Origin of the sequence: Catellatospora sichuanensis, assembly GCF_007483665.1 — a bacterium.
Lineage (GTDB): Bacteria > Actinomycetota > Actinomycetes > Mycobacteriales > Micromonosporaceae > Catellatospora > Catellatospora sichuanensis.
On record NZ_VIQO01000010.1, the window covers coordinates 113,022 to 170,692 of the forward strand.

At 72.0% G+C, this 57,671-nt stretch carries 48 protein-coding genes (2 of these 48 cut by a window edge); 25 read left to right on the forward strand and 23 right to left on the reverse strand.

The annotated features are described in order from the left end of the window. On the forward strand, positions 1-167 hold the final stretch of the coding sequence (locus tag FLL47_RS20545; RefSeq protein ID WP_144122163.1) for a thymidine phosphorylase. 1,111 nt of this gene lie to the left of the window's left edge; only the last 167 of its 1,278 coding nucleotides appear in the window; its start codon lies off the left edge, out of view; the stop codon is at positions 165-167. A gap of 4 nt (positions 168-171) precedes the next feature. Then, a complete protein-coding gene (locus FLL47_RS20550; RefSeq protein ID WP_144122164.1) occupies positions 172-849 on the forward strand; it encodes a DUF4272 domain-containing protein in 678 nt (225 codons plus the stop codon). A gap of 123 nt (positions 850-972) precedes the next feature. Here the strand turns inward: FLL47_RS20550 and FLL47_RS20555 are convergent, their stop codons facing one another. Then, positions 973-1,896: a putative RNA methyltransferase gene (locus FLL47_RS20555; RefSeq protein ID WP_144122370.1), complete on the reverse strand. Its 924-nt coding sequence runs from the start codon at positions 1,894-1,896 to the stop codon at positions 973-975. A gap of 34 nt (positions 1,897-1,930) precedes the next feature. Here FLL47_RS20555 and FLL47_RS20560 point away from each other — a divergent pair, with 34 nt between their 5' ends. Then, positions 1,931-2,998, forward strand: coding sequence for an adenosine deaminase (locus FLL47_RS20560; RefSeq protein ID WP_144122165.1), 1,068 nt, complete (start codon positions 1,931-1,933; stop codon positions 2,996-2,998). Here the strand turns inward: FLL47_RS20560 and FLL47_RS20565 are convergent. Continuing rightward, on the reverse strand, positions 2,970-3,767 hold the full coding sequence (locus tag FLL47_RS20565; protein WP_342780342.1) for a uridine kinase family protein: 798 nt from the start codon (positions 3,765-3,767) through the stop codon (positions 2,970-2,972). The genes FLL47_RS20560 and FLL47_RS20565 overlap by 29 nt on opposite strands. A gap of 48 nt (positions 3,768-3,815) precedes the next feature. On the opposite strand from FLL47_RS20565, the gene FLL47_RS20570 reads away from it, so the two are divergent. The 4 genes from FLL47_RS20570 to FLL47_RS20585 are packed head-to-tail and all read left to right on the forward strand — an operon-like array spanning position 3,816 to position 8,571. Further along, positions 3,816-7,136: a sensor histidine kinase gene (locus tag FLL47_RS20570; protein WP_144122167.1), complete on the forward strand. Its 3,321-nt coding sequence runs from the start codon at positions 3,816-3,818 to the stop codon at positions 7,134-7,136. After that, positions 7,133-7,537 carry a roadblock/LC7 domain-containing protein gene (locus FLL47_RS20575; RefSeq protein ID WP_144122168.1) on the forward strand — a complete coding sequence of 135 codons (405 nt, stop codon included), beginning with the start codon at positions 7,133-7,135 and terminating at the stop codon, positions 7,535-7,537. Before FLL47_RS20570 ends, FLL47_RS20575 begins: the two co-directional genes overlap by 4 nt. 58 nt (positions 7,538-7,595) lie before the next feature. After that, positions 7,596-7,973, forward strand: a complete 378-nt coding sequence (locus FLL47_RS20580) for a DUF742 domain-containing protein (RefSeq protein ID WP_144122169.1) — start codon at positions 7,596-7,598, stop codon at positions 7,971-7,973. Between the two features lies 1 nt (position 7,974). Beyond that, positions 7,975-8,571 (forward strand): GTP-binding protein, encoded by a 597-nt coding sequence (locus FLL47_RS20585; protein ID WP_144122170.1) that lies wholly within the window; start codon positions 7,975-7,977, stop codon positions 8,569-8,571. A gap of 195 nt (positions 8,572-8,766) precedes the next feature. On the opposite strand, the gene FLL47_RS20590 is transcribed toward FLL47_RS20585, so the two are convergent. The 11 genes from FLL47_RS20590 to deoC all read right to left on the reverse strand — a co-directional run bounded on the left by FLL47_RS20590 (position 8,767) and on the right by deoC (position 24,733). Then, a complete protein-coding gene (locus FLL47_RS20590) occupies positions 8,767-9,969 on the reverse strand; it encodes an ABC transporter substrate-binding protein (protein WP_144122171.1) in 1,203 nt (400 codons plus the stop codon). A 212-nt stretch (positions 9,970-10,181) separates the two neighbouring features. Next, positions 10,182-12,878 carry a transposase gene (locus FLL47_RS20595; RefSeq protein ID WP_144122172.1) on the reverse strand — a complete coding sequence of 899 codons (2,697 nt, stop codon included), beginning with the start codon at positions 12,876-12,878 and terminating at the stop codon, positions 10,182-10,184. A 59-nt stretch (positions 12,879-12,937) separates the two neighbouring features. Beyond that, positions 12,938-13,771, reverse strand: a complete 834-nt coding sequence (locus FLL47_RS20600) for a DNA primase (protein ID WP_144122173.1) — start codon at positions 13,769-13,771, stop codon at positions 12,938-12,940. A gap of 71 nt (positions 13,772-13,842) precedes the next feature. Beyond that, positions 13,843-15,636, reverse strand: coding sequence for an amino acid ABC transporter ATP-binding/permease protein (locus FLL47_RS20605; RefSeq protein ID WP_144122174.1), 1,794 nt, complete (start codon positions 15,634-15,636; stop codon positions 13,843-13,845). Positions 15,637-15,760: 124 nt separating this feature from the next. Beyond that, positions 15,761-17,410 carry a thiol reductant ABC exporter subunit CydD gene (gene cydD / locus FLL47_RS20610; RefSeq protein ID WP_425457738.1) on the reverse strand — a complete coding sequence of 550 codons (1,650 nt, stop codon included), beginning with the start codon at positions 17,408-17,410 and terminating at the stop codon, positions 15,761-15,763. Positions 17,411-17,437: 27 nt separating this feature from the next. After that, complete coding sequence (locus tag FLL47_RS45000) at positions 17,438-18,883, reverse strand: SigE family RNA polymerase sigma factor (RefSeq protein ID WP_222106124.1); 1,446 nt, start codon at positions 18,881-18,883, stop codon at positions 17,438-17,440. A 178-nt stretch (positions 18,884-19,061) separates the two neighbouring features. Further along, the gene (locus tag FLL47_RS20620; protein ID WP_144122176.1) at positions 19,062-20,069 is read right to left on the reverse strand and encodes an acyl-CoA dehydrogenase family protein; all 1,008 of its coding nucleotides are present in this window, start codon (positions 20,067-20,069) and stop codon (positions 19,062-19,064) included. A 138-nt stretch (positions 20,070-20,207) separates the two neighbouring features. Further along, the gene (locus tag FLL47_RS20625) at positions 20,208-21,338 is read right to left on the reverse strand and encodes a hypothetical protein (protein ID WP_144122177.1); all 1,131 of its coding nucleotides are present in this window, start codon (positions 21,336-21,338) and stop codon (positions 20,208-20,210) included. A gap of 128 nt (positions 21,339-21,466) precedes the next feature. Next, positions 21,467-22,294, reverse strand: a complete 828-nt coding sequence (locus tag FLL47_RS20630; RefSeq protein ID WP_222106134.1) for an aldehyde dehydrogenase family protein — start codon at positions 22,292-22,294, stop codon at positions 21,467-21,469. Between the two features lie 58 nt (positions 22,295-22,352). Then, positions 22,353-23,783 (reverse strand): aldehyde dehydrogenase family protein, encoded by a 1,431-nt coding sequence (locus FLL47_RS20635; protein WP_144122179.1) that lies wholly within the window; start codon positions 23,781-23,783, stop codon positions 22,353-22,355. 2 nt (positions 23,784-23,785) lie between these two features. Continuing rightward, complete coding sequence (gene deoC / locus FLL47_RS20640) at positions 23,786-24,733, reverse strand: deoxyribose-phosphate aldolase (RefSeq protein WP_120318047.1); 948 nt, start codon at positions 24,731-24,733, stop codon at positions 23,786-23,788. 147 nt (positions 24,734-24,880) lie between these two features. Between deoC and FLL47_RS20645 the strand changes: the two genes are divergently transcribed. Together FLL47_RS20645 and upp are read left to right on the forward strand one after the other, a co-directional pair. After that, positions 24,881-26,230: a glycosyltransferase gene (locus FLL47_RS20645; RefSeq protein ID WP_144122180.1), complete on the forward strand. Its 1,350-nt coding sequence runs from the start codon at positions 24,881-24,883 to the stop codon at positions 26,228-26,230. 79 nt (positions 26,231-26,309) lie between these two features. Beyond that, on the forward strand, positions 26,310-26,942 hold the full coding sequence (upp, locus tag FLL47_RS20650; RefSeq protein ID WP_144122181.1) for a uracil phosphoribosyltransferase: 633 nt from the start codon (positions 26,310-26,312) through the stop codon (positions 26,940-26,942). 216 nt (positions 26,943-27,158) lie between these two features. On the opposite strand, the gene FLL47_RS20655 is transcribed toward upp, so the two are convergent. Beyond that, positions 27,159-27,890, reverse strand: coding sequence for a class I SAM-dependent methyltransferase (locus tag FLL47_RS20655; protein ID WP_144122182.1), 732 nt, complete (start codon positions 27,888-27,890; stop codon positions 27,159-27,161). A 204-nt stretch (positions 27,891-28,094) separates the two neighbouring features. Between FLL47_RS20655 and FLL47_RS20660 the strand changes: the two genes are divergently transcribed. Then, on the forward strand, positions 28,095-29,819 hold the full coding sequence (locus FLL47_RS20660) for a hypothetical protein (protein WP_144122183.1): 1,725 nt from the start codon (positions 28,095-28,097) through the stop codon (positions 29,817-29,819). Between the two features lie 111 nt (positions 29,820-29,930). On the opposite strand, the gene FLL47_RS20665 is transcribed toward FLL47_RS20660, so the two are convergent. Both FLL47_RS20665 and FLL47_RS20670 read right to left on the reverse strand, forming a co-directional pair. Further along, positions 29,931-31,604, reverse strand: a complete 1,674-nt coding sequence (locus FLL47_RS20665) for a phospho-sugar mutase (protein WP_144122184.1) — start codon at positions 31,602-31,604, stop codon at positions 29,931-29,933. A gap of 125 nt (positions 31,605-31,729) precedes the next feature. Further along, a complete protein-coding gene (locus tag FLL47_RS20670; protein WP_144122185.1) occupies positions 31,730-33,532 on the reverse strand; it encodes a serine/threonine-protein kinase in 1,803 nt (600 codons plus the stop codon). Positions 33,533-33,741: 209 nt separating this feature from the next. Here FLL47_RS20670 and FLL47_RS20675 point away from each other — a divergent pair, with 209 nt between their 5' ends. Both FLL47_RS20675 and FLL47_RS20680 read left to right on the forward strand, forming a co-directional pair. After that, positions 33,742-35,307 (forward strand): acyl-CoA mutase large subunit family protein, encoded by a 1,566-nt coding sequence (locus FLL47_RS20675; protein WP_144122186.1) that lies wholly within the window; start codon positions 33,742-33,744, stop codon positions 35,305-35,307. Between the two features lie 408 nt (positions 35,308-35,715). After that, a complete protein-coding gene (locus FLL47_RS20680; protein WP_186315810.1) occupies positions 35,716-36,978 on the forward strand; it encodes an amidohydrolase in 1,263 nt (420 codons plus the stop codon). Positions 36,979-37,074: 96 nt separating this feature from the next. On the opposite strand, the gene FLL47_RS20685 is transcribed toward FLL47_RS20680, so the two are convergent. Continuing rightward, positions 37,075-38,049, reverse strand: coding sequence for a DUF4349 domain-containing protein (locus FLL47_RS20685; protein WP_144122187.1), 975 nt, complete (start codon positions 38,047-38,049; stop codon positions 37,075-37,077). Positions 38,050-38,132: 83 nt separating this feature from the next. Between FLL47_RS20685 and FLL47_RS20690 the strand changes: the two genes are divergently transcribed. Then, the gene (locus tag FLL47_RS20690; RefSeq protein WP_144122188.1) at positions 38,133-38,771 is read left to right on the forward strand and encodes an MBL fold metallo-hydrolase; all 639 of its coding nucleotides are present in this window, start codon (positions 38,133-38,135) and stop codon (positions 38,769-38,771) included. Here the strand turns inward: FLL47_RS20690 and FLL47_RS20695 are convergent. Next, positions 38,768-39,337, reverse strand: a complete 570-nt coding sequence (locus FLL47_RS20695; protein ID WP_222106125.1) for a 3'-5' exonuclease family protein — start codon at positions 39,335-39,337, stop codon at positions 38,768-38,770. The genes FLL47_RS20690 and FLL47_RS20695 overlap by 4 nt on opposite strands. Before the next feature lie 147 nt (positions 39,338-39,484). On the opposite strand from FLL47_RS20695, the gene FLL47_RS20700 reads away from it, so the two are divergent. Then, positions 39,485-40,222, forward strand: coding sequence for an SCO6745 family protein (locus FLL47_RS20700; RefSeq protein ID WP_144122373.1), 738 nt, complete (start codon positions 39,485-39,487; stop codon positions 40,220-40,222). 153 nt (positions 40,223-40,375) lie between these two features. Next, positions 40,376-41,305 carry a GNAT family N-acetyltransferase gene (locus tag FLL47_RS20705; RefSeq protein WP_246158303.1) on the forward strand — a complete coding sequence of 310 codons (930 nt, stop codon included), beginning with the start codon at positions 40,376-40,378 and terminating at the stop codon, positions 41,303-41,305. Here the strand turns inward: FLL47_RS20705 and FLL47_RS20710 are convergent. Continuing rightward, positions 41,302-41,757, reverse strand: coding sequence for a gamma-glutamylcyclotransferase family protein (locus FLL47_RS20710; RefSeq protein ID WP_120318058.1), 456 nt, complete (start codon positions 41,755-41,757; stop codon positions 41,302-41,304). The genes FLL47_RS20705 and FLL47_RS20710 overlap by 4 nt on opposite strands. A gap of 146 nt (positions 41,758-41,903) precedes the next feature. On the opposite strand from FLL47_RS20710, the gene FLL47_RS20715 reads away from it, so the two are divergent. The 6 genes from FLL47_RS20715 to FLL47_RS20740 all read left to right on the forward strand — a co-directional run bounded on the left by FLL47_RS20715 (position 41,904) and on the right by FLL47_RS20740 (position 49,506). Further along, positions 41,904-43,307: an NAD(P)H-quinone dehydrogenase gene (locus FLL47_RS20715; protein WP_144122190.1), complete on the forward strand. Its 1,404-nt coding sequence runs from the start codon at positions 41,904-41,906 to the stop codon at positions 43,305-43,307. 146 nt (positions 43,308-43,453) lie between these two features. Further along, positions 43,454-45,043, forward strand: a complete 1,590-nt coding sequence (locus FLL47_RS20720; RefSeq protein WP_144122191.1) for a circularly permuted type 2 ATP-grasp protein — start codon at positions 43,454-43,456, stop codon at positions 45,041-45,043. Continuing rightward, a complete protein-coding gene (locus FLL47_RS20725) occupies positions 45,037-45,993 on the forward strand; it encodes an alpha-E domain-containing protein (protein ID WP_144122192.1) in 957 nt (318 codons plus the stop codon). Before FLL47_RS20720 ends, FLL47_RS20725 begins: the two co-directional genes overlap by 7 nt. Positions 45,994-46,021: 28 nt before the next feature. Continuing rightward, complete coding sequence (locus FLL47_RS20730; RefSeq protein ID WP_144122193.1) at positions 46,022-46,882, forward strand: transglutaminase family protein; 861 nt, start codon at positions 46,022-46,024, stop codon at positions 46,880-46,882. 80 nt (positions 46,883-46,962) lie between these two features. Further along, positions 46,963-48,009, forward strand: coding sequence for a Fic family protein (locus FLL47_RS20735; RefSeq protein ID WP_144122194.1), 1,047 nt, complete (start codon positions 46,963-46,965; stop codon positions 48,007-48,009). Positions 48,010-48,066: 57 nt separating this feature from the next. After that, positions 48,067-49,506 carry a GuaB1 family IMP dehydrogenase-related protein gene (locus FLL47_RS20740; protein ID WP_144122195.1) on the forward strand — a complete coding sequence of 480 codons (1,440 nt, stop codon included), beginning with the start codon at positions 48,067-48,069 and terminating at the stop codon, positions 49,504-49,506. 234 nt (positions 49,507-49,740) lie between these two features. Here the strand turns inward: FLL47_RS20740 and FLL47_RS20745 are convergent, their stop codons facing one another. Continuing rightward, complete coding sequence (locus FLL47_RS20745) at positions 49,741-51,489, reverse strand: acetyl/propionyl/methylcrotonyl-CoA carboxylase subunit alpha (protein ID WP_144122374.1); 1,749 nt, start codon at positions 51,487-51,489, stop codon at positions 49,741-49,743. A 169-nt stretch (positions 51,490-51,658) separates the two neighbouring features. Here FLL47_RS20745 and FLL47_RS20750 point away from each other — a divergent pair, with 169 nt between their 5' ends. From FLL47_RS20750 to FLL47_RS20765, 4 genes are all read left to right on the forward strand, one after another. Further along, the gene (locus FLL47_RS20750; RefSeq protein WP_246158304.1) at positions 51,659-52,273 is read left to right on the forward strand and encodes a PadR family transcriptional regulator; all 615 of its coding nucleotides are present in this window, start codon (positions 51,659-51,661) and stop codon (positions 52,271-52,273) included. Positions 52,274-52,341: 68 nt separating this feature from the next. Further along, complete coding sequence (locus FLL47_RS20755; RefSeq protein ID WP_144122376.1) at positions 52,342-53,292, forward strand: ATP-binding cassette domain-containing protein; 951 nt, start codon at positions 52,342-52,344, stop codon at positions 53,290-53,292. A gap of 3 nt (positions 53,293-53,295) precedes the next feature. Beyond that, positions 53,296-54,057 (forward strand): ABC transporter permease, encoded by a 762-nt coding sequence (locus FLL47_RS20760; RefSeq protein ID WP_144122196.1) that lies wholly within the window; start codon positions 53,296-53,298, stop codon positions 54,055-54,057. 98 nt (positions 54,058-54,155) lie between these two features. After that, positions 54,156-55,439 carry an MFS transporter gene (locus FLL47_RS20765; protein ID WP_144122197.1) on the forward strand — a complete coding sequence of 428 codons (1,284 nt, stop codon included), beginning with the start codon at positions 54,156-54,158 and terminating at the stop codon, positions 55,437-55,439. Positions 55,440-55,544: 105 nt separating this feature from the next. Here FLL47_RS20765 and FLL47_RS20770 read toward each other — a convergent pair whose 3' ends face one another. The 3 genes from FLL47_RS20770 to FLL47_RS20780 all read right to left on the reverse strand — a co-directional run. Continuing rightward, the gene (locus FLL47_RS20770; RefSeq protein ID WP_144122198.1) at positions 55,545-56,204 is read right to left on the reverse strand and encodes an O-methyltransferase; all 660 of its coding nucleotides are present in this window, start codon (positions 56,202-56,204) and stop codon (positions 55,545-55,547) included. 79 nt (positions 56,205-56,283) lie between these two features. Further along, positions 56,284-56,907, reverse strand: coding sequence for a Maf family protein (locus tag FLL47_RS20775; RefSeq protein WP_144122199.1), 624 nt, complete (start codon positions 56,905-56,907; stop codon positions 56,284-56,286). Positions 56,908-57,070: 163 nt separating this feature from the next. Continuing rightward, positions 57,071-57,671: the 3' portion of a S8 family peptidase gene (locus FLL47_RS20780; RefSeq protein WP_144122200.1), read on the reverse strand. Its footprint extends 548 nt past the window's final position; 601 of the gene's 1,149 nt are visible here — the last part of the coding sequence; the start codon falls outside the window, past its right edge; its stop codon occupies positions 57,071-57,073.

The following is a 57,671-nucleotide window of genomic DNA, read 5'->3' on the forward strand; positions in this document are numbered from 1 at the left end:
TGCACAAGCGCCCCGGAGACCGGGTCAACGCCGGCGACGTGCTGTACGAGCTGCGTACCGACGACCCGTCCCGGCTGCCGGTGGCCCGGGTCGACGCCGCGTCGGCCGTCGTCGTCGGAGACGGGCCCGCACCCTCCCGCCCGCTGATCATCGATCGGATCGGCTGATTCCGTGGCACTGCCCGCACCGGACCCCCTCGCCGTGCGCGCCGCCAGCTTCCAGGAGCTGACGCGGCTGGGCGTCCCGCTGCCACCGGACTCCTACCCGTTGGTATGGGAACCGGGGGACACCGTCGAGCTGCGTCCCACGGGCGAGCTGGAGGCCCGCGCGGCGATCCTGCATGTGGCGATGGAGCGCGTCTTCGGCATGCCACCCGCGGAGGCCGAGAAGTGGCTCGACGCCAACGCCCTCATCCCCGACGTGACCGAGCCGGAGTGGGCCTGGATCGTCGACGAACTCGGCGACCGGCAGTCCTTCGTGCTGCACCTGGACGCGCTCGCGGGCATCTGCTGGGTGCTCGGCGTCATCAAGACCCTCGACCCGCTGCTGGTGCCGCCGCGGCTCATGGAGTCCCTGCCCGACCTGCACGCGGGCGAGACCTTCACCGCCTGGCAGGCCCGCATCCTGGCCGCGCCGCGTGACCCCACGGTCGTCGCGGCCGCGCTCGACCTGCACTACTGCCTCGACTGGTCGTTCCAGGAGCTGGAACGCCAGGGGCTGCCCGTGCCCGGCGAGCTGAACGCCAACGCGATCGGCCAGCGCCGCTGGGCGCTGGAGTGGTCGTCGGTGTTCCTCGGCGAGTTCCACGACCCGCCGGGCGGCTGGGAAGAGGTCGACCTGTCGGTCTGACCGGCCGGGACCTCTCGCAAGATCGCCGTTTCGTGTCGGAAGGTGGGGTTGGGCCGCAGGTTCTGCCACGAAACCGCGATCATGCCGGGTGGCGATCGCGGAGCGACAGGTCCGCGGCGGCGGTCAGCGCGGGCGGTAGGTTCCGATGCGGACCGCGGCCGTGCAGGTCGCCGGGGCCGTGGCACGGGCATGGTCGTGGAAGGCGTTGGGTCCCATCGCGATCAGGTCCTCGGCCTGGGCGGCGGTCAGGTCGAGTCGCCACTCCAGCACCTGCTCGCCGATCGGGGTGAAATCACGCAGCTCCTGGGCGAGGCGTTCGGCTTTGGACGGGTGCACCGACAGCAGGCCGAGCTGTTCGCGCAGCTCCGTGAGATGCCGTTCGGTCGGAGTGACCACCACCAGCAGGCCGCCCGGTTTGAGCACGCGGCGCATCTGCGCGCCGTGCCGCGGGGCGAACACGTTGAGCAGCAGGTCGACACTGGCGTCCGCGAGCGGAAGGGTGCCCCAGGTGTCGGCCAGCACCGCCCCGGCCCGCGGGTGGGCCTTCGCCGCGCGCCGCAGCGCCGCCCTGCTCACATCGAACGCCAGCCCTTCGGCCGCCGGCCAGGCATCGAGCACCGCGGCCAGGTAATACCCCGTTCCCGCCCCCAGGTCCACCACCAGCGGTCGCCCGGTGGCCCGCGCCTGCCCGCCCGATCCTCCCGTGTCCTGGCCCCACTCGGCCCGGGCCCGGTCCCGGCTCTCCGCCGCCTCGCGTTGGTGATCACGGGCGTGCGGTGGCGACACGCCGTCCACCACGTCCCTAAGTTCATGATCGACCAGGTGGGTGAGGGCGGTGGCGAGGGGGAGGTAGTGGTGGGCGGCGAGGAAGGCGGTGCGGGCGGCGACCATGGCGGGGGTGTCGCCTTCGGGGAGCTTGCGGCCGGTGGCGAGGTGGACGTAGCCGTACTTGTTGAGGTCGAAGCTGTGGTGGCGGGGGCAGCGCAGGGTGGCGTCGGCGCGCGCCAGGGGGGCGGCGCAGACGGGGCAGCGCAGCGCGTCAGTCATCTCGGCGGTGAGCACACCGAATATCTTGGTGCATGTGACTCCGACCTATGACGAGATCGTGAAGGCGCCCAAGGCACTGCTGCACGACCACCTCGACGGCGGCCTGCGCCCGGCCACCATCGTCGAGCTGGCCGCCGAGATCGGGCATGAGCTGCCCGCCACCGATCCGCGGGAGCTCGGCGAGTGGTTCGTCTCCGCCGCCGACAGCGGATCGCTGGAGCGTTACCTGGAGACGTTCTCGCACACGGTGGCGGTCATGCAGACCGCGCCGGCGCTGCGCCGGGTGGCCCGCGAGTGCGCGCTCGACCTGGCCGCCGACGGCGTGGTGTACGCCGAGGTGCGGTTCGCGCCGGAGCAGCACCTCACCGCCGGGCTGACGCTGCCGGAGGTGGTCGAGGCGGTGCTGGACGGGTTCACCGAGGGCAGCGCCGCGGCGGCCGCGGCGGGCACCCCGATCCGGATCGGCACGCTGCTCACCGCGATGCGGCACGCCGCGCGCTCGATGGAGATCGCGGAGCTGTCCACGGCGTACCGCGACGCGGGCGTGGTCGGCTTCGACATCGCCGGGGCGGAGGCCGGTTACCCGCCCACCCGCCACCTGGACGCGTTCGAGTATCTCCAGCGGGAGAACTTCCACTTCACCATCCACGCGGGCGAGGCGTTCGGGCTGCCCTCGATCTGGCAGGCGCTGCAGTGGTGCGGCGCCGACCGGCTGGGTCACGGCGTGCGCATCGTCGACGACATCGAGCCGGGTACCGGCACGCTGGGCCGGCTGGCCGGGTACGTGCGGGACAAGCGCGTGCCGCTGGAGCTGTGCCCCTCGTCGAACGTGCAGACCGGCGCGGCCGCCTCGATCGCGGAGCACCCGATCGGGCTACTGCGCGACCTGCGCTTCCGGGTGACGGTGAACACCGACAACCGGCTGATGAGCGGCACCTCGATGTCGCGGGAGATGGCGCTGCTGGTGGAGGCGTTCGGCTGGGGCTGGGCGGAGCTGCAGTGGTTCACCATCAACGCGATGAAGAGCGCGTTCATCCCGTTCGACGAGCGGCTCTCGATCATCAATGAGGTGATCAAACCGGCTTACGCGAAGCTGCTCTGACCAGCAGCCGCGCGCGGCGCTGCACTGCCGCGGCGGTGGTGGGCCGGCAGCCCAGCTCGCACTGCCGGCCCAGGGTCAGCGGATCCTCCCGCCACAGGCGCAGCCCGCGGCGCACCAGGACCATGGGCGGCTTGCGGTGCTCGGCCAGGTCGCGCACCAGCCGCCGGGCGAAGGTGACGGTGCGCGGGCGGTGCAGCGCCAGCGCGTCGGCCAGCACCCCGGCCTGCGCGCATGCCCCGACGAGTTCGGCGGCGAAGATGCCCTCGGCGATGAACAGGGGTGCGCCCTCCAGCCGGAACGGCCGATCGCCGATTCGGGCACTGAGGCTGATGTCGTACACGGGCACCTGAGTGTGACCGGTCTGCGCCAATTGTGTGACCGCAGTCATAGCCGCGTCCAGGTCCCAGGAAAAAGGGGACTCCCAGTCGACCATCTCGTTCACTCGGGGGAGTGTCGGGTCGGTTCCTTCCTTGTAAAAATCATCAAGGCACAGAACCGGGAGACCGGTTTGACGAGCTACGTACGATTTGCCCGATCCAGACGGACCGGCAAGAAGGATAACTCGGGCGCTTTGGACACTCACCGTGCGTGACTCCAAGGAAACTGCGGGCTGAACTGTGCGGTTGGCCTGCAAGAGCATCCCATCCGGTGTCGGATTCCGGGCAGCCTGGGCTTTCCTCTTTTCACCGGGCGTGATGGAATCTCGGGGGTCCGTCCCTAGCTCGCCGGGATGGGCTGTGTACGGTGCCCGGCGCGACCCCCGCGCCATCCGCACTTTCGCGGATCTCGATGGTGGTACCGACAGGAGGGCGGTGACGTGAGCAAGCGGCCAGGAACGCAGAACAACGCGGTCCTTTCGCGTCTCCGACGGCCAGTGAGCCGGCTCCGGGACATGCCGATCTGGTCCAAGCTGGGCCTGATCATGATCGTTCCGACTCTGGCCACGATCGTCGTTGGCACCAACGGTCTGTTGGACAACCTCGACACAGCGACCGGCGCCGACCGCACGCGGATTCTCTCCGTGCTGGTGAAGGAGTCAGGCGCACTCGTCGACGACCTCCAGAACGAGCGTGCCGCAGCGGTCATGCTGCTCGGCACGCCCAACACCCCGCCGGCGTCCTACGAGAACGCCGGCAAGCTGGTCGAGGAAGCCAAGAAGCCGTACGCGCAGCAGCGCGGCGCGCTGGTGGACGTCGACGACAGCCTCCGGGACCTGCTCGTGCAGATCGACTCGGGCCTTTCCAGCCTGCCCTCCGTGCGGGAGCAGGTGAAGGACCGCAAGATCAAGCAGTCTGACGCGGCGATGCGCTACCAGGTGATCATCGATTACCTGCTGCAGATCCGTGACAGCGCCGCCCAGATCGCCGGTGGCGGCGACCTCGGTGACGGCCTGCGCGCGGCGAGTGCGATCGCCACATACAAGGAGTTCCTCTCCCAGGAACGTGTCATCGTGCACCGGGCATACATGCTCGGTGGCCTGAACACGGGTCTGCGCAAGGACTTCATCGCCACGCTGACCGGCCAGGAGCAGGCGCGCGACGCCTTCGAATCGGTCGCCGGCGACGCGGACATGGACCTGTTCAACAGCCAGGTGACCGGCCCGACGCTGCGCAAGTCGTCGAAGTTCCAGGCCGACATCGAGGCGCTGCTGGGCGAGTCGCTCAGCTCGCTGAACTTCTCCGCGGCCGAGTGGGACCAGAGCATGCGCGACCACGGCGGCGTGCTCCGCAAGGTCGAGATCCAGCTGGACTCCGACGTCGAGGTCACCGCGAGCGACCTGCGTGACGAGGTCACGCAGCAGGTTCTCGTGCAGACCGGTCTGCTGCTGGGCATGCTGCTGCTGGCGATCCTCTTCGCCTGGCTGGTGGCCCGCTCGATGGCCCGGTCGCTGCGCGAACTGCGTCACGGCGCGCTCAGCATCGCCCAGTACGGTCTGCCGCAGGCGGTCGCCCGACTGCGCGACCCGGCGCTGTCCTCACAGCTGTCGCCGGTGCAGGTGGCCAACCAGATCGCCGAGCCGCTGCCGGTGCGCAGCAAGGACGAGTTCGGGCAGGTGACCGAGGCGTTCAACGCGGTCCACCTGGAGGCGGTCCGCACCGCCGCCGAGCAGGCCGCACTGCGGTCGTCCGTCGCGACGATGTTCGTCAACCTCGCCCGTCGTTCGCAGATCCTGGTCGACCGGCTCATCGGTCACCTGGACCGCCTCGAGCGCGGTGAGGAGGACCCGGACCGGCTGGCCGAGCTCTTCCAGCTGGACCACCTGGCCACCCGAATGCGCCGGAACGACGAGAACCTTCTGGTGCTCGCCGGTGCCGACTCCACCCGTGTGCAGCGCGAGCCCGCGGCCCTGCTGGACGTGCTCCGTGCCGCCCAGTCCGAGGTCGAGCACTACACCCGGATCGAGTTCGGGGTCATCGACCGTGACATCGAGGTCGCCGCGCACGCGGTCAACGACCTGGTGCACCTCATCGCCGAGCTCTTCGACAACGCGACCGCGTTCTCCCCGCCGGACTCGACCGTCATGGTCGAGGCACGCCGGGTGGGCGACCGCGCCGTGCTGTACGTCGAGGACCACGGCATCGGCATCTCGCCGGACATGCTCAACGAGATCAACGAGAAGCTGGCCAGTCCGCCGCAGGTGGACGTGGCGGTCTCCCGGATGATGGGCCTGGTCGTGGTCGCGCGGCTCGCCGCGCGGCACGGGGTCAAGACGGAGCTGCGGCTCTCGGCCGACCGGGGCATCATCGCCGACGTCACGCTGCCGACCGCGGTGCTCGTGCCGCGGGCGCTGGCGGGTCGCGGCGCGGGCGCTCCGTCGCGGGAACTGCCCGGGTTCGCCCCGGCCCCCAACATGCGCCAGCAGGCTCCGGCGGCCCCGCCGCAGCGCTCGTCCTCCTTCGCGCCGCTGGCGCTGGAGTCGGGCTCTGGGGCGAGTGCACCGGCCGGGGCAGGCCGTGGATTCAACGGCGGCAGCGGCGGGCGGCTCTTCGACGCGCCACCCGCTCCGCCCGCACCGGAACTGCCCGTCAGCGCGCCGCCCTCGCGGGCCGGCATGCCGGCGTGGTCGGACCTGACCGGCGTCAACGGCTCCGACGCGTCGCGCTCCGGCGCCGGCTTCGGCGAGGCGTTGCCGCAGCGCCGGGTGGAACGCCCGGTGGACACGGACCGGCCGGAGTCGTTCGGTGGGCCGCAGATCCCGCGGCAGCCGTCGTCGCCGCAGGAGGAGCGGGCGAACCCGTCCTGGAACCAGCAGAGCTGGGCCGGGCCGGTGGCACCCACTTCGTCGCCGCAGGCGCCGAGCAGCCCGTACACGAACCCCGGTATGCCGATCTCGGCCGTCCCGGTCTCCGCGGTGCCCGTCTCGGCCGCGCCCGTCTCGGCAGCCCCGATCGACGTTCCCGCGTCCGCCGTGCCGCCGACCTGGCCGCCGGTGAGCCGCGAGGACAACCCGTCGGTGACGCCGGACATGACGGCCGAGATGCCGCGCATTCCGGACGAGTACCCGGTCGTGGACACGCGTATCCCGTTCGCCGACGAGACCATGGAGCTGCCGATCTTCCGGGAGCTCGAGTCGGCCTGGTTCAGCACACGGCGTACGGCAGTCGATGCGCCAGCTCAGGACGAGAAAACTGCCCCTCCCGCGAACGTCCCCCCAGACACTACGATCACCGCACAGTTCCCCGCCGTTGAACGTAACGGGCACGGGAGCAACGGTGCACCGAAGGTCAGCAGCACAGCGGCGGGAGCTTCCGACCTGCCGAGCAGGGACGTGAGCATGGGGAGTACGCAGTCTGGCCGAGAGGCCGCCGGCTACGAAGTTCCGGCGCCCTACCGGCCGAGCTGGCAGACGGCCGCCGACGACGGATGGGCGGCCGCCACGGCGATCGCCAACAACACGACACCCTCGGAATCGACGGCCGCGGGGCTGCCCAAGCGCACCCCGATGGCACAGCTGGTTCCCGGCGGTGTGGAGAAGGGCGCTACCACCGTGCAGCGCCGCACGCCGGAGGGCGTCCGCGGACTGCTCTCCGCCTACCACCGCGGGGTGCAGCGCGGCCGCACTCAGCACAAGGACGATGATGTGATTCCGGGCTCCACCGAGACCGGAAGCCAGTCTGGCAAGGAGCAGGAGGCATGACCACTACGCAGGATCTTGGTTGGCTGTTGGCCAACTTCGCCGACCGGGTGCCGGGCGTCGCCCATGCGGTCGCGGTGTCCGCGGACGGCCTTTTGCTCGCGTCTTCCCGGGACCTTCCCCGGGACCGGGCCGACCAGCTGGCCGCCATCTCATCCGGTCTGGTGAGCCTCACACAAGGTGCCGCCCGCTGTTTCGAGGGTGGCGCGGTGTTGCAGACTGTCGTGGAGATGGACAACGGGTTCCTTTTCCTGATGTCCATCTCCGATGGCTCCTCGTTCGCGGTGCTCGCTTCGCGAAGCTGTGACGTGGGCCAGGTCGGGTACGAGATGGCGCTCCTCGTGGACCGGGTGGGCGACGCGCTCACCCCGGCCCCGCGTAGCGCCGCAGGCGTGCTGGGCTGAGGCAAAACCGTCCCGGAGGGTCCGGGGACGGCACTGGGGAAGGGGGTGAACGGCGACGATGCCCGACAGAGAAGAACCGACCGGTGCATTGGTACGGCCGTACGCCGTGACCCGTGGCCGCACCCGGCCGCGATTGGAGATCGCGATCGAGGCGCTGGTGGAGACGACCGTACGTGGTCGCTCCGCTGGCACCTCCGGTCGCGGCGGCCACGGGAAGGAACATCAACACATCGCGTCCCTCTGCGACGGCAAGGTGCAGTCGCTTGCGGAGATCGCGGCACGGATGCGGCTGCCGCTCGGTGTCGCCCGTGTCCTCATCGCGGACATGGCGGCAGACGGCCTGGTCGCGGTATACGAGCCGACGTCGTTTGAGAGTAACGACGCGGTAGGCACTGAACTGCTGGAGAGGGTACTCAGTGGACTTCGGAGGCTCTGACATGTCACACCGCCCGGCGCAACAGCCTGGCGGTCGTGTGACATCGGCGAAGATTGTCATCGCCGGCGGCTTCGGCGTCGGTAAGACGACGCTCGTTGGGTCCGTTTCGGAGATCACGCCGCTGACCACTGAAGCGATTATGACTTCGGCCGGTGTCGGCGTGGATGACACGCGCTCGGTCCCCAACAAGACCACCACCACGGTGGCCATGGACTTCGGCCGTATCTCCATCGATCGCGACCTGATCCTGTACCTGTTCGGCACGCCTGGCCAGACGCGTTTCTGGTTCATGTGGGACGAGCTGGTGCGGGGCGCGATCGGCGCGGTGGTCATGGTGGACACACGCAGGTTGGCAGACTGCTTCGCGGCGATCGACTTCTTCGAACACCGCAAGCTGCCCTACCTGATCGCGATCAACCAGTTCGACGGGCAGCAGTACCACAACGCCCAGGACGTACGGGACGCGCTGGCGATCTCGTCGGACGTGCCGGTGGTCAGCTGCGACGCGCGTAACCGCGAGTCGACCAAGCAGGTGCTGATCTCCCTGGTGGAGTACGTGCTCTCGATGCGGCGTACCCGCACCGGAGCCTCGGCCTGACATAGCAAGCACGCACAGGCCCGCCGTCCCCAAGACAGCGGGCCTGAAGTGCTGTCCCCCGGGACCAGCCGACCGCCCGCCCACGCCCCCCCTTCCCCCAACTATAAAACACTCGCCCCCTCAAACACTGTTTGAGGGCGCGAGTCTTTAAGACAGGAGGCAGGCCGGGCCCAGGAGCCCGGCGGGCCGGGGAGGTCAGCTGAGGCGGACCCAGGCGCCCTGGCGGACGATGAAGGGGGTGAGGGCGTCGGCTTCGATGCCGCCGTGGGAGATGGGCTGGAAGGCGTACGCCCCGCTGATGCCCTCGATCGGACCGCCCTCGAGCCGTCCCCGCAGGCGCTGCGGGTCGGTGCTGACGGCCCGCCGTGCGGCGGTGGCCATCAGCGTCAGCGCGTCCGCGCCGTACGGGGCGAAGCCGGTGAACGAGCCGTACTGCTGGATGTAGCGGTAGATGAAGGTGCGCTGGGCGCGTCCGGAGGGCGTGGTGGCCACCGTGGGGGCCCCGGCGAGCACGGCGGGGTGCACGACGTAGGCACCCTCCATCGCGCGGCTGTTGGGGCCGTTGAGGGTCTCGTCCGCACCGGCGCCCGCGTCGAGGAACACCTTGCCGGCGTAGTCGGCGTTGCGCAGCGCGGCGACCGCGGCGGCGCTCACCGGGGCCTGCGCCCAGATGATGACCGCGTCCGGCTCGGCGTCGGCGACCCGTGCGGCCGCGCTGCCGTAGGCCCGGCCGGACTTGGGCAGGCGCACGGTGTCGACGATCTCGCGCCCGCTGGCGAGCATGGCCCGGGGCAGTGCGCGCACTCCCGCGTCGCCGTGCCCGTCCGCGGTCGCCAGGATGGCCACCTTCTTCAGGCCGAGCTTGCGGATCTCGCGGCCCATGATCGCTGCTACGTCCGAGGCGTTCGGGCCGAGCTGGTAGACGAACTTCCGGTTGGGCAGCGGCACGGTCATGTCGTCACCGCTGTTGAGGCAGAGGAACGGGACCTTGCCCGGCTCGGCCACCGAGATGATCGCGCGGGCCGTCTCGACGGTCGCGCCGCCGATGATCGCGCTGACCTTGTCCTGTTCGATGAGGTCCTTGGCCTGCTGCATCGCGGTCGCCGCGTTGCCGCCGTTGTCCTTGAAGATCAGCCGGAGGTAGAGGCGGCCCTCGCCGTACGGGATGCCGACCGAGTTGATCTCGTCCGCGCCGACTCTCAGCGCCTGCTCCTGCAGCTTGCCGAAGGTCGAACCGGGGCCGGTGAGCTCCAGGTTGATGCCGAGCACGAGTTCCCCGGTGGCGCCCGCGGCGCTTGCGTCGGGCTCGGCGCAGGCGGCCAGCAGCGCTGCGGCGGCCAATCCGAGTCCGCCGGTGAGGGCGCTGCGTCGGGTCAGTCCACCTGTGGCGCTGTTCATGAACGTGCCTTTCCGCGGTGCAAGGGGTGCATGGGCGGTGGCGCGAGCCACTGCCGCACACGTATCGTGCTGGCCCGCCGGAGCGGGGGTCAAGCTCAGGGACTATGGCCTGAGACACACGGTCATGCTCGTGCGCCTCGCTCGGTGCCATCCTCCGTTTCGCTGGGGACGGCACCGCGCGACCGCTGTCGCAGGCGACGCGAAGCCGCAGCTCAGCGGTAGTTGGCCGCCCGGTAGTTGTAGTCGTCCCGGTCGTCGCGCGCGTCCTGCTCGCGGCTGAAGTCCCAGCCGTTGGCCGACTCCCGGCCCGGACGGCCGCCGACGGCGAAGCCGCCCTGGCCGGGGCCGCCGCCGAGTTCCTGGTTGCCGCGGCGCCAGCCACGGAAGTAGTTGCTGGTGTGCGCGGCGATGCCGGCGGCGTCGCGGACTATGCGCAGCGGGCGCTCCTCGCGCTCCGGCGTCGAGCCGGGCACCAGGTTGGCCGCCGGCACGCGACGGGGCAGGCCCGCGGTGGTGTCGTTGCCGACCTGCGGACGGGCCGCCTGCTCGGCGGCGCGCCAGCCGCTGTCCATGGTCGAGTTCCAGGTGGTCTCGGCGCTGGTTTCCGGACCGCTGAACCAGGCCGAGGAGACCGACGCGAAGATCAGCAGGTCGTCGTCCTCGCCGGAGGCCGGGCTGGACGCCCGCTCGCTGCGGCGCGGCTTGGGCCGCGCGCCGGTCAGCGCGCTGTCGTCGACCAGGCGCAGTGGGGGCTCTTCGCGCCCGCCGCGGCCGTTGCGTCGGGCCGACTCGTCGACCAGCCGCAGCGACGGGGACTCGGGCAGCACCAGGTCGTCGTCGAGCCACGGCGGGGTGATCCGCCCGTCGGCGGGGCGCGCGGGCTCCTCCGGCTCCGGGTTGAGCGGCCAGTTGGCGCGCGAACCGGCGGGGGCCGCGGGCTGCTGCGGTGCCATGCCCAGCGGGTCGGCCGGCATCCGGGTGATGTCGATCGGCACGTCGGTCGCGGACGGCGCGTTGAAGCGCGGGCGCTCCCCGGTGTCGCGGAGGCTGTCCTGCTGGAAGCCGCTGCGGGCACGCTCGGCGAGTTCGTTGGCCAGCCGCTCGGCGGCCGACGGCTGGTAGCCGCGCTGGGCGCGGTCGTCCAGGTCGCCCGCCCGGTCCACGGCGGGCTGCTGGTAACCGCCGCGGGGGCCGCGGTCGTTCGCGGGCTCGACAGGCTGCTGGTAACCGCCGCGGTGGCCGCGGTCGTTCATGGGCTCGGCGGGCTGCTGGTAACCACCACGCGGGGCGCGGTCGTTCGCGGGCTCGGCGGGCTGCTGGTAACCGCCGCGGGGGGCGCGGTCGGCCCGGTCGCTCGGCAGGTCGGCAGCGAGCTGCTGGTATCCGCGCGGCGCGTCGTCCACGGGCTCGGCGGGCTGCTGGTAGCCGCGCGGCGCCTGCTCGGCGAGGTCGGCGGCGGGCTGCTGGTAGCCGAGATGTCCCTGCTCGACGGTCTCGTCGGGCAGGTCCGCGGACGGGGCCTGGTTGAACCCGCGCGCTGCGCGCTCGCCGCTGATGACGGCGTTGGTCAGGGTCGGCACGAACGGCTTGCCCGCGTCGGCCGGCGGCCGCGAGGTGCGCTGCGCCGGGATGGGGGCCTGCCGCGGCGGGATCGGGGTGGGCATCTGCCGGGTGGGCGCGGCAGGGGCCTCCTGGCGCGCCGCCACGGGCATGGCGACCATCGGGGTACCCGCGATCGGGGTCGGCTCGAAACCGGGCGGCACGGGCGGCGTGGAGGGCGCCCACGCGGGGCGGTCCACCGGCGGCGGCGCGAGCGGCGTGCTCGACACCGGCTCGGGCGCGGTCGGCGGGGCCTGCACCGGGCGCGGCTGCGCCGGGGCGGCGTTCACGGCGGTCGGCTGCACGCGGCGGCGGGCGCCGGTCGCGGCGGCCATCGCGGGCGGTGCCGAGGTGACCGGGACACCGGTCCGCCGAGCGGCGGGCTGGGCGGGCGCGGCGACCGGCGGCGGGGCCATCCGGTCGGCGAGCGTGTCGATGAGGGCGGCGCCGGCGGCGTCGGAGGAGCGCACGGCGGCCACGCTGTGGCGCACGGAGTCGGCCACGGCGGCGGTCAGCTGCTTGCCGATGCCGTTGCGGCGGGGGGTCTCCGCGATGGCGACGCGCAGCGCGGTGACCGCCTCCAGGGCGGTGCCGCTGTCGCAGACGCCGTCGGCGACGAGCCGGGCGGCGACGGTCTCGGCGGTCGCGCCGTTGTCACGGTTGCGGGAGCCGGACTGCCCGGCGAGCATGCCCGGCTCGGGCAGCGCCTCGAGCACGGCCAGGGCGACCGGGGCGGCGGGGTCGGGGTAGGCGCGCAGCGCGGCGGGATACAGCTCGCGCAGCACTTCGCGCAGGGCCACCGCGGCGGCGTGCCGGCCGACGGCCAGCGCCGCGTGCGCGGCCAGCACCGGCTTGAAGGCGACGAACTCGCGGGGCGCGGGACCGACCACTGCGGACAGCGCACCGGCCTGCAGCGCGCGGGCGAGCCCGACGGCACGGCGTTCGTCGGGGGAGGAGTTGGCCTCGTCGAGAGACTCGTCGTCGGCGAACCGGTCGGCGAAGTCGTCGGCGGACTCGTCATCGGTGTACGCGATCGCCCGGCCTGCCGCGGCGAGCAGCGAGATGACCTGCTGGTCGTCGCTGTCCGCGGCCACCGTGACCATCGTCGAGCCGCCGAACCTCTCCGCCAGCAGCGACGTCACCAGCGCGTAGCCGGCAGGATCGTCGTTGATGACGCAGAACTCCAGCAGCCTGCCGGAGTCGTCGACAACGGCGACGGTCAGCCGGTTCACGGCCGCCGCAAGGTTGTCCCCCGCGTCGACCTCCGGAGCTGTCGACGCGATACCGCAGTACACCCGCACGAGCGCCACGGACTCGTCCTCCTCCCGGACCCCTCGTGTGCCAAAGACTGATGTTCCCTGGTTAGGGGTCAGTCGCGCCAGTCCACAGCGCCAGAGATCTTGCCAATAATCGAGCGCCAGCCGATGGATGCCTGCTCTGCCCCGATTTTCTTCAGCTTTCGCTTGGCGAAGAAAGCGCCGACGCCGCCCTCTTCCGACGCGCGCAGCGCATCGTCGAGGTCGTCGAGCGGGGAGCCGGGGGAGAGCGCCACCATGACGGGCTTGAGGCGAAGAGCGTAGCTCACGTCCCTGGCAAACTCCCCGGCGCGCAGCACCAGCTCGGCATCCCAGGCGTCCGGCCCGCCGCGCAGGTTCTCCACGACGAGGTCCAGTTCGTACGCGTCGTCCTCGCCCGCCACCACGTCGGTGGCCTTGACCGACTTCGCCAGCTTCGACCAGCCTTCGAGCTGCTTCATGTCGTGCGGTGCACCGGAGCGCACAAAGTCCGCCAGGCCCTTGGCCGACAGGAACAGCAGCAGGCGGCCCTTGTGTGAGAGGAAGACGGGCACCTCCTCGTCGGAGACGACGGCGGCGTCCTCGTCGTCCTCCTCGTCGGCAGCCTCATCGGCCTCGGCGGTCTCCACGGCGCGCTCGGCGATCTCGTCCTCGGCGGGTGCCGCGGCGACCTCGTCCAAGGCCTCCTTGGTCCACTGGAACTCCGGCAGCTCCTCGTCGTCGGCGACGCCGATGGGGCGGCCGGTGCGACCGGCGAAGATCGCGTCGTCGTCCTCGCGGTCGGCGATGTCGGTCGGCGTCAGCTCGCTCGCGGGACGGTACGCCCGCAGCGTCAATCCGACCTTGCCACCGGGCAGGGCTACCTCGACCGGCGAGACCTGGTACTCGTCCCAGAGCGTGCTTGCCACTGCTGACCTCCGCCGTTCAGCTGCCGACCTCTACCGGGTCGGTGACTCTCCGCACACCCTAGTGGTTCGTGTCAGCCCCCGTGCGCCCGCACCCAACCCTGCGTTCCGCGCTCCTTCACCCGGCCACCGTCCAGCACCACGACCTCGTCGAACGCGTCGAGACCGGTCAGCCGGTGGGTCACCAGCACCACCGAGCGGTCGCCGCGGTGCGCCAGCACGGCGGCGAGGACCGCGTCCGCCTGCGCGGGATCGAGGCCTTCGGTCGGCTCGTCGAGCAGCAGCACCTGCGGGTCGGCCAGCACCGCGCGGGCCAGCGCCAGCCGCTGCCGCTGGCCGCCGGACAGCTCCGCGCCGTCCTCGCCGACGCGTACGTCCAGCCCGTGCGCGTCCACCCAGTCCCCCAGCCCGGCGGTCCGGCACGCGGCGACCAGCTCGTCGTCCGTCGCGGCAGGGCGGGCCAGCAGCAGGTTGTCGCGCACCGAGGCGTGGAACAGGTGCGCGTCGGCCAGCAGGCCGGTCACCGCCGCAGGCCACCGCTCCCGGTCGAACGCCGCGATCGGTGTGCCATCGGCTCCGGTCCCGTCGGCGTCCGCGGTCGGCGGATCCGGCTCGCCGCCCGCCCCGGACCGCGGGGCGCCGGGCACGGTCGGCTGCGCGGGGGCCGGGCCGGCCGTCACACGGCCGGAGTCCGGGGTGATCGCGCCGGTGAGCAGGGCGAGCAGAGTGCTCTTGCCCGCGCCGGACGGGCCGACGACCGCGACCCGGCGGCCGGGCGGCAGATCCAGGTCGATGTCGTGCAGGGCCGGCGGGGCGTCAGCCCGGTAACGCACCCCCGCGCCGCGCAGCCGCAGGTGTACGGATCCGTCCGGGACCGGCAGCCCGCCGGAGGCGGCGGGAGCAGGTTCACCCAGCAGCTCGGCCACCCGGCGCAGGCTGCCCTGGATCTCGGCGCCCTTGCGGGCGGCGGCCAGCAGCGACAGCGCCAGCTCCCCGGCGGCCAGGGTGGCCACCGCGAGCACCGCGAGCCACACCCCGGGCAGGCCGCGCGACATGGCGGTGATCATTACGGCCATCGCGGTCACCCCGCCGAACGCGGTCGCCGCGGCGTCCACCGCGAACGAGCGCCGGGCCAGCGCGCGCTCCACCCGGGCCAGCTCGTCGGCGTGCGCCGCGCCGCGGGCCTCGTACTCGGGGCGGGCGCCGAAGGCGGCGAGGTCGGCCGCGCCGTGCACCAGGTCGACGGTGTCCACCGCGTACGCGGCGCGCAGCGGGGCCAGCCGGGCCGAGCCGTGCCGGGCCAGCCGGGCCGCCAGCAGCGGCAGCGCCACCCCGGTGACCAGAAGTCCGGCCAGCAGCACCAGGGCGACGGCCGGGTCGGCGAGCAGGGCGGTGCCGACCGCGGCGACGGCGACCAGCCCGGCCGCCGCCATCGGCAGCAGCACCCGGATCACCAGGTCCTGCACGGCGTCGACGTCGGAGACCATCCGGCTGAGCGCGTCCGCCCGGCGGGCCGGGGGCCGGTCGACGAGCGCCGCGAAGATCCGGGCGCGCACCTCGGTGACCATGCGCAGTACGGCGTCGTGGCTCGCCAGCCGCTCCACGTACCGCAGCACGCCGCGGCCGATGGCCAGCGCCCGCACCAGCACGATGGCGATCGACAGCGCGATCAGCGGCGGCTGTCCGGCCGCCGTCGCCAGCAGCCACGTCGCGGCGGCCATGAGGCCCAGGCCCGCCGCCTCGGTCCCGGCCGCCAGCAACCCGGCCCCCACAAAACGCCACCGCAACGGGTACGCGAACGCCAGCACCCGCCGCATCACGGAGTCGCGCCGCATCCCGCGCACCGCCGCCTCCCCGATCCCGCTCATCACGCGACCCCGCCGTGCGCGATCGCGGTCCGGCAGTTTCGGGGAAAGTGCAGGAAAGGGCAGGCCGATTCCTGCGGGTTCCCCGAAACTGCAAGCCGCGTGGCGGGGCGTCGGCGTGGGGCGGTCATGCGGTCACCAGTTCGTGGAGGGTGCCCTGGTCGATGCGGACCACGCGGGTGGCGGCGGCGAGCAGGGCGGGGCGGTGGGCGACCAGCAGTGCGGTGCGGCCCTCGACCAGGGACAGGGTGGAGGAGACCACCGCCTGCTCGCTGGCGGCGTCGAGGCGGGCCGTCGGCTCGTCGAGCAGCAGCAGGGGAGCGTCGCGCAGGAAGGCGCGGGCCAGCGCGAGCCGCTGGCGCTCGCCGCTGGACAGGCCGTGTCCGCGCTCGCCGAGCACGGTGTCCAGGCCCTGCGGCAGCGCGTCGACCACGGGGCCGAGCGCGGCTGCGCGAGCGGCCTGCGCGATGCGCTCCCGGGGGGCGTCCGGCGTGCCCAGCGCGATGTTGGCGGCCAGCGTGTCGGCGAACAGGTGGGCCCGCTGCGGCACCCAGCCGAGCTGCCGCCGCCAGCCGTCGAGGTCGAGTTCGGCCAGGTCCACGCCGTCCACCAGGATGCGGCCCGCGGTCGGCGTGGTGAAGCCGAGCAGCAGGTCGAGCAGCGTGCTCTTGCCGCCGCCGCTCGGGCCGACCAGGGCGATCCGCTCGCCGGGCCGGATCGTGAGGTCGACGTCGCGCAGCGCGGTGGTGCGCTCGTACGCGACGGTCACCCCGCGCAGCTCGATCACGCCGCCGCGCGGCGCGGTGCGCGTACCCCCGGCTGATCCGCCGCCGGCGGCCGCCAGCAGGGTGAACGCCTGGTCCAGTGCGGTCAGGCCCTCCATGCTCGCGTGGAACTTCGTGCCTGCGGCACGCAGCGGGGCGTACGCCTCCGGGGTCAGCAGCAGCACGGTGAACGCGGCGGTCAGCGTCATCCCGCCGCCCAGCAGCCGCAGACCCACCGGCACCGCCACCAGCGCGACCGAGATCGTGCCGACCAGCTCCAGCACCAGCGCGGACAGGAAGGCGATGCGCAGCGTGCGCATCGTCGCCTCGCGGTGCCGGTCGGCCATCTCGCGCACCGCGGTGACCTGCGCGCGGGCCCGGCCGAACGCCTTCAGCGTGGGCAGGCCGGACAGCATGTCCAGGAAGTGGCCGCCGAGCATGCTCAGCCGCCGCCACTGGCGCTCGGTCGCGATGCGGGTCTGCCAGCCGACCAGGATGCCGAAGATCGGGATGAGCGGCAGGGTGACCAGCACGATCACCGCCGAGGCGAGGTCGGCGAACGCGAGCATGGCCAGCACCCCGACCGGCACCGTCACCCCCAGCACGAGCTGCGGCAGGTATCCGGTGAAGTAGCCGTCCAGCGCGTCCAGGCCCCGCCCGGTGAGTGTGGCCAGCTCTCCCGCCCGCTGCCCGGCCAGCCAGCCCGGCCCGCGGCGGCCGACCGCCCCGAGCAGGTCGGCCCGCAGGCTCGCCTTGACCGTGGCCGCCATGCGCGCCGCCACCACGCCCAGCCCGCTGGTGAGCGCCGCGCGGGCGGTCAGCGCGAGCAGGAACCCGGTGATCGCGGCCGGGTCCAGCCGCAGCTCGACGGCGGCGGCCAGCGCTCGGGCGAGCGCGGCCGCCGCGGTGACGACGGTGATGGCGACAGCCGCCCCGAGCACCCCCAGCAGGACCACGTCACGCCGGGTGGACGGGACCTGCCGGAGCAGACGGGGATCGAACGGACGCGCCACGCTGTCCATCGTGCCCGATGGCGTGGGTCACTGCCCGGCAGGCCCGGCCACCGTGATGCTCTCGGCGAACCTGATCAGGTCGACCTCGCTCAGATCGCTCCGGCTCTGCATGATCAGCAAGATCCGCCGCTCGTCGAGCAGGATCGCGAGTTCGGTAATTCTGCCCTCGGCGACCCGGGTCATCTGGGCGGGCCGTCCGCCAACCGTCAGTGAGCTGGTCGGCGGCACCAGGCTCGTGTCGTTCCCGACGTTGACGCAGACGCCCTCCGGATCCTGGTACGTCAGCCGGGGCTCGCGGCTCAGGCAGACGTGTCCCGAGTCGAGGCTGCTGACCTCGTATCCGTCCGGCATCAGCGTGTAGGTGATCTGCGGAGTGGCGGTCATCCGGCCGGGCCGCAGCTCGCGGGCGATCCGTTCGACCTGCGCCACGGTCAGGTCGCGGAAGCTCTGCACGGTCACCCACCGGCCGTCGCGCCGCCAGGTCAGGCCGACCCGGAGCTCACCGTTCTCGCCGGTGCCCGTGCGCAGCGTCGCCGCCACCCCGTTCACCTGCGTGTTCTTCGTCTCGGCCGCCTCCCAGTCCCAGTCGTACGGGGTCGGCCCGGCGTAGATCAGCAGCTGCTGCGGGCCGCCGGTGCTCTCCACACCCGTCATGTCGAGCGCGGAGACGACCTGCAGCGGTCCGGTCTGCGCCGGTACGAAGCCCAGTTGGTACGGGAACACCGGCAGCGGCTCCGTGGCCGGCCGCGGCACGAGCGCCGCCGTGGCGGTGGCCGACGGGCTGACGCTTACGGCCGGGGTCGGCGTCGGCGTCGGGGTGACCACGGGCGGCGGCTGCTCGCCCCGCCAGACCGGCGCCAGCACGAGCAGCGCGGCGAGCACCGCGGCCGCGGTCGCGGCCAGGGCCGCCCGGCGGCGCAGCCGCACCCCGGCCGACCGGCGGCGCACCGCGTCCACCGGCACACCGGGGAAGTTCCGCTCGCCCGCGGGCACGGGTGTCGGCGCGTCGACCCGGTCGCGCAGCGTGGCCAGTCCGCGAGACGCGTGCACCCGCACCGTGGCGGGCGCGCAGTCCATCAGCTCGGCGATGCGCTCGTCGTCCAGATCCTCGAAGTAGCGCAGCACGAGCACGGTGCGCTGGCGGCGGGGCAGCGTGCCCAGCAGCGCCCAGAGCTCGTCGCGCACCGCGTGGCGCTGCGCGAAGTCGCCGGCGTCCGCGGTGTCCGGGGTGGTCCCCAGCGGGCGCTCCCGGTGCGACAGCCGCCGCCACCAGGAGGAGTGCGCCCACACGACCGCCTTGCGCAGGTAGGCGTCCGGGTTCTCCGCCTCGATGCGGTCCCACCGGTGGTACGCCTTGGCCAGCACGTCCTGCACCAGGTCCTCGGCCAGGTGCCGGTCGCGGCAGAGCAGGTACGCGAAGCCGACCAGTGGCCCGGAACGGGCGCGGACGTAATCCTCGAACTCCGGGTGCACGGGGGTCTCCTCAGCCGGTGTGCGGTGGTCTCGCGGCTAAGACGCCACCGCACGAGCGCGGTGTTTACGATGCCGGAAGAAATCTCGGACCGCCGATGCCGAGCCTGCCGCAGCCGAGCGAGCGGTGCGGCAGATCGCCGCACTGGCACAGGCACTGCGGTGCGGGCAGCCCGGTGGATCACCGTGGGGGAATGGCCCGCAGTCGCGTCAGCAGGGCGTCGCGAATGGCCGGACGGTTGCCGAACACCAGCAGGAACGCCGCCTCCCGGAGCAGCCGCTGGGCATGGTCGCCACGCAGCACGGCCCGCGCTCCGGTCTGCACCGCCAGCTGCGCGGTGGCCCGCAGCACCAGGTCGGAGGCGGCCGCACGGGCGGCGGGCACCGCGTTCGCGTCAGCGGCCAGCAGCGCGACGCGGGCCGTGGCCAGTTCGGCGTCGAGCGGGCTCGGCCCGATCAGCCGGCAGCAGCGATTCACCACACCGAGCGCGAGGAAGCCGTTCAGGGCCGAGCCGCTCGCGTCCGATGACGACCATTTCCCGTACGCCTGCACGTCGGCGAGCCGGTCCGCGGGCACGAAATGGCCGTCGAAGCGCACGTCGACGGTCCGGCTCGCCTGCACCGCGACCAGCTCCAGCGGCGTGGCGGCCAGGGTCGGCGCGTCGATCGCGTCGACGAACAGGAAATGCACGTCGTCGTGCTCGTCGCGGGCGGCGGTGTACAACGTGTCGATCATGTGCCAGCCGGTCACCCACGGCACCACCCCGTCGAGCAGGTAACCGCCGTCGACGGCGCGCACCCGCATCGGTGCGGTGGGGCTGCGCAGCCCGGCCAGCGCGATGCCGGCCCGGCGTGCCCCCTTGGCCAGGGGTTCCAGCCAGGTCGCACGGATGCCGGGACGGTCGCTGTAGGCCGCGGCCAGCACCGGGCCGTGGTGCTGCAGCCAGACGAACGCGGTGCTCAGGCAGCCGCTCGCCAGGCTCTCCACGAGCGAGGCCGCGAACGGGAGGTCCATCCCGAAACCGCCGGCGTCCGGTGGCGCGGCGACGCCGTAGAAGCCCTCGGCGGCGAGCAGGTCCAGTTGCGACGCGGGCACCCGGTCGGCGGCGTCGACCGCGAGCGCGGCCGGGAAGAGGACCTCGTCCGCGATCTCCTGCGCGCGTGCCCGCATCCAGCTCGCCTCACCCACGCGGCACCCCCTTCACCCGACCCAGGATCGCAGAGCGCCCACCGAACGGAACAGATCTTGTGCACTTTGTGCGGCCAGGGCGACACGAAGTGCACAAGATCCGGGAGGGATCGTGGCGGGCGAGCGATTGCCGGGGATTCAGGGGGTGCGGGGTCGGATCTCGTCGTCCGGGTCCGGGTCGATGAGCAGGCCGCCCTGCACCCCGATGAAGTGGTAGCTGACCTGGCGCAGCGGCCACAGCACCCAGGGGCGCTCGTCCGCGGCGATCGTGCGGCCGTCGGCGTGCCCGCCCGCGCCCACCAGCACCCAGGTGTAGGTGGTGGACAGCACGGTGATCGCACTGCCGGTGACACCGACCGGGGTGAGCCCGCGGGGCAGGCCGGCGCGCACCTCGTCGGCGGTCTCGGCGTCGGCGTACAGCACGGCCCGGAAGGTGGCGACCGCGTCGCTGTCGTCGGTGGTGAACGTCGCGCGCACGGTCAGGTAGCAGTTGCGCCGGTTGAGCAGCGCGTCGTCGGGCAGCACCCCGTCGCAGCCGCGTATCTCGTCGGCGGCGGTGCGGACGAGGCGGTCGCCGTTCATGGTCAGCTCGGCGGGGAAGATCTCGGTGGCGCGTACCCAGGTCGGGTCGCTCTTGGCGATGGCGACCGGCAGCGCGCTGATCATCAGCGCCATCGCGGCGTACAGCGCGATGGTGTTGTAGCGGCGCTCGACGACCGGGACCGCCTTCGCGACGAACACCATGATCAGCAGGAACAGCAGGATCGCCCCGGCCCCGCCGAGCCCCCACAGGATGCCGTCGGCGAACGCGTCGCTACCCGGGCCCTTGAGCAGGTCGGACATGTCGCGCCCGCGGCCGGGGATGAAGCTGAGGGCGACCAGGTCGATCACGCCGGTCGCCACGCCGAGAGCGATCCGGCCCGGCTTGCCGAGTCTGGTCCAGAACAGGCTGACCGAGACCATCGCAGCCGCCGGGGCGGCGATCACCAGCCAGCCTGCCGTCGTCATCCCGGCCGCGGAGCAGGCCGACACCTGGCAGGCGACGGCCAGCACCGCCCCGCGGACGTACCCGCCGAGCACGAGGTAGGTGACGAACAGCGCGACCAAGCCGAGGACCGCCAGCAGGCTCCACAGCCGTCCGGACCGCGACCCAGCGGTTTTGCCACCGGACGGGGCAGGGCCGGCGGCCTTTCCGGCGATCATGGGACGGCGACGGCTCGCCTTGCCGACATGCTGGACCGGGCCGGAGTCGGAGGAGGGGCTGCTCATGGTCGGCCACCCTAGCGAACCCGCGCACCCAGCTCAGCGACCGGGAATGTCGGGAAGGGCACCTTCACAACGCATGGCGATGTGCAGGTGCCCTTCCTCCCAAACGATGTGCGGGGGCGCTTCTTTCGTCAGATGCCCTTGGGGTGCCAGACCGTCTTGGTTTCGAGGTAGGCGGTCATGGGGGCGAGGCCGGGGTCGGCGGACCAGTCGACGGCGGCCGGGCGGCGTACCCGCTTGAGGGTCTCCGCGGCGGCCTGCTCCAGCTCCAGGGCCAGCTTGGCGTCGGCCAGGCCGGTCAGGTCCAGGCCGTTGACGTCGCTGTGCGAGGCCAGCCAGGGGGCCATCTCGGCAGCGGAGCCGGTGAGGATGTTGACCACGCCGCCGGGCACGTCGGAGGTGGCCAGCACCTCGGCCAGGGTGATCGCGACGCGCGGGGCGTCGGTGATCACGACGACCGTGTTGCCGGTGGCCATCGCCGGGGCGATGACGCTGACCAGGCCGAGCAGGGTCGGCGCGGACGGCGCGACCACCGCGACGACGCCGCTTGGCTCGGGCGACGAGATGTTGAAGTACGGCCCGGCGACCGGGTTCGCCCCGCCGACGACCTGCGCGAGCTTGTCGGTCCAGCCGGCGTACCAGACCAGGCGGTCGACCGCCTCGTCCACCTCGGACGCGGGCACCTCCAGCGCGGCGAATTCGTCGCGGCGGCCCTCGAGCATCTCCGCGACCCGGTAGATGACCTGGCCCTTGTTGTATGCCGTCGCGCCGGACCACTTGCCGAACGCAGCCCGCGCGGCTAGCACGGCGTCACGGGCGTCCTTGCGGGAAGCCTGGGCGGCGTTGGCCACGAACTGCCCCTTGCTGTCGGCGACGACGTAGGTGCGGCCCGACTCGCTGCGCGGGAACGCACCACCGATGTAGAGCTTGTACGTCTTGCGTACGGCCAGCCGCGGCAGGACGGCGCCCGCGGTGACCCGGGTGGCGGAGGCGACGGAGTCCGCGGACTCCTTCTTCTTAGCCGGCAAGGTAGGCCTCCAGCCCGTGGCGGCCGCCCTCGCGGCCGTATCCCGATTCCTTGTAACCACCGAACGGCGAGGCCGGGTCGAACTTGTTGAACGTGTTCGCCCAGACGACACCGGCCCGCAGCTGGTCGGCGATGGCGAGGATGCGGGAGCCCTTCTCGCTCCACACCCCGGCCGACAGCCCGTACGGCGTGTTGTTGGCCTTCTCGACCGCCTCGCCGGGGGTGCGGAAGGTCAGCACCGACAGCACCGGCCCGAAGATCTCCTCGCGGGCGATGCGGTGCGCCTGGGACACGCCGGTGAAGATGGTCGGCGCGAACCAGAAGCCGCGGTCGGGCAGCTCGCACGCGGGCGACCAGCGCTCGGCGCCCTCGGCGGAGCCGATCTCGGCCAGCGCCTTGATCCGGGACAGCTGCTCGGCGGAGTTGATCGCGCCGACGTCGGTGTTCTTGTCCAGCGGGTCGCCGACGCGCAGGGTGGCCATGCGCCGCTTGAGCGACTCCAGGAGCTGGTCGGCGACGGACTCCTGGACCAGCAGCCGGGAGCCCGCGCAGCAGACGTGGCCCTGGTTGAAGAAGATGCCGGTGACGATGCCCTCGACGGCCTGGTCGATCGCGGCGTCGTCGAAGACGATGTTCGCCGCCTTGCCGCCCAGCTCCAGGGTGACCTTCTTGTTCGTGCCGGCCACCGCGCGGGCGATGATCCGGCCCACCTCGGTCGAGCCGGTGAAGGCGACCTTGTCCACGTCGGGGTGGTTCACCACGGCCGCGCCGGTCTCGCCCGCGCCGGTGACGATGTTGACCACACCCGGCGGCAGCTCGGCCTGCTGGCAGATCTCCGCGAACAGCAGCGCGGTCAGCGGGGTCGTCTCGGCGGGCTTGAGCACCACCGTGTTGCCCGCGGCCAGCGCCGGGGCGATCTTCCACGCGAGCATGAGCAGCGGGAAGTTCCACGGGATGACCTGCCCGGCCACGCCCAGCGGGCGCGGGTCCGCGCCGAAGCCCGCGTACGGCAGCTTGTCGGCCCAGCCCGCGTAGTAGAAGAAGTGTGCCGCGGCCAGCGGCACGTCCACGTCGCGGGACTCCTTGATCGGCTTGCCGTTGTTCAGCGACTCCAGTACGGCCAGCTCACGGCTGCGCTCGGCGATGAGGCGCGCGATCCGGAACAGGTACTTGGCCCGCTCCCGGCCCGGCATCACGCCCCACACGTCGGTGTAGGCACGGCGGGCGGCCTTGACGGCCCGGTCCACGTCGGCGGTGGAGGCCTCGGCGATCTCGGCCAGCACCTCCTCGGAGGCGGGGGAGATGGTCTTGAAGCTGCCCGCGCCGTCGACGAACTCGCCGTTGATGAACAGCCCGTACGAAGGCTGCAGCTTCACGATCGAGCGCGACTCCGGCGCCGGCGCATACTCAAAAGCGCTCATGATTAGTCCAGGGTGAAGTAGTCGGGGCCGCTGTAGTGGCCGGTGGCGAGCTTGGTGCGCTGCATCAGCAGGTCGTTGAGCAGCGTGGACGCGCCGAACCGGAACCAGTCGGGGTCGAGCCAGCCGTCGCCGGCGATCTCGTTGACCATGACCAGGTACTTGATGGCGTCCTTGGTGGTGCGGATGCCGCCCGCGGGCTTCACGCCGACCTTGCGGCCGGTGGTGTCGAGGAAGTCCCGCACCGCCTCCAGCATGATCAGCGTGACGGGCAGGGTGGCCGCGGGGGCGACCTTGCCGGTGGAGGTCTTGATGAAGTCGCCGCCGGCCAGCATGGCCAGCCAGGACGCGCGCCGCACGTTGTCGTAGGTGACCAGCTCGCCGGTCTCCAGGATGACCTTCAGGTGGGCGCTGCCGCAGGCTTCCTTGATCGCCACGATCTCCTCGAACACCTCGAGGTACCGGCCGGACAGGAAAGCGCCCCGGCTGATCACCATGTCGATCTCGTCGGCCCCGGCCGCGACCGCGGCCCGGGTGTCGTCCAGCTTCACCTTCAGCGGCGCCTGCCCCGACGGGAAGGCGGTGGCGACGCTGGCCAGGTGGATGCCAGAGCCGCGCAGCGCCTCGTGGGCGGTCGGCACCATCGACGGGTAGACGCAGATCGCGGCCACGGGCGGGCAGCTCGGGTCACCCGGGTCGGGCTGCCGGGCCTTCGCGCACAGCGCCCGGACCTTGCCCGGGGTGTCGGCACCCTCCAGCGTGGTCAGGTCCACCATCCGGATGGCGAGGTCGATCGCCCATGCCTTCGCGGTCGTTTTGATCGAGCGGGTGCCCAGGCCCGCGGCGCGCGCATCCGCGCCGACCCGGTCGACGCCGGGCAGGCCGTGCAGGAAGGTCCGCAGCGCCGCGTCGGAGCGCGTGACCTCGGACAACGGTGAGATGGTGGCCGTCATGCCGCGAAGTCTACGCGGTCTCATGAATATCGATCTTGTCCACGTCGTGGGATCGGGCGGATCGGTGGCCGTCGTCACTACACACATCCGACATGCCGTGTTCACGCCACATCAACGCTGGTCACCGACCGTCTTGGGGTGCGCATCATGCACTTCACCGACACGTACCTGCCGCGCCGCGACGGAGTCGTCACGTCGCTGCGAACGCTGCGCGCGGCCCAGGCCGCCGCCGGGCACGACGTGCACTGCGTCGTCCCGGCCCACGGGGACCAGGCGGACGAGCCCGGCCTGCTCCGGTTGCCGGCGCTCGCCTGCGGGGTCGCCGACCTGCGGCTGGCCCGCTGGGCGCTGTGCGCCCGGGGAACCCGCGAACAGCTGGTCGCCGACCTCGGCGCATACCGGCCCGACGTGGTCCACGTGCACACCCCCGGGCCCGCGGGCCTGCTCGGCGTGCTGCTGGCCGCCCGGCTCGGGGTGCCGCTCGTCCAGACGTACCACACCGACCTGCACGCCTACGCCGAGGCGTACCGGGTGCCCGGCTGGGCGCTGCGGCTGCTGCTGCGCCTTTATGCCGGGCGGCTCGGCGTACCCGCGGCGCTGCGGGGCGACCGCGCCGCGGTGCTCAGCGAGGGCAACCGGCTGCTGCTCGGCGACGCCCGCGCGGTGGTGGTGCCGACCCGGGCCGTGCTCGACCGGGTCGCCCTGCCGGTGCCCGTGCAGCGGATGGCGCTGGTCCCCACCGGCGTGGCCGAGCGGCCGGCGTCGCGGGCCGAGGCCGGGGCGTTCCGGGCGGGGCACGGCATCGGCCCGAAGGACCCGGTGGTGCTGTTCGTCGGCCGGGTCAACCGGGAGAAGGGCGTCGACCTGCTGGTCCCGGCGTTCGCCCGGGTGCTGGCGGCGTCACCCCGGGCCCGGCTGGTGCTGGTCGGCGCGGTCTACGAGCGGCGCTGGCTGGCCCGGCTGCTGCGCCGTTCCGGGCCCGGCGTCGCCGACCGGGTGGTGCTGACCGGCCAGCAGCCCCCGCACGTGGTGGCCGCGGCGTACGCGGCGGCGGACGTGTTCGCCTTCCCGTCGCGCACCGACACGCAGGCCCTGGTGCTGCAGGAGGCCGCGCTGGCCGGGCTGCCCGCGGTGCTGGCCGACCCGTCGCTGCACCGCTACGGCACGCTCGACGGCAACGCGGTGCTGGCCGACCCGGACCCGGAGGCGTTCGGCGACGCGGTGCTGCGGCTGCTCACCGACCGCCGGGCCGCCCGCCGCCTCGGCGCCGCCGCACGAGCCTGCGCGGCCGGACACACCCCGCAGCGGTACGCCGAAGCGATGCACGCGGTCTACGCCGCCGCCCACGCCCCGGAACCGCCGGCAGCGGTCACCCACGCGGCTGCCGATCGGGTGCCGGGTGAGCCGGCTCGTGCCGTGCACGTCGCGGACGCGCTGGTCGCCGCTGCGCACGCGGCCGACGAGCGGGTCCGTGTCGCGGTGCACGGGGCGGGCTGAGGCGTCTACACCACCGGCGTCGGAGCTTTCGACGCCGGTTGGCGCGACGCGGGCGGCCACGGGCGGGTAGTTTCACGTCGTGGACGTACTCGTCGTTGATCACCCGTTGGCCCAGGCCCGCCTCACCGCCATGCGCGACTCCCGCACCGACTCGAGCAGCTTTCGGGCCGCGTTGCACGAGCTCACGACCATGCTGGCGTACGAGGCCACGCGCACCTTCAAGGCCGACACGTTCCCGGTCGAGACCCCGGTCGCGACCGCGGTGGGCACCCGTCTGGCGAACCCGCCGCTGCTGGTGCCGGTGCTGCGCGCCGGGCTCGGCATGGCCGACGCCGCGCTGAGCCTGCTGCCCGAGTCCTCGATGGGCTTCGTGGGCCTGGCCCGCGACGAGCACACCTTCGAGCCGCGCGCCTACATGGAGTCCCTGCCCGGCGACCTCACCGGCAAGCCGGTGCTGGTCCTGGACCCGATGCTGGCCACCGGCGGCTCGCTCGAACACTGCTGCCGCCTGCTCGCCGACCGCGGCTGCACCGACATCGTGGTGCTCTGCGTCCTGGCCGCCCCCGCCGGCATCGAGCGCCTCCGCAATTCCGGCCTCCCCCTCCGCATCGTCACCGCCTCCATCGACGACCACCTGAACGACCAGATGTTCATCGTCCCCGGCCTCGGCGACGCCGGCGACCGCCAATTCGGCGGCATGCCCCGCTTCTGACCCCGCCCGCGCCGGTACGCGTTGATCATGGACTTATGGCACGGCTCGTCGGCGTGTCGCCGCCATAAGTTCATGATCACCTAGGGCCGTGCGCCGACCCACGGCCCTGGTTCTGCTCGCCTGCCTGGCCGTCAGATTGTTGATCATGAAGTTGTTCGCGCGACACGCCGCTGACCCGTGCCATAAGTTCATGATCAACGCGGCAAAAAGGGTGGGTCAGGTGGGGCGGCGGAGGACGGCCAGGACGGATTGGCCGAAGGGTGGGCGGAGGCGGGACTCCAGGCGGCGGGTGACCGGGGTGACCAGGGAGTCGTAGACGCGCATCATCACGCCGCCCTTGGGGGACATGCCCAGCAGGCGCGCGGTGATGAAGTAGCAGATGAAGCCGAGCGAGTTGACGTACTCCATGCGCTCGACGGTCAGGCCTGCCGCCACCGCGACGTCGGTGAGGGTGCGGCGGGTGTAGCGCCGCCAGTGGCCGGTCGCCACGTCGACCTTGCTCATCGCGATCGGGAACGCGGGCACCACCAGCACCATCGGCGCGCCGGGCTGGATGAGCCGGGCCATGCTGCGCAGCGCCGCCACGTCGTCCTCGATGTGCTCCAGGACGTTGTAGCTGACCAGGGCCGTGTGGTCGCCGTAGGAGTCGGTGGGCAGCAGCATCTCGCGGGCCTCGACCCGCGGGTCGTCGGCGAAGCGCTGCTTGAGGTCGACCAGCCGCTCCGGATCGGCCTCGGTGGCCGTGAAGCGGTCCACGTACGGCAGCCACTCCAGCAGGTAGTCGCCGAGCCCGCTGCCGATCTCGATCGGGTGCGCGCCGAGGTAGGGGGTGGCCATGCCGGCGAACCAGGTGCGGTGGTTCACCGCCTCGGCCAGGCTCTCCAGCACCGCGGCCTGGATCTTCTGGTCCCCGGTGAGGAGGCTCGGCTCCGTGGCGTACGACGTCATCGACTGCATCCGTCCGATAGCTGCAACGAGAATTGGTTTCCTATTTGTCCCCAGCTTTCGGGGCTAATCCGGACAGATTACCTAAATGCCGTACATTCGACGCTCGTGAAGACCGAAATTCAGGAGTGGCACCGGGTGCGATCCAGCCCCGCCGAGCGCCGCAATCGTGCGAAAAACCGCGTTGACCAGCCAAGACGTCTCAACGTGAACGTGGCAGTCGGTGCCGGGTTCCTGATCGCGGCGATGTTCGTGACGTCCGGCCTGTGGAAGGACGGGTCGCGCGCGCTGCTCTCCGTCAACATCCCTGACCAGGTCTTCTTCCAGTTCGTGCTGCGCCACGCCCTCGACGTGCTGAGCGGCGACGCGGCTCCGTTCTTCTCCACCCGGATGAACGCCCCGCACGGGGTCAACCTGATGGCGAACACGGTGATCCTCGGCCTGGGCATCCCGCTCGCGCCGGTCACCGCGATCTGGGGGCCGCAGATCAGCTTCGCGGTGCTGCTGGTGCTGGGCCTGGCCGGCACAGCCACCGCCTGGTACTGGTTCCTGCGCCGGCACGTGACCACCTCGACGGTGGCCGCCGCCGCGGGTGCGGCGCTGTGCGGCTTCGGCCCCGGCATGATCAGCCAGGCGAACGGGCATCCGAACTGGACCGCGCAGTTCCTCGTGCCGTTCCTGGTGCACCGGGCGTTGCGGATGGGCGAGCCGGGGCGCTGCCTGCGCAACGGCGTGGTGCTCGGGCTGCTGGTGACCGCGCAGGCGTTCGTCAACGAGGAGGTGCTGCTCTACACCGTGCTGGCCAGTGCCGCCTTCCTCGCCGCGTACGCCGCGCTGACCTGGCCCGCGCAGCGGGCGGCGATCCGCCCCGTGCTGGCCACGGCCGGGATCGCCGCGCTGGTCGGGGGTGCGCTGCTGGCGTACCCCCTGTGGTCGCAGTTCTTCGGCCCGCAGAGCTTCCGCGGCCTGCCGCCCGGCGCGTCCGCCTATGGCGCGGACCTGGCCAGTTTCGCCGCCTTCCCGCGGCTGTCGCTGGGCGGCAACATCGACGCGGTCCGGCTGCTGGCGCCCAACGCCGCCGAGGAGAACACCTTCCTCGGCTGGCCGCTGCTGGCCGTGCTGGCCCTGGCCGTGACGGGCTGGCTGTGGCAGCGTGCGCTGGTCCGGGCGCTGCTGGCGACCGGTGCCCTGTTCGCGATCTTCGCGCTGGGCAAGCAGGTGTCCGCGGGCGGCGAGCGCACCGCGCTGCCCGGGCTGTGGCGGCCGCTGGGACAGTTGCCGCTGCTGGAGTCCGTGGTGCCGGTCCGGTTCGGGCTGGTGCTGCTCCCGGTTGCCGGGGCGCTGCTGGCGCTGGCGATCGAGGCGGTGGCGCGGCTGCCGCGGATGGGTGAGCTGCCGGTGCGGCGGCTGGCGTACGCCCTGATCGTCCTGGCCCTGGTGCCGCTGCTGCCGCTGCCGCTGCTGACCCACCGCGGGATGCCGGTGCCGCGGTTCGTCACCGAAGGGACCTGGCGGGCGTACGTCCCCGCGGGCAGCACCCTGGTCACGGTGCCGGTGACCAGTAGCAGCCACAGCGACGGGATGCACTGGTCGGCGCAGTCCGGCGCGGACTTCACGTTCCCGGGCGGGTACTTCATCGGGCCGGGGCGGCTGCCGGGCACCGCCACGTTCGGGCCGCCGCCGCGACCAAGTGACCTGCTGCTGGCCGCGGTCGCGGAGGGCGCGAAGGCGCCGCGGGTCACCGCGCGGATGCGCGAGGGACTCATCGCCGACCTGCGGTTCTGGCGGGCCGGCGCGCTGGTGCTGTCCGATCGCGAGCCGCGCGCCGACGTGCTGCGCGAGCTGGTGGACGACCTCGTGGACGACGAGGGCGTACGCACCGGCGGCGTCACGGTGTGGAACGTCGCCCCGCTGGTGACGCCGACGGCCTGACGCGGAGGACTGCACGAATGGTGTGCTGTTTGCCCAGGTCAAAGACTACGCGATGTTAAGAAGGGCACCTTCTATAACGCGGAGCGTTAAGAAGGTGCCCTTCCTTTGTCCTTACGGGCTGACGGACCAGATGCCGAGAGCGGCGGCCACCTCGGTGCGCAGGGCGCGGATGGTGGCGGCGGCGCGTCCGCGCGATGAGGCGACGTCGGCGTCGGTGACCGGCTCGACCACCTCCAGGTATGCCTTGAGCTTGGGCTCGGTGCCGGACGGGCGGACCACGACGCGGGCCGTGTCGGTGCGCAGGATGACCACGTCGGCGGCCGACTCGGCGGGGCGGTCGAGCAGGTCCTCGGTGGACGTGACGGGCTCGTCGAGCAGCGAGGTCGGCAGCTTGGCGCGCAGGTGCGCCATCATCCGGCCGATCTCGTCCAGGTCGTCCACGCGCACCGAGAGCTGGTCGGTGACGTACAGGCCGAACTCGGCGGCCAGCTCGTCCAGCCGGTCGGTGAGGGTGCGCAGCTCCGCCTTCAGGCCGGCGGCCAGCTCGGCGACCATCAGCGCCGCGGTGATGCCGTCCTTGTCGCGGGACAGCCACGGCGCGACGCAGATGCCCAGCGCCTCCTCGTAGCCGTAGGCGAGGTCGGGCGCGGCGCGGGCGAGCCACTTGAACCCGGTGAGCGTCTCGGCGTACCCGACGCCGCGCTTGGCGGCCATCGCCCGCAGCATCGACGACGACACGATGGTGGTGGCGTACGTGCCGGTGCGGCCCAGCCGCATCAGGTGGTCGGCGAGCAGCACGCCCACCTCGTCGCCGCGCAGCATGCGCCAGCCGTTGCCGTTGCCGACCGGCACCGCGACGGCGCAGCGGTCGGCGTCGGGGTCGTTGGCGATGACGATGTCGGCGCGGCGCTCGGCGGCCAGCGCGAGGACCAGGTCCATCGCGCCCGGCTCCTCCGGGTTGGGGAAGGCCACCGTCGGGAACGTACCGTCCGGCTCGGCCTGCGCGGGCACGGTCGCGGGCAGGGCGAACCCGGCGCGCAGGAACGCGTCGCCGAGCACCTTGCCGCCGACGCCGTGCAGCGGCGTGTACGCCACCGCCAGGTCCTTGGGCTGGTCGTCCTGCACCACGGCGGCCGCCGCGGTCAGGTACGAGTCGAGGATGTCCTCACCGAGCACCGTGCCGGGGTGGCCGAGCGGCACCTCCGACAGCAGCTTGACCGCGCGGATCTCCGCCTCGATCTCCTGGTCGGCCGGGGGCACGATCTGCGCGCCCCCGCCGAGCGGGCCGCCCAGGTGCTCGCCCAGGTAGACCTTGTAGCCGTTGTCCTGGGGCGGGTTGTGCGACGCGGTCACCATCACGCCCGCGACGGCGTCCATGGCGCGTACCGCGTACGCCAGCACCGGCGTGGGCAGCGGGCGCGGCAGCAGCGCGGCGCGCATCCCGGAACCGGTCGCGACGCGGGCGGTCTCCAGCGCGAACTCGTGCGAGCCGCGGCGCGCGTCGTAGCCGATGACCACCAGGCCGCCGGGTTCGTGTTTGGTGAGCCAGTTGACCAGACCGGCGGCGGCCTGGCGGACGACGGCCAGGTTCATGCCGTTCGGGCCGGCCCGCAGCGGGCCGCGCAGGCCCGCGGTGCCGAACGTGAGCGGTCCGCTGAACCGGTCGGCGAGCTCCGCCCCGGTGGCCGGCAGGGCGTCCAGCAGCTGCTGGAGCTCCGTGCGCGAGTCGGGGTCGGGGTCCTGGGCGATCCAGTGGCGTACGCGATCGGCAAGTGTGTCGGTCATGCCGAAACCCCGCTTCGCGTGCTTTCGGCATGGCCGTCTACCGGGCTGTGCCGCCTGATTCGCTCGCTTCGCTCACTCATCGGTGTTTCATAACACGCGGACAGGTGCTGCGCTCGGCGAACCCCTCAGGTCGCGGCGATCGTGAAGGAGTCGACCGCCTGGTCGAAGACCGCCTTGTCCTGGGCGAACGAGTCGTCCCACGTCGACAGGTAGACGTGGAACGCCGTGCCGCCCTCGACGCCGATGCGCCAGACCGCGTGCCGCGAGTTCTTCTGCGGCGGCGTGCACCGGTATTCGAGCTGCGCTGCGGTCTCCAGGGTGCCCAGCTTCTGGTCGCTCAACTCGATGCGCTCGTAGGTGTCCTTCTGGCAGCGGTCGACCTTCTTGAAGTTCTTCTCCGCGCCTTCCAGCTCCCGGGTCGGGTTGCCACCGGACCGGTAGACGTTGATGCGCAGCCAGCGCTCCTTGTCGTCGGGGTCGCGGTAGTCGACGTAACTGCCCGACTTCACCGGCGTCCACCCCTTGGGGACCAGCACCGTGACGTTCTTGAAGGTCACCCGCTCCATGCCCTCGGGCACCTGCGCGGAGGCGGAGGAGGCGGCGGGGGCGCTCGGCGAGGGGCCGGGCGCGGCACCGGGCGTGGTCTCGTCGTCGCCGCCCATCACGGCCCAGGCCACGCCGGTGACCACGAGCACGCCGACGAGTCCCGCGCCGACGGCCAGGCGCATCTTCTTCGGCCAGGCCTTGACCTGCCCGAGCACGCCGTCCAGCGCCGGCGGACGGGCGGGCTTGGCGGCCTTGGGCGCGACCGTCTGCATGGCGCCGGTCGGCGCGGGGTGCGCCCCGGTCGGCAGGTCCAGCGGGTCCGGCGCGCCCGGCCGGGCGTGGCCGCCCGCGCGGGAGGACGGCATCTCGCCGGTGTGCAGCAGCGCCCGGCCGCCGATCTCCTTGGCGGGGCGCTCGGGCTGCGCCGCGGCGGGGGTGACCCACGCGGTAGTGCTGGGCTGCGGCGCGACGACCGCCCATGGGTCGGTGACGTGCTGCGGCACGGCGTGCTGGGCCAGCGGGCCGGCCAGCAGCTCGCGCAGCGTGGCGCGCGCGGTGGGCACGTCCCAGCGCCGGTCCGGGTCCTTCTCCATGAGGCCGTAGAGCACCTCGCGCAGCGGGCCGCAGCGCTGCGGCGGAACGGGCTCCTCCTCGACCACGGCGTGCATGGTGGCCAGCGGGTCGCCCTTGTCGAAGGGCGGGCGGCCCTCCACCGCGGTGTACATGGTCACGCCGAGCGAGAACAGGTCGCTGGGCGGGCCGAAGCGGTGGCCCAGCGCGCGCTCGGGGGAGATGAAGTGGGGCGAGCCCAGCACCATGCCGGGGGTGGTCAGCTGCACGTCGGTCGGCAGCTTGGCCACGCCGAAGTCGGTGAGCACGCAACGGCCGTCCTTGGTGATCAGGACGTTGGCCGGCTTCACGTCGCGGTGCAGCACGCCCGCAGCGTGCGCCACCTCCAGCGCGCCCAGCAGCGCAATGCCGATCTTGGCGACCGCGCGGGGGGCCAGCGGCCCGTCCTCGATCACCATGTCGGCGAGGCCGCGGGCGTCGAGCAGCTCCATCACGATCCAGGGCCGGCCGCCCTCGGTGACCACGTCGAAGACCTGGACCACGCTCGGGTGCGACAGGCTGGCGGCGGCGCGGGCCTCGCGCAGGGTGCGCTCGTACATCGAGGCGGCGTCGCTGGCGGCCAGGCCCGGGGGCAGCACGACCTCCTTGACCGCGACCTCGCGGCGCAGCACCGTGTCGGCGGCGCGCCACACGGTGCCCATGCCGCCGTTTCCGATCGCGGTACGGAGTGAATAGCGTCCGCCGATGACGGTGCCCGGAGCCGCACGGCCCGGAGTGGGGCTGCCGCTCCAGGTGGATGCATGGGTGGTCACTGCTGATGCCGCCAAAGGAGAGGGGACGATGGCAAAAGGGGAATGGGTCACTCGACCCCTATCCTGTACGACGCCGCGCCGCAGCGAAAGCCGTGGGCGGGTTCTGAGACCGAATTTCACTGTTCCGTCCGCTTGCCATCACCCTGGGTGTACGTGATGTGTGCAATCCCTCGCCCCGGAACGCGGCGCCGCCGCCTAACATCCCGGGTATGAACGAGCGTTCAACGCGGCGTAGCGAGTCCGGCTTCCCGATCGAGCCCGTCTACGGCCCGGCCGACGGTGAAAAGCCTGGTCAGTACCCCTTCACCCGGGGTGTCTACCCGACCATGTACACCTCGCGCCCGTGGACCATGCGCCAGTACGCCGGGTTCGGCACGGCGGTGGAGTCGAACGCTCGCTACCACCAGCTGCTCAACGCGGGCACCATGGGCCTGTCCGTGGCGTTCGACCTGCCCACCCAGATGGGGTACGACTCGGACGAGCCGATCGCGCACGGCGAGGTCGGCAAGGTGGGCGTCGCGATCGACTCGATCGAGGACATGCGGCTGCTGTTCCGCGACATCCCGCTGGACAAGGTCTCCACCTCGATGACGATCAACGCGCCGGGCAGCGTGCTGCTGCTGCTCTACCAGCTGGTCGCCGAGGAGCAGGGGGTGCCGGGCGACAAGCTCAACGGCACCATCCAGAACGACATCCTCAAGGAGTACATCGCCCGCGGGACGTACATCTTCCCGCCCAAGCCGTCGCTGCGCCTGGTCGCCGACACGTTCGCCTACTGCCGGACCGAGATCCCCAAGTGGAACACCATCTCGATCTCCGGCTACCACATGGCGGAGGCGGGCGCGACGCCCGTGCAGGAGATCGCGTTCACGCTGGCCGACGGCATCGAGTACGTGCGCGCCGCGATCGCGGCGGGCCTGGACGTGGACGCGTTCGCCCCCCGCCTGTCGTTCTTCTTCGTCGCCCGCACCACGCTGCTGGAGGAGGTGGCGAAGTTCCGCGCCGCCCGCCGCATCTGGGCGAAGGTGATGCGCGAGGAGTTCGGCGCCAAGGACCCCAAGTCGTGGATGCTGCGCTTCCACACCCAGACCGCGGGCGTGCAGCTCACCGCCCAGCAACCCGAGGTCAACCTGGTCCGGGTCACCGCGCAGGCGCTGGGCGCGATCATGGGCGGCACCCAGTCGCTGCACACCAACTCCTACGACGAGGCGATCGCGCTGCCCACCGAGAAGGCGGCCCGGCTGGCCCTGCGTACCCAGCAGGTGCTGGCGTACGAGACCGACCTGACCGCCACGGTGGACCCGTTCGCGGGCTCGTACGTCGTCGAGGCGATGACGGACGAGATCGAGGCCGAGGCGCGGGCGCTGATCGACCGGGTGTTCGAGTACGGCTCGGCCGTCGACGCCATCGAGGCCGGCTTCCAGAAGCGCGAGATCGAGTCGTCGGCCTACCGCACCGCGTTGGAGATCGACTCCGCCGAGCGGGTGGTGGTGGGCCTGAACCGGTTCACCATCGACGTCGAGGAGCCGTACGAGCCGCTGCGGGTCGACCCGGCGATCGGGGCAGAGCAGGCCGACCGCCTGGCCCGGCTGCGCGCCGAGCGCGACACCGACGCGGTCGAGGCGGCCCTGGACAAGCTGCGCTCCGCCGCCCAGGGCACCGAGAACGTGCTCTACCCGATGCGCGAGGCGCTGCGCCTGCGGGCGACCGTCGGTGAGGTCTGTCACGCCCTGCGCAGCGTCTGGGGTGTGCACGCCCCCCGCGAGACCTTCTGACCGAACATTTCATCCACCCCGGCGGGCGACCCCCGCCGGGGTGGTTCCGTTTCCGCGATGATCATGAACTTCGGGCTCGGGTCGGCGGTGTGCCGTGGCCACCGGCCCCCGATCGACCCGGCCGTCGGGTCATCCTTGCGGGGCAACGGAATCGGTGCGCACGTCGTGTGCGATGGAAATATCGGCGGTGATGTCAGTCTCGGGTGATGCGTGACCCGGCACGTCGTCACCCGTTGTAGGAGGTGAGGACACTTGCAATCGAGGGTCCCGCACGCTTGCGAACGCTCCTACCTGCTCGAATGTGACTCTGAGCAACACAACTACTACAAGAACGTAGTTGCGCAGAGTCACCGGTGCAGGGCTAGGCTGGACGCTGTTTATCCCATCGACCGAGATCGAGAATCTGCCGTGACGAGTGCGCTGGCGCTGCCCAAGAGCAGCTTGCTGACGTCGTCCATGGTGTCCGAGATCATGTCGGACACCGATCCGCTACCCGGCCGGCTCGACCGCTGGCTCACCGCGCACGGCGCGAACCTGGTCGCGGTACGACGTCACCTTCACGCGCACCCGGAACTCTCGCACCAGGAGTTCGAGACCGCCGCACTGGTCGCCCGCGAACTCGCGGCCGTGGGCCTGCAGCCGAAATTCCTGCCCCGGGGCAACGGCGTCATGTGCGACATCGGCTCCGGCGACCGGGTCATCGCGCTGCGGGCCGATCTCGACGCGCTGCCGCTGCCGGACACCAAGGACGTCGCATACCGCTCGACGGTGCCGAACGCGGCCCACGCCTGCGGCCACGACGTGCACACCACGGTGCTGCTCGGCGTCGGCCTGGCGCTGGCCCAGCTGGAGCAGCAGGGCGGCATCGGCGGCCGGGTGCGGCTGATCTTCCAGCCCGCCGAGGAGTCGATCAACTCCGGTGCGCCTGAGATGATCTCCGCGGGGGCGCTGAAGGACGTCGCGGCGATCTACGCCCTGCACTGCGCGCCGCAGCTGCCCGTGGGCATCGTGGGCGTGCGCTCCGGCGCGATCACCGCCGCCTGCGACGCGGTCGAGGTGCGGCTGAGCGGCAAGGGCGGCCACACCGCCCGCCCCCACCTGACCGCCGACCTGGTGTACGCGCTGGGCCGGGTGGTGACCGAGGTGCCCGCACTGCTGGGCCGCCGGGTCGACCCGCGGGCCGGGCTGTCCATGGTCTTCGGCTCGATCCACGCCGGTGAGGCCTCCAACGCCATCCCCAACGAGGGCAGCGCCAAGGGCACCATCCGGGTGCTCAACCGCGACGCCTGGCGCGAGGCGCCCGACCTGGTCACCCAGCTGATCAAGGATGTGGTGGCCGGCACCGGGGCGAAGGCCGACGTGCGCTACACCCGCGGTGTGCCGCCGGTGATCAACGACCGGATGGCCTCCGCGGTGATCGCGGGCGCGGCCGGCGCGGCGCTGGGCGCGGAGCGGGTCGTCGAGGCCGAGATCAGCATGGGCGGCGAGGACTTCGCGTTCTACCTCGAGCACGTGCCCGGCGCGATGATCCGCCTGGGCACCGGCATCCCCGGCGCCGCCCCGATGGACATCCACCAGTCCGCCTTCGACGTCGACGAGCGCGCCATCGGCTACGGCGTGCGCACCATGGTCCACACCGCGATGGCGGCCCTGGCCTCCCCCTCGTTCTGACCTGATCGACGACTTCAGCTGAACCGACGACCTCATGTGATCGACGACCGAGCCCCCGGCACCCTGCGGTGCCGGGGGCTTCGTCGTTCTCCGGGGTCAGTCGTCGTCGGATCCGGCGGGGGGAGCCGCGGCCGCGGTCGCCGGGACCTCGGCCGGGGCCGGGGGCGGCGGTGGGGCAGCCCGACGGCGGCGCAGGGCGACCACCAGGCCCACCGGGATCGCGAGCGCGACCAGGAACGGCAGCAGGAAGCCCAGGACCGCCAGGGCGACCTGCACCGTGGCGACGAACGCGTCCCAGCCGGCCTCCAGGCCGCCCAGGAAGCCCGGTGCGGGCTCCTTCTCGGGTTCGGGCAGCTCGGTGTGCGGCCCGACCAGCGTGACGGTGATCGTGGACAGCGAGACCAGGTCGTCCAGGCCGGCCTTCTTGCGCTCCAGGGAGGCCAGCTCGGCCTGCCGCTGGTTGAGCTCGCGCTCCAGCATCACCACTTCGCTGAGCTGCTTGGCCTGCGTGAACATCCGGCGTACCGACTCGACGCTGGCGCGCTGGGCGGCGATGCGGGTGTCCAGGTCGACGACGGCCTCGGTGACGTCCTCGGTGTTCGAGCTGCGGTTGACCTCGGTGCCCAGCTTCGCGATCTGCTCCACCACGCCGTGGAACTGCTTCGCGGGCACCCGGACCGTGATCCAGGCCTGGGACTCGGTGCCGTCGTTCACGCGCTTCTCCGCGCCGATGTGCCCGCCCGCGGTGCTGACCAGCGAGGTCAGCCGCTCCGCGGACGCGGGGACGTCGTCGACACGCACGGACAGCTCGCCGCGGTAGATCAAGGATCGGCCGACGACCGGGCCGCCGGTGGCGGTCACGCCATCTTGTGCGGGTGCTGCGGGGGCTTGCCCGGCCTCGCCCTTCTGCTCCTGGTAGCCCAGGTTGTTGTTGGGCATGCCCGCGGCGGGCACCTCGGCCCCGCTGTCGGTCGAGGCCTTGTCCGACGCCGAACACCCCGCGAGCAACAGCAGGCCGCCGAGCACCGCTACTACGAACGTCTTCTTCATGCCTTTCCGGACGTCACTCATGACCCCTCAGGTTCCGGCAGACTGGTCACGGAAGGACGACAGTCGGGACACGGATCCGGACCGAGACGGAAAGGCGGCCACCGATGCGGGTGACGAAGTTCTCGCACTCCTGCCTGCGCATCGAGCACGACGACGCGGTCGTGGTGATCGACCCGGGCGTATGGAGCGAGTCGGAGCGCGCCCTCGACGGGGCCGACGCGGTGCTGCTCACCCACGAGCACGCCGACCATGTGGACGCCGACCGGCTGGCCGACGCGCTGGCCAAGCGGCCGTCCACCATGATCTATGCCCACCCGGACGTGGTGGACAAGTTCTCCGGGCAGTGGGAGGGTGCGGCGGTCCCGGTCACCTCCGGTCACGCGTTCACCGCGGCCAACCTGCTGGTACGCGCCTACGGCGGGCTGCACGCCGTGATCCACCCGGAGATCCCGCAGGTGGCGAACCTGGGCTTCCTGATCAACGAGTCGCTCTACCACCCCGGGGACTCCTTCGACGTGCCCGAGGGCGCGACCGTGCAGACGCTGTTCGTGCCGGTCTCCGCGCCCTGGCTGAAGATCGCCGAGTCGATCGACTTCGTCCGCGCGGTCGGCCCGCAGCGGGCGTACGCGCTGCACGACAGCCTGCTCTCGGACAACGGGCTCACCCTGACCGACGCCCTCATGACGGCCCGGGCCGGCGCCGAATACGCCCGGCTCGCCCCGGGGGCGACCGTGGACGTCTAGGGCTGCCAGGACATCAGGTTCGCGAACAGGTCGGCCTGCTCGACCGCGTCGTCGAGGGCGTGGTGCGTGTGCCGCCGGTCGGACAGCAGCTGCTTCGGCATCGCCCGCTTGTGCGCCCGGCCGAACGGCACGCCCGCCCGGATCGCGTACGCCGTCTTCACGTCCAGGCAGCCGGAGTGCCCGAACACGCTCGCGCCGGTGAACCGGATCAGGTACCAGTACACGAACATCCAGTCGAAACTGGCCGGATAGGCCACGAACACCGGTCGGCACTCGCCCGCGGTCGCGGTCACCCATCGGCTGAACTCGCGCATCGCCACCGCCGGATCGGCCCCCTCGCGCTGCAACGCCGCCCGGTCCAGCCCGGACACCTCCAGCGCCGCGGGCACGAAGTCGTCGCTGATCGGCCGCAGCTCGCGGTAGAACGTCGCCGCGGTCGGGTCGGTCCGCGCGAACGCCTCGCCCATGGTCCCGGCCACCGCCGCGCCGAAGCTCAGCATCGAGTACGGCCCCGGGATCGGGCCGTCGGCCTCGACGTCGACCGAGAAGTACATGTCCGCGCGCACCGCGCACCACGCTTTCGACGAGGGTGTATGCAACCCGGCCAGCCTAGGTGCGGGCCGGTCCACGTCGCACCCGCTTTCCGGGGGGCTGACCCGGCGCGTCCGGCGCGGCACAATCCACATGTGACACCCCCCTTGACGGCGACGCCCATGCAGACCGCGGCGATGGCGGCCGATGCGGTGAACCGGCTCGGCGGCGCGTTCCTCGAGTGCCCCCGGACCCTGCGCCGCGCCCGCGAACTCGGCCTCACCGGCTGGGCGTGCTACGTCGCCGGGCGGGGCGGGGCACTGGGTGACGTACGCCCCGACACCGTCGCCGCCGCGCTGGGCCTGATCACGCCCGAGGCGGTGCGCGACGGCTGGGACGCGGCCCGGCGGGCGTTGTCGCCCCGCGAGGTCGCCGCCCACCTGCTGGCCGAGTGCTGCCGCTGGGGCAGCGAGCACCTCGCCGACGCGCCCAAGGTGGACCGCCTGGTCGAGCTGACCGAGAAGGCGGTGCTCGCCGCCGACGGCGCGGGCCTGCCGCTGTTCGCCGCGTGGCGGGCGATGCCGGTGCCCGGTGACGGGCCCGGCGCCCGCGCCGCCGTCGCGCTGCACCTGCTGCGCGAGCACCGGGCCGGGGCGCTGCTGCTCGGGGTGCGGTCCAGCGGCCTGAGCCCGATGGAGGCGCTGATCGCCGGGCCCGAGGGCGAGGCGGCCGCGGTCGCGTTCGGCTGGCAGCCGCCGTACCCGCCGGTGGCGCCGCTGCTGCGCCGCCGCGCCTGGGCCGACGCGGTAGCCGACCGCATCAGCGGCCAGGCCGTGCAGAACTTCACCCCCGCCGAGCGCGGCGAACTGGTCACCATCCTCAAGGACACCACCCGCACCGTCTTCACCCGCCGCCGCTGACCCCCCTTTCTTGATCGTCCGACTTGCCTGGCACCTGTGCGTATCTTGAGCTCGCATTCGCCCACCTGCCTGGCAAGCCGGCCGGTACTGGGCCGCGCGTGCGGGGCGGCTAATCCGGTGGTGGTCATGGGGGCGGGTTGTCAGGATGGCGGCGTGACGGACGACGAACTTCCCCAGGGCTGGTCCTTCCGGCCGACTACCAGCGAGGACGCCGGTGACCTGCTGGCGCTGGTGCACGCCAGTGACATGACCGCGGTCGGGTTCGCCGACTTCGCCCCGGAGGACGTCGCCGAGGCGCTGGCCGGGCCGTACAGCACGGTCGCGGTCACCGCTGCCGGCGCGATCGCGGGCTGGGGCTACCTGGAGAACCCGGGCGACGCCCCGCGCGACTTCCTCGAGGTGTACGTGCACCCCGAGGGCGGCCGCCCCGCGATGCGGCCCCTGCTGGCCCGGATGCTGGCCGAGACGGGCCGCCGGGCACGCGAGCGCGGCGGCGAGGGCACGGTGCGGGCCGGGGCCATCCCGGTCGAGCTGCCGTGGATCGAGTCGCTGACCGCGGCGGGCTTCGAGTTCGTGAAGCAGTACGCCCGCATGCAGCTCGACCTGCCCGCACCCGCGCTCGACCCGGTGCCCGGCGTGACCGTGCGCCCGGTGCGGGACGAGGAGATGCCCGAGTTCTTCGCCGTGCTCGACGCGGCGTTCCGGGACACCCCCGACTACCAGCCGACCGGCTACGACCGGTGGCGCGAGCGCTTCCTGGACGGCCACCGGGTGCGCCTGGACGAGTGGTTCGTCGCCGAGGTGGACGGGGCCGTGGCCGGCATCCTGCAGTCCTCGGAGCAGAGCGAGGCCGTCGACGAGGGCTGGGTGAAGCACCTGGCGGTGCGCGCGGAGTTCCGCAAGCGCGGGGTGGGCCGGGCGCTGCTGGCCGCCGCGTTCGCGCGCTACCTGGCCAACGGCCGGGTCTCCGCGGGCCTCGGTGTCGACCTGGCGAACCCGACCGAGGCCATCCGGCTCTACACCGGCGTGGGCATGCGGGCGGCCTACCAGGCCAACATCTACGAGCGGCCGGCCCTGGGCTAGGGGCGGACCGTGCGGGTGGGCCGGGCGCGCAGCGCGGCGACGTAATCGTCCGGCGCGCCCGCCTTCTCCGCCGCGTTCGCGATCTCCGACAGGTACCACGCGGTCGGCAGGCCGCCCTCGTAGCCGTGGAAGACGTAGACGTAGGCCAGCGCGCTGCCGTCGAGTGTCGCGACGCGCAGTTGCAGCTTGGTGTAGGTGCCCGCGTTCGCGCCCTCGACCTCGTCGAGTGCGGCCTCGTCCCACGGGTGCACGTCGTAGAGCGCCACGAAGATCCGGTCTCCGGGGGATTCGACGATCGTGGTGACCGCGCCTTCCCAGCCGACCTCGTCCTCGCCTGCGAAGGTCAGCCGCCAATCTTCGAGCCAGCCGGTCCCGACCATAGGCGAGTGCGGACAGTAGGCCCGCATGCGGGCTGGGTCCAGGTTCGAGCCGTACGCTGCGTAATGACGCACGGCGATGACGATAGCCGCCCGGACCGCTCGCTGAGAATACGCCCGTGCGTGTCGGACCACTCGGTGTCTTTTCGGGCACACCGGGTGAGCGTGAGCCGGGTCGCATCCGCGCCTGGCGGACTTGCCCGGTAGGGAAGAATGACACCGTGAGTCGGATTGTGATCATCGGTGGCGGCCCCGCCGGATACGAGGCGGCGCTCGTCGCCGCGCAGCTCGACGCGGACGTCACGGTCGTGGAAGCCGACGGTGCCGGCGGCGCCTGCGTGCTGCACGACTGCGTCCCGTCCAAGACCTTCATCGCCAGCTCCGAGGTCGTGACGAGCTATCGCGACACCGAGGAGTTCGGCGTCCACTCCGACGGACTGGAAGCCGTCACGGTCGACGCCGACGCGGTGCACAGCCGGGTCAAGCGGCTGGCCCTGGCGCAGTCCGCGGACATCCACGCGAAGCTGATCAAGGCCGGGGTGACCCTGGTCAAAGGCACCGCCAAGATGGGCGACGACACCCTCGGCCACACCCACCGGGTGCGGGTGCGCCCGGCCGACGGCGACGCCGAGTACGCCATCGACGCGGGCACGGTGCTGATCGCGACCGGCGCGACGCCGCGGCGGCTGCCCTCCGCGGTGCCCGACGGCGAGCGCATCCTGACCTGGCGGCAGGTGTACGACCTGCCCGCGCTGCCCGAGCACCTGATCGTCATCGGCTCCGGCGTCACCGGCGCCGAGTTCGCCTCGTCCTACCTGGCCATCGGCGTGCCGGTGACCCTGGTGTCGTCCCGCGACCGGGTCATGCCGCACGAGGACGCCGACGCGGCGATGGCGATCGAGCGGGTGTTCCGGGCCCGCGGCATGACCATCCTGAACAACTCGCGGGCCGACGCGGTCAAGCGGGTCGGCGACGGCGTCGAGGTGACGCTGTCCGACGGCCGGGTGGTCACCGGCTCGCACGCGCTGATGGCGGTCGGCTCCATCCCCAACACCACCGACCTGGGCCTGCCCGAATACGGCGTCAACGTGGGCCCCGGCGGTTACGTCACGGTCGACCGGGTGTCGCGCACCAACGTGCCCGGGGTGTACGCGGCCGGCGACTGCACCGGTGTGCTCCCGCTGGCCAGCGTCGCGGCCATGCAGGGCCGGATCGCGATGTGGCACGCGCTCGGCGAGGCGGTGGCTCCGCTGCGGCTGCGCACCGTCGCCGCGAACGTCTTCACCGACCCGGAGCTGGCCACGGTCGGCGTCTCGCAGGCCGACGTGGACAGCGGCAAGGTCCCGGCCCGGCAGGTCATGCTGCCGCTGGCCGGCAACGCGCGCGCCAAGATGGCCGGCCTCGACGACGGCTTCATCAAGCTGTTCTGCCGCCCGGCCAGCGGCATCGTGGTCGGGGGCGTCGTCGTCGCACCCCGCGCCAGCGAGCTGATCATGCCGCTCACCATGGCGGTCGAGAACCACATGACGGTGGACCAGCTGGCCCACACCATCACCATCTACCCGTCGCTGAGCGGCAGCCTCGCCGAGGCCGCCCGCCAGCTGATGCAGCACGACGTCGAGTAGGCATGATCGTCGTTTCGTGTCAGAACCCGTGGTCAGACCTCGGGTTCTGACACGAAACAGCGATCTTGTGCATCGTCCTAAAGGGACGGCCTCCCACATCTCACATCGTTTACGCAATCGCAACGCGGTCCGCGTAGCGTCGGGACATGGCGGACCTTTTCGAGGATTACCCGCTCGGTCCCGGCTGGGACGAGATGTTCGGCGTTCCCGGTGAGCCCCGGCCGACCTACGAGGCCCTGCACGCCACGCTGCGGCCGCTGGCCGGCAGCGAGCTGAGAATCCGGGCCGAGGTGCTGGCCAGAGCCTTCCTCGACCAGGGCATCACGTTCGCCCTCAAAGGTGTCGAGCGGCCGTTCCCGCTGGACATCGTGCCCCGCATCATCGCCGCCGAGCAGTGGCGTCAGGTCGAGGCCGGAGTCGCCCAGCGGGTGCGGGCGCTGGAGGCGTTCCTGGCCGACGTGTACGGCGAGTGCCACGCGCTGCGCGACGGCATCGTGCCCCGGCGCATCATCGTGACCAGCGCCCACTACCACCGCGAAGCAGCCGGCATCGTGCCGCCGAACGGGGTGCGCGTGCACGTCGCCGGGGTCGACCTGATCCGCGACGAGGCCGGCGAGTTCCGGGTGCTGGAGGACAACGTGCGCACCCCGTCCGGGGTGAGCTACGTGATGGAGAACCGGCGCGCCATGGCGCACGTGCTGCCCGAGGTGTTCGCGCAGACGCGGGTGCGTCCCGTCGATTCGTACCCCGGCATGCTGCTGCAGGCGCTGCGCGCGTCCGCACCGGCCGGAGTGGACGATCCGACCGTGGTGGTGCTCACTCCCGGCGTGCACAACTCGGCCTACTTCGAGCACGCGCTGCTGGCCCGGGAGATGGGCGTGGAGCTGGTCGAAGGGCGTGACCTGGTCTGCGCGGGCAACGAGGTCGCCATGCGCACCACCGCGGGCGAGCAGCAGGTCGACGTCATCTACCGGCGCATCGACGACGAGTTCCTGGATCCGGTGCATTTCCGGGCCGACTCGATGCTCGGCTGCGCGGGTCTGGTCAACGCGGCGCGGGCGGGCAACGTCACCATCGCCAACGCGATCGGCAACGGCGTCGCCGACGACAAACTGCTCTACACGTACGTGCCGGACCTGATCCGCTACTACCTCGGCGAGGAACCACTGCTGTCCAACGTGGAGACGTACCGCCTCGACGACCCGGACGTGCGCACCCACGTGCTGAGCCGCCTCGACGACCTGGTGCTCAAGCCGGTGGACGGCTCCGGCGGCGCGGGCATCGTGATCGGCTCGCAGGCCACCGAGGAGCAGTTGGAACACGTACGCCAGCGCATCCAGCTCGACCCGCGCGGCTGGATCGCTCAGCGCGAGGTGAAGCTGTCCATGGTGCCGACGCTGATCGAGGACCGGCTCCGCCCGCGGCACGTGGACCTGCGGCCGTTCGCCGTCAACGACGGCGGCCAGGTGCGGGTCCTGCCCGGCGGGCTGACCCGGGTGGCGCTGCCCGAGGGCGCGCTGGTGGTCAACTCCAGCCAGGGCGGCGGTTCCAAGGACACCTGGGTGCTGCCCGAGCCGGGCGCCCCCGCCGAGGAATGGCAGCAGGACCCGTTCCCCGGCGAGATCGCGGTGATCCCCTCGCCGCGCCGCCCGGACCCCGGGCCCGGCCAGTCCGGCAACAACCAGCAGCAGCAGCAACAGCAACAGGCACGAGCCGACGGGAGGGTTCAATGCTGAGCCGGATCGCGGAATCGCTCTACTGGATCGGGCGCTACGTCGAGCGCGCCGAGGACACCGCACGCATCCTCGACGTACACCTGCACCGCATGCTGCAGGACCCGTGGACCGACGAGGAGCAGGCCTGCCGGTCCCTGCTGGCGGTGATGGGGCTGCCGATCGGCGAGCACGAGAGCGCCAGCCTGCCGGGCGTGGTGGAGCGGCTCGGCCTCGACCTGACCAGCACGAGCTCGGTGCTGGGCGCGCTGGCGGCGGCCCGGGAGAACGCCCGCGGCGCCCGCGAGACGGTCAGCGCGGAGATGTGGGAGTGCCTCAACACCACCTGGCTCGGCCTGGCCGGATCGCGCCGTCGCATCGAGGAGGGCGGCGTGCACCAGTTCTTCACCTGGGTGCGCGAGCGCTGCTCGGTGCTGGCCGGGCTCGCCGACGCCACCATGAGCCGCGACGAGGGCTGGCTGTTCCTGGTGCTGGGCCGCAGCGTGGAGCGGGTCGACATGACCGCCCGGCTGCTGTCCACGCACACCCGCGCGGGCGGCAGCATCCCGAACTGGCTGACCCTGCTGCGCTCGTGCGGGGCGTGGGAGACCTACCTGCGCACCTACCGAGGGTCGCTGAGCGACCGGCACGCCGCCGAGTTCCTGCTGCTCGACCGGCTGTTCCCGCGGTCCATCCTGGCCGCGCTGGTCACCGCCGAGTCCTGCCTGGCCGAGCTGGAGCCGACCGGCGGCACCACCCGCACCGGCCGGGTCGGCGTGGGCACCGACGCCCAGCGCATCCTCGGCCGCGCCCGCACCGACCTCGCCTACCGCGCCCCCGACGAACTACTCGCCGACCTCGGCCCGGTCCTGTCCGGCCTGGAACGCACCTGCTCCCAGGTCAACGACGCGATCTCGGCCCGCTACTTCCGCCAGACCGCCGCCGTCCACTGGCAGGCCGGAGCGGTGGCATGACACTGAAATCCGCGGAAGGGCGGCGCGCATGACGATCTCGGGCCCGGGGTGGCGGTTGCAGATTCGGCACCGGACGGGTTTTCAGTACGGGGGGCCGGTGGCTTCGTCGTACAACGAGGCGCGCATGTCGCCCAGTTCGGAGGCGCGGCAGACGGTGCTCGAGGACCGGGTCAGCGTGTGGCCGACCGCCCGCACCTACCGCTACCAGGACTACTGGGGGACGACGGTGACGTCGTTCGACGTGCAGGTGGCGCACGAGGTGCTGGAGGTGATCGCCGACGCGACCGTGGAGACGTCCGGCCCTGCCGTGCTGCGTACCGACGGGCCGTCCTGGGCGGAGCTGACCGACCCGGACGACGTCGACCGGTGGCAGGAACTGCTGCTGCCGACCCCGCGCACCGCGCTCGACGAGGAGCTGGGCGCGCTGGCCGTCGAGCTGCGCGCCGCGCACGGCCCGGACGAGGCGGCGCTGGCCGTGTTCGACCTGGTCCGTCGTGAGGTGGAGTACACCCCGGGGGCGACCGGGGTGATGACCGACGCGGTGCACGTGTGGCGCCAGAAGCAGGGCGTGTGCCAGGACATCTCGCACCTGTCCGTGGCGCTGCTGCGGGCCATGGGCCTGCCCGCGCGCTACGTCTCCGGCTACCTGCACCCCACCCCGAACGCCCCGCTGGGCAAAGCGGTGACCGGGCAGAGCCACGCTTGGGTCGAGTGGTGGTCGGGGGAGTGGCACGCGTACGACCCGACGAACGGCGTGCCGATCGGGGAGCGGCACGTGGTGGTCGGCCGCGGCCGCGACTACGGCGACGTGCCCCCGCTGAAGGGCGTCTACGCAGGCCCGTCGAACACGGGCCAGTCCGTCGAGGTCACCCTGACCCGCATCCGCTAAAACACTTAGCGCAATGAGCTAAACTTACTAATCGAGGCGGATCTTAGTATGTTTAGCTCATTGATTGGCAGGTTTCCGAGGTGCATGGGTTCACCGAGCTCGATTCGCTGCTGGATCGAGTCCCGGCGCGGGTGGTCACGCTGCTCAGAACGGTCGACATCGGCCAGGGTTCCGAGGGCCTGTACCGCAACCAGCTGCCCGGTGTGCTCGCCTCGTTGGCCAGGCGCGCCCGGGTCGCCAGCGTAACCGCGTCGTCGGAGATCGAAGGCATTGTCGTCCCGGACCAGATCCGCGCGGAGAACATCATCGAGGGCCGCGCCATGGTGTTGCGCACTCGCAGCGAGCAGGAGCTGGCTGGATACCGTGATGCGCTGGACCATCTCTTTCAATCGTCGTGGCAACCCGTGAACCTGGGCCTTGTGCTGCACCTTCACCGGCTGCTCTTCGGCCGGACGCAGAGTCCCGGCGGACGGTTCAAGCCGCACGACAACGTGGTGGTCGACCGGGCGGCCGACGGTGGCACCACAGTCAGGTTCCGTCCGGTGTCCGCCGCGCGCACCGAGTTCTTCATGGCCGAACTGATCGACCGGTTCCGGGCCGCGATGGCTACCGGTACGCACCACCCGGTGCTGCTCATAGGGTTGTTCGTGCTGGACCTGACCATCGTTCACCCCTTCGAGGACGGCAACGGACGGGTGGCCCGGGTGATCACCAACGCGCTGCTGGCCGACTCCGGATATGGGGTGGTCCGCTACGTGAGCCTCGAGGAGCTGATCGCGGACTCGGCGGACGAGTACTGCCAGGCCCTGCTGAACTCCACCCGTGGCTGGCACGACCATCGGTTCGACCCGTGGCCCTGGCTCAGCTATTTCGTCGCGACGCTGGCCGAGGCGTACCAGTTGTTCGGTCAGCGAGCGGCCGCCGACCGCAGCGTGGGGAACAAGCAGGACCGCGTCCGCGACTATGTCCTCCGCCGAGCGCCCGATGTATTTCGGCTGGCCGATATTCGTCAAGCGCTTCCAGGGATCAGCGACCCGACCATTCGGATCGTGCTCGACCAGCTCCGGAAGGACGATGTCGTGGCTGTGGACGGGGTCGGGCGCGCTGCGACATGGCGGCGCATCTGAGCCGGCGATATGCCAGTCGGGCGGGGGTACGCCGGGTTGATGGGTGAAGATGGCCTCATGCGGTTCCTGTCCGGTGCGCAGCCCGCGCACGATCTGACCTACAGCGACGTCTTCATGGCGCCGAGCCGTTCGGAGGTCGGCTCGCGCATGGAGGTGGACCTGTCCACCGCCGACGGGACCGGGTGCACCATCCCGATCGTGGTGGCGAACATGACCGCGATCGCCGGGCGGCGGATGGCCGAGACGGTGTCGCGGCGTGGCGGCCTCGCGGTGATCCCGCAGGACATCCCGAGCGCCGTGGTGACCGAGGTGATCGGCTGGGTGAAGCAGCGGCACCTGGTGCACGACACGGCGATAACGCTGCGCCCGCACGAGACCGTGGGCGACGCCATCCACCTGCTGCCCAAGCGGGCGCACGGCGCGGTGGTCGTCGTCGACGAGCAGGGCCGTCCGGTAGGGCTGGTCGTCGAGTCCGACACCATGGGCGTGGACCGGTTCTCGCAGGTGCGCGACGTGATGTCGACCGAGCTGCTGACCGTGCCGGCCACGGCCAGCCCGCGCGAGGCGTTCGACATCCTGCACCAGGGGCGGCGCAAGGTCGCCCCGGTCGTCGACCACGAGGGGCGGCTGGCCGGGATCACCACCCGGCAGGGCGCGCTGCGGGCGACGCTGTACACCCCGGCGCTGGACGAGAAGGGGCGGCTGCGGGTCGCGGCCGCCATCGGCATCAACGGCGACGTCGCAGGCAAGGCCGCCGAGCTGCTGGCGGGCGGGGTGGACGTGCTGGTCGTGGATACCGCGCACGGCCACCAGGAGCGCATGATCAACGCGCTGCGCGCGGTGCGCTCGGTGGACCCCGCGGTGCCGGTCGTCGCGGGCAACGTGGTCACCGCCGAGGGTGTACGCGACCTGGTCGCCGCCGGCGCCGACATCATCAAGGTCGGGGTGGGCCCCGGCGCCATGTGCACCACGCGCATGATGACCGGCGTGGGGCGGCCCCAGTTCTCGGCCGTGCTGGAGTGCGCCGCGGCCGCCCGTGAGCTGGGCAGGCACGTGTGGGCCGACGGCGGCGTACGCCATCCCCGCGACGTGGCCCTGGCCCTGGCCGCGGGTGCGGCGAACGTGATGATCGGTTCGTGGCTGGCGGGCACCTACGAGTCGCCCGGCGACCTCTACACCGACCCGGACGGGCGGCGCTACAAGGAGAACTTCGGCATGGCGTCGGCGCGGGCGGTCAGCGCGCGCACCGCTGACGACTCGGCGTTCGACCGGGCCCGCAAGGCCGTCTTCGAGGAGGGCATCTCCACCGCCAAGATGTACCTGGACCCGGCACGCCCCGGCGTCGAGGACGTCATCGACGAGATCGTCGCCGGCGTCCGCAGCGCCTGCACCTACGCCGGAGCCAAAACCCTCGACGAGTTCCACGCCCGAGCCCTCATCGGCGTCCAGTCCACCGCGGGTTACACGGAGGGCATGCCCATGCCCACGTCCTGGTGAGCGCCTTCTAGATCACTCGAGGAGTCGCGCGGCCGGTGCGAGCGGATACCTGTCGCCGGTGGCTGCTCGTTTCGGGACGCCGAAGCGTCCCGAAACGAGCACACCGCGGGTGGCTTACCGTCTCGCGGTGACGCATTGCCTGGCACATGGGCGAATGGCGCTTCAAGATACGCACAGGTGCCAGGCAAGTCGAACGATCAAGGATCCGGGCGGCGAACCGCGGATGCGTGCGGGCTACTTGATTTCGCAGATGGTGGTGCCGGACTGGACCACCTCGCCCACCGCGGCGGACAGCCCGGTGATGGTGCCGGCCTTGTGGGCGGTGAGGGGCTGTTCCATCTTCATGGCCTCCAGGACCACGACGGTGTCGCCCTCGGCCACGGTGTCGCCGTCGGCGACCGCGAGCTTGACGATGGTGCCCTGCATGGGGGCGGCCAGCGCGTCACCGCCGGCGGCGACGTTCGCGCCCCGCTTGCCGGCGGCCCGCTTGGCGGGACGTCCGGCCGCGGCGGGCGCGGCAACGGCCGTACCCCCGAACGAGGCGGGCAGGGAGACCTCCAGGCGCTTGCCGCCGACCTCGACCACGACGGTCTGCCGCTCGCCGGCCTCGTCGTCCGCGGCCGCGGCCTGGCCGAACGGCGCGACGGTGTGGTGCCACTCCGTCTCGATCCACCGGGTGTGCACGGTGAACTCGACGAACGCGGGGTCGCGCACGATGGCGCGATGGAACGGCAGGGCGGTGGCCATGCCCTCGACGACCATCTCGTCCAGGGCGCGGCGGGCCCGCTCCAGGGCCTCGGTGCGGTTCTCGCCGGTGATGATGACCTTGGCCAGCAGCGAGTCGAAGTTGCCGCTGATCTCGTTGCCGGCCTCGAAGCCGGTGTCCACCCGCACGCCGGGGCCGCCGGGCAGGTGCATCTTCGTGATCACGCCCGGTGCGGGCAGGAAGTTGCGGCCCGGGTCCTCGCCGTTGATGCGGAACTCGATGGAGTGACCGCGCGGGGCGGGGTCTTCGGTCAGGCGCAGCTTCTCGCCCGCGGCGATGCGGAACTGCTCGCGGACCAGGTCGATGCCGGAGGTCTCCTCGGTGACCGGGTGCTCGACCTGCAGCCGGGTGTTGACCTCCAGGAAGGAGATCGTGCCGTCCACGCCGACGAGGTATTCGACCGTGCCCGCGCCGTGGTAGCCGGCCTCGCGGCAGATCGCCTTCGCGGAGTCGTGAATGGCGCTGCGCTGCGTATCGGTCAGGAACGGCGCGGGGGCCTCCTCGACCAGCTTCTGGTGGCGGCGCTGCAGCGAGCAGTCGCGGGTGCCCACCACGATGACGTTGCCGTGCTGGTCGGCCAGCACCTGCGCCTCGACGTGCCGGGGCCGGTCGAGGTACCGCTCGACGAAGCACTCGCCCCGCCCGAACGCGGCGACCGCTTCGCGGGTGGCCGAGTCGAACAGCTCGGGGATCTCCTCGAGGGTGCGGGCGACCTTGAGTCCGCGGCCGCCGCCGCCGAACGCCGCCTTGATGGCGACGGGCAGGCCGAACTCCTGCGCGAAGGCGACGATCTCGTCGGCGTGCTTCACCGGGTCGGCGGTGCCGGGCACCAGCGGCGCGCCCGCGCGCTGCGCGATGTGCCGGGCGGTGACCTTGTCGCCGAGGTCGCGGATGGCTTGCGGGGTGGGGCCGACCCAGGTCAGGCCCGCCTCGATGACGGCTTCGGCGAAGGCGGCGTTCTCGGACAGGAAGCCGTAGCCGGGGTGCACCGCGTCCGCGCCGGAGCGCTGGGCGACCTCGATCAGCTTGTCGATGCGCAGGTACGTGTCGGCGCTGGTCTGACCGCCGAGGGCGTACGCCTCGTCGGCGATGGTCACGTGCAGCGCGTCGCGGTCGCCGTCGGCGTACACGGCGACGCTGGCCAGGCCCGCGTCGCGGCACGCGCGTGCCACGCGTACGGCGATCTCGCCACGGTTCGCGATCAACACTTTGGACAGCATCGTCATCATCGTCCTCCCCGAACGGGCCTGCGCGGAGTCTATCGGTGGAGTTGATCATTAACGAGCGCTCAGGAGCCATGTGACCTGTGTCATGAACGCTCGTTCAGATCACTGCTGGTGGGGGTGGCATACCCGCGATCGCCGATCCGGCCGCACACTGTTCACCGTGTCGACGACCCGAATGATGATCCTCGGCGTGGTGCGCCTGTTGCAGCCGGTGCACGGCTACGACGTACGCCGGGAGCTGCTGAGCTGGCATGCCGACAAGTGGGCCAACGTGCAGCCGGGCTCGGTCTATCACGCGCTGAAGAAGCTGGCCGACGAGGGCGCGCTGAGGGAGGCCGGCAGCGAGCAGGTCGGCGGCCGTCCCGCGCGGACGCGCTACGAGATGACCGTCAAGGGTGACGAGCAGTTCCGTGACCTGCTCAGCGGCGCGCTGTGGGAGCAGCGGGAGGTAGAGGACCCGTTCCTGGCGGGCTTCTCGCTGATGACCGAACTGCCCCGGGAGGAGGTCGCCGCGGCGCTGCGGCATCGGGCGCGGCGGCTGCGGGCAGACAACGAAGGCGCGGGGGCCGCGATCGCCTCGGGCTGGGCCGTGCCGGACAACAAGCCGACCCACGTGCGGTGGATGCTCGAGTTGGGCATCGCCCGCAACGAGGGCGAGATCGCGTGGTGTGAGCGGGTGGCCGAGCGGATCGATTCGGGCGAGCCCTACCTGTCGGAGGAACTGCTGGCGCGCTGGAAGCAAGCACGCGGCGAACGGGATCACGCAACCGATTAATCAAACTTGACTAGTGTCGGACCCCGGTCCTACGCTCCAGGTCTCCCCCGACCTTGGAGCTAAAAATGATCATCGAGACCTCCGGGCTGCGGAAGTCCTTCCGCTCCCGTGCCGGTCGCGAGACGAAGACCGTGGAGGCGGTACGCGGTGTCGACCTGAGCGTCGCCGAAGGCGAGATCTTCGGCTTCCTCGGCCCCAACGGCGCCGGCAAGACCACCACCCTCCGGATGCTCGCAACCCTGCTGGAGCCCGACGGCGGCACCGCCGTCATCGCCGGTGCCGACCTGCGCAAGGAGCCGGGCGAGGTACGCCGCCGCATCGGCTACGTCGCCCAGGGCGGCAGCACCTGGGACGAGTCCACCGGCCGCGAGGAGCTGGTGCTGCACGCCCGCATGTACGGCATCAGCAAGGCCGACGCCCAGCGCCGCGCCACCGAGGCCCTCGACACCTTCGAGCTCGCCGAGTACGCCGACCGCCGCTGCAAGACCTACTCCGGCGGCCAGCGCCGCCGCGTCGACATCGCGCTCGGCATCATCCACTCGCCGAAGGTCGTCTTCCTCGACGAGCCGACCACCGGCCTGGACCCGCAGTCCCGCGCCCACATGTGGGGCGAGGTGCGCAAGCTGCGGGAGATGGGCATGACCGTCTTCCTCACCACGCACTACCTGGACGAGGCCGACGCGCTCTGCGACCGGCTGGCGATCATGGACCACGGCCAGATCGTGGCCGAGGGCACGCCCGCCGACCTCAAGCAGGAGGTGCTCGGCGACGTCGTCTCCGTCAATGCGCGCGAGGTGGCCAAGGCCGCCGACCTGTTCGACAACGCCGAGTACGTGCGCAAGGTCGAGACCACCGAGCAGTCGCTGCGGCTGTACGTCGAGGACGGCGCGAGCGCCATCCCGCACGTACTGCGCACCCTGGACGCCGAGGGTGTCTCCATCGAGGGCATCGAGCTGCACCGGCCCAGCCTCGACGACGTGTTCCTGGCCAAGACCGGCCGCAGCCTGAGGGAGAGCTGAGCAGTGAAGTTCCTTCGTGACACCTGGCTGGTCTTCCAGCGCCAGATGCAGCTGCTGCTGCGCAACCCGGTCTGGGTGGCCGTCGGCATCATCCAGCCGCTGTTCTACCTGCTGCTGTTCGCACCGCTGATGAAGCAGGCGCTCAGCGCGGGCGGTCCGATGACCGACGAGCAGGCATACCGGATCTTCGTGCCCGGCATGCTGGTCATGGTGGCCCTGTTCAGCGCCTTCTCCGGGTTCGGCATCATCGCCGAGCTGCGGGCGGGGGTGATCGAGCGCAACCGGGTCACCCCGGTCAGCCGGGTGGCGCTGCTGCTCGGCCGGTCGCTGCGCGACGTCGTGCAGCTGCTGTTCCAGGCCGTGCTGGTGACCCTGCTCGCGGTGCCGTTCGGGCTGCGGGTCGCGGTCGGCGACGCGCTGCTGGCATACCTGCTGATCGGCCTGATGACGCTGCTGCTGTCGTCGACCGGCTACGCGCTGGGCCTGACCCTGCGCAGCGAGGACGCCATGGCGCCGATGCTGAACACGGTCATCCAGCCGATCATGCTGCTGGCCGGCATCTTCCTGCCGCTCACCTTCGCCCCGCAATGGCTGAAGAACGTCGCCAACGTCAACCCGTTCAAGTGGGCGACCGACGGTGTGCGCGCGCTGTTCGCCGGCAACCCCGGCGACGACGCGGTCTGGCAGGCGCTGGCGATCCTCACCCCGCTGACCGTGCTCGCGCTGTTCATCTCGTCGCGTACGTTCGCGAAGTCGGTCCGCTGACCCGGCGTGATCGGCTTCCGCGCCGACCGCCCTGGACACGGCGTTAGCTCCGTCTCAACCCGAGGCCGGGGCACCTGTAAGGAGCGTAGCTTCGGTAGGTGCCCCGGCTCTCGCGTGACCTCGCCACCTGGTTGATCTACCTCCAGCTGGGGCTCTGGGGCTACTTCAACTACGGCTTCGGTCCGATCGTGCCGCTGCTACGCGCCGAGCAGGGCACCTCCGCCGCCGTGGCCGGGCTGCACAGCACCGCGATCGCGGTCGGCGCGGTCGCGGGCGGCGCGCTCTACCCGCACCTGTCCCTTCGCTTCGGCCGCGGCCCCGTGCTCTGGGCCTGCCAGGCCGTCATCGGCGTCTGCGTGCTCGGCTACGTGCTGCTGCCCGCGTACTTCGCGGTCACCATCGGGCTCACCGTCGTGATCGCCACGGCCGGCATCGCCGCGATCGGCGGCATCGTCTCCGCGCTGTCCGAGCGGCACGGACCGGCCGGTCCCGCGGCGATCAGCGAGGCCAACGCGGTCGCCTGCGCCGCCGGTCTGGTCGCCCCGCTGCTCATCGGCGGGGCCATGCGCGCCGGGCTGGGCTGGCGCGCCGGGCTCGCCCTGCTGGTCGCCCTGATTGCTTTGGTCGCGGCCGTGGCCATGATCAAGAGGGTGCGCATCCCGTCCGGCCTTCCAGCGCCGGTTCTCGCTGGAACAGGCGCTCGCACGCCGCTCGTTGCCACGGCCGGGCCGGTCGGGGCCGGCGGCGAGCTGCCCGCCGAGGTGGCCGCGCTGCGTGCGCCGGGCACGCGGCGGCCGCTGCCCCCGGCGTACTGGCTGGCCTGGGGCATGATGACGGTCACCGGCGCGGTCGAGGTCGTGCTGTCGATGTGGACTGCCGAGGTGCTGCGCGACCAGGTCGGGCTGTCCGCGGGCGGGGCCACCGCGGTCATGTCGGCCATCGTCGGCGGTATGTTCGCGGGCCGTCTGGCCGGGGCCCGGATCGCGCTGCGCCTGCCTTCGATCCCGCTCTACCTCGGCGCGCTGGCGCTGAGCCTGGCCGGGTTCACCGTCTTCTGGGGCGCGGGCAGCGCCGCGGTGGCGGTGGCGGGCCTGGTAATCGTCGGTCTCGGCAACGCCATGCACTACCCGCTGGCCATCTCGCTGGCGGTGGCCGCCGCCCCGGGCCAGGCCGACCGGGCCGCCGGGGTGGCGTCGTACTCGATGGCGGTCAGCTTCGGCGCCGGCCCGCTGCTGCTCGGCCTGGTCGCCGACCAGGTCGGCGCGCACACCGCGTTCCTGTTCATCCCGGTGCTGATCGCGGGCGCGGCCTTCCTGGCCTGGCGCTTCGCCACCACCACCCGCACTCCGCTCACCCCCGCCCTGGCGGCCGACCTCGCCTGAGCCGGTCGCGGCGACTGCAGTTTCGGGGAAACTGCGGCAATGCGGCGGCCGATTCCCGCAGTTTCCCCGAAACTGCGCGACTGGGGGCCGGGTCCCGGGGGGCGGTCAGCGTTTGCGGGCCAGGGTGACGCCGTCGGAGAAGGGGAGCATGACGACGTCGACGCGTTCGTCGGCGGCCGCTCTGGCGTTGAAGGCGATCAGCGCGGCGGTGGAGGTGTCCTTCGGCTTCTCGTCGAGGACGTGGCCCGACCACAGCACGTTGTCCACGATCAGCATCCCGCCCGAGCGCATCCGCGGCACCAGAGCGTCCCAGTACGCCGCATAGCCCTCCTTGTCCGCGTCGATGAACGCGAGGTCCAGGTGGGGCTCCTCGGGCAGCGCGGCCAGCCCTTCGGCGGCCGGGCCGAGCCGCAGCTCGATCCGGTCGTCCAGCCCGGCCCGCTGCCAGTAACGCTGCGCGATGGCCGTGTACTCCGCCGAGATGTCGAAGCAGACGAGCTTGCCGCCGTCGGCCAGTCCCCGGCCGATGGCCAGCGAGGACATGCCGGTGAACGTGCCCACCTCGACCGCGTTGCGGGCGTCGACCAGGCGGGTCAGCATCGTCAGCAGCGCGGCGTACTCGGGCTCGATCTGCATCCGCGACGCGCCGCCGGTCGCCCGCAGCGTCTCCGCGACCAGGTCGCGCTCCAGGTCGCCGGGCGGAGTGCCGTGCGCGACGATGTAATCGTGCAGCTCGTCGGTGACCGTGATGAAGGCGCGGCCCATCGTTTCCTCCTCGCTACGCGCGCCGTGGGCATGTCCGCGGCGGATCAGCTCATACGCCGACCCTATGCCAGGGCACGCGTCAGCGCGGCCTCCACAGATCCGTGATCGAGATGTCCAGCGTCGCCAGCAGGCGGCGCAGCAGCGGCAGGGAGAGCCCGACGACGTTGCTGTGGTCGCCCTCGATGCGCTCGACGAACGGGCCGCCCAGCCCGTCGATGGTGAAGGAGCCGGCGACCCACAGCGGCTCGCCGGTGGCGACGTACGCCTCGATCTCGGCGTCGCTGAGGTCGGCGAAGTGGACCACGGTCGAGCCGACCTCCTCGGCGACCCGGCCGGTGTGCAGCTCCACCAGGCAGTGGCCGGTGTGCAGCACGCCGCTGCGGCCGCGCATGGCCTGCCAGCGTTTGAGCGCCTCGTCGGCGTCGTCGGGCTTGCCGAGGATCTGCCCGTCGAAGGCGAGCACCGAGTCGCAACCGAGCACCAGCGCCCGGGCCGGGGCCGCGGCGCTGTGCTTCAGGCGCTCCTCCACGGCGTGCGCCTTCATCCGGGCCAGCACCGCGCTGAGCGCCTCGGCCGTGGTCGCCTCGACGGCGTCCTCGTCGACACCGCTGACGATCACCTCGGCGTCGATGCCGGCCGAGTCGAGCAGGGTGCGCCGGGCCGGGCTCGCAGAGGCGAGGATGAAGGTCGGTGGAGCTGCCATGCAGCGAGCGTACCGGCCGCCGGCCCGGGTGGCCCCGCCACGCGGGCCGGCGCCGCGCATGGCCGTCTCGTGCGCGGCCAGGCCGCGTGGCGGCGACACGCATCGCAGCGACACGCGCCAGAGCGGTGCCGGTACCCGGCAGTAGAGCCGGTAGTGGCGACGGTCAGCGGCGTTTGCGCAGCACCAGGAACACCACGACGGCGACGACCACCAAGACCCCGCCGACGAGCACGAGGACGAGCAGGCCGACGCCAAGGAGGAGACCGCTGCCGCCCCCGCGGGTGTCGGGCAGGTCGGGGATCTCGGGCAGGGAGACCTCGATCGACGGCGCGATCGTCGGGGCGGACGGGGTCGCGGCCGGTGCGGTGAGCGCCGCGACCGGATCGATGAGGCCGAAGCCGTAGTCGCGGTCCCGGCCGGCCGGGCCCTTGTCCACGGCGGTGCGGGTCATCCGCTCCAGCACCTGGTCGGCGGTGAGCTGCGGATACTTCGACCAGACCAGGGCTGCGACGCCGGCCGTGATGGCGGTCGCCGGACTGGTGCCGCTGGACCGCCGGTACTGCGTGTTCGCGGCCGTGTTGATGCGGCTGGTGCTGGTGATGTCGATGCCGGGCGCGACCAGCTGCACCTCGTCGCCGCGCACCGAGACCGGGGCGACCGTGCCCTTCTGGTCGACCGCGCCGACGGCGACCGCGCCTTCGTACCGGGCCGGGGCCGCGACGTAGAAGTCCTTCGGCTGGTTGCCCGCGGCGGCGAAGATCAGT

Excerpts from the sequence above, each read along its gene's own strand:
- FLL47_RS20555 (WP_144122370.1), bottom strand. The coding sequence starts at position 1,896 with ATGACTGACGCGCTGCGCTGCCCCGTCTGCGCCGCCCCCCTGGCGCGC.
- FLL47_RS20565 (WP_342780342.1), bottom strand. The coding sequence starts at position 3,767 with ATGGCGCGGGGGTCGCGCCGGGCACCGTACACAGCCCATCCCGGCGAG.
- FLL47_RS20575 (WP_144122168.1), top strand. The coding sequence starts at position 7,133 with ATGACCACTACGCAGGATCTTGGTTGGCTGTTGGCCAACTTCGCCGAC.
- FLL47_RS20580 (WP_144122169.1), top strand. The coding sequence starts at position 7,596 with ATGCCCGACAGAGAAGAACCGACCGGTGCATTGGTACGGCCGTACGCC.
- FLL47_RS20585 (WP_144122170.1), top strand. The coding sequence starts at position 7,975 with ATGTCACACCGCCCGGCGCAACAGCCTGGCGGTCGTGTGACATCGGCG.
- FLL47_RS20590 (WP_144122171.1), bottom strand. The coding sequence starts at position 9,969 with ATGAACAGCGCCACAGGTGGACTGACCCGACGCAGCGCCCTCACCGGC.
- FLL47_RS20605 (WP_144122174.1), bottom strand. The coding sequence starts at position 15,636 with ATGAGCGGGATCGGGGAGGCGGCGGTGCGCGGGATGCGGCGCGACTCC.
- FLL47_RS20625 (WP_144122177.1), bottom strand. The coding sequence starts at position 21,338 with ATGAGCAGCCCCTCCTCCGACTCCGGCCCGGTCCAGCATGTCGGCAAG.
- FLL47_RS20635 (WP_144122179.1), bottom strand. The coding sequence starts at position 23,783 with ATGAGCGCTTTTGAGTATGCGCCGGCGCCGGAGTCGCGCTCGATCGTG.
- deoC (WP_120318047.1), bottom strand. The coding sequence starts at position 24,733 with ATGACGGCCACCATCTCACCGTTGTCCGAGGTCACGCGCTCCGACGCG.
- FLL47_RS20645 (WP_144122180.1), top strand. The coding sequence starts at position 24,881 with ATGCACTTCACCGACACGTACCTGCCGCGCCGCGACGGAGTCGTCACG.
- FLL47_RS20655 (WP_144122182.1), bottom strand. The coding sequence starts at position 27,890 with ATGACGTCGTACGCCACGGAGCCGAGCCTCCTCACCGGGGACCAGAAG.
- FLL47_RS20665 (WP_144122184.1), bottom strand. The coding sequence starts at position 31,604 with ATGACCGACACACTTGCCGATCGCGTACGCCACTGGATCGCCCAGGAC.
- FLL47_RS20675 (WP_144122186.1), top strand. The coding sequence starts at position 33,742 with ATGAACGAGCGTTCAACGCGGCGTAGCGAGTCCGGCTTCCCGATCGAG.
- FLL47_RS20685 (WP_144122187.1), bottom strand. The coding sequence starts at position 38,049 with ATGAGTGACGTCCGGAAAGGCATGAAGAAGACGTTCGTAGTAGCGGTG.
- FLL47_RS20690 (WP_144122188.1), top strand. The coding sequence starts at position 38,133 with ATGCGGGTGACGAAGTTCTCGCACTCCTGCCTGCGCATCGAGCACGAC.
- FLL47_RS20700 (WP_144122373.1), top strand. The coding sequence starts at position 39,485 with ATGCAGACCGCGGCGATGGCGGCCGATGCGGTGAACCGGCTCGGCGGC.
- FLL47_RS20720 (WP_144122191.1), top strand. The coding sequence starts at position 43,454 with ATGGCGGACCTTTTCGAGGATTACCCGCTCGGTCCCGGCTGGGACGAG.
- FLL47_RS20725 (WP_144122192.1), top strand. The coding sequence starts at position 45,037 with ATGCTGAGCCGGATCGCGGAATCGCTCTACTGGATCGGGCGCTACGTC.
- FLL47_RS20730 (WP_144122193.1), top strand. The coding sequence starts at position 46,022 with ATGACGATCTCGGGCCCGGGGTGGCGGTTGCAGATTCGGCACCGGACG.
- FLL47_RS20740 (WP_144122195.1), top strand. The coding sequence starts at position 48,067 with ATGCGGTTCCTGTCCGGTGCGCAGCCCGCGCACGATCTGACCTACAGC.
- FLL47_RS20770 (WP_144122198.1), bottom strand. The coding sequence starts at position 56,204 with ATGGGCCGCGCCTTCATCACGGTCACCGACGAGCTGCACGATTACATC.
- FLL47_RS20775 (WP_144122199.1), bottom strand. The coding sequence starts at position 56,907 with ATGGCAGCTCCACCGACCTTCATCCTCGCCTCTGCGAGCCCGGCCCGG.